General features: G+C 70.0%; 43 protein-coding genes and 4 pseudogenes. 26 read left to right on the top strand and 21 right to left on the bottom strand.

What is annotated here, in order from left to right; translation table 11 throughout:
* Positions 1 to 29 precede the first annotated feature (29 nt).
* The 4 genes from dxs (at position 30) to R2S09_RS25570 (ending at position 4,274) form a co-directional block, all read left to right on the top strand.
* A complete protein-coding gene (gene dxs, locus R2S09_RS25585) occupies positions 30 to 2,030 on the top strand; it encodes a 1-deoxy-D-xylulose-5-phosphate synthase (protein WP_306191833.1) in 2,001 nt (666 codons plus the stop codon).
* The gene (locus R2S09_RS25580; RefSeq protein ID WP_316743488.1) at positions 2,027 to 3,409 is read left to right on the top strand and encodes an aspartate aminotransferase family protein; all 1,383 of its coding nucleotides are present in this window, start codon (positions 2,027 to 2,029) and stop codon (positions 3,407 to 3,409) included. The genes dxs and R2S09_RS25580 overlap by 4 nt, the downstream gene beginning before the upstream one ends.
* A gap of 125 nt (positions 3,410 to 3,534) precedes the next feature.
* Entirely contained in the window at positions 3,535 to 4,158 is a 624-nt protein-coding gene (locus tag R2S09_RS25575; RefSeq protein WP_306191831.1) for a helix-turn-helix domain-containing protein, read from the top strand.
* A complete protein-coding gene (locus R2S09_RS25570) occupies positions 4,155 to 4,274 on the top strand; it encodes a DUF6126 family protein (protein ID WP_306191830.1) in 120 nt (39 codons plus the stop codon). The genes R2S09_RS25575 and R2S09_RS25570 overlap by 4 nt, the downstream gene beginning before the upstream one ends.
* 36 nt (positions 4,275 to 4,310) lie before the next feature.
* Here R2S09_RS25570 and R2S09_RS25565 read toward each other — a convergent pair whose 3' ends face one another.
* The gene (locus R2S09_RS25565; protein ID WP_316743487.1) at positions 4,311 to 5,108 is read right to left on the bottom strand and encodes a tyrosine-protein phosphatase; all 798 of its coding nucleotides are present in this window, start codon (positions 5,106 to 5,108) and stop codon (positions 4,311 to 4,313) included.
* A 245-nt stretch (positions 5,109 to 5,353) separates the two neighbouring features.
* Between R2S09_RS25565 and R2S09_RS25560 the strand changes: the two genes are divergently transcribed.
* Positions 5,354 to 6,139, top strand: coding sequence for an SGNH/GDSL hydrolase family protein (locus R2S09_RS25560; protein ID WP_306191835.1), 786 nt, complete (start codon positions 5,354 to 5,356; stop codon positions 6,137 to 6,139).
* 86 nt (positions 6,140 to 6,225) lie between these two features.
* On the opposite strand, the gene R2S09_RS25555 is transcribed toward R2S09_RS25560, so the two are convergent.
* Positions 6,226 to 6,849 carry a TetR family transcriptional regulator C-terminal domain-containing protein gene (locus R2S09_RS25555; protein WP_316743486.1) on the bottom strand — a complete coding sequence of 208 codons (624 nt, stop codon included), beginning with the start codon at positions 6,847 to 6,849 and terminating at the stop codon, positions 6,226 to 6,228.
* A 207-nt stretch (positions 6,850 to 7,056) separates the two neighbouring features.
* Between R2S09_RS25555 and R2S09_RS25550 the strand changes: the two genes are divergently transcribed.
* Positions 7,057 to 8,283 carry an MBL fold metallo-hydrolase gene (locus R2S09_RS25550; RefSeq protein ID WP_316743485.1) on the top strand — a complete coding sequence of 409 codons (1,227 nt, stop codon included), beginning with the start codon at positions 7,057 to 7,059 and terminating at the stop codon, positions 8,281 to 8,283.
* A 445-nt stretch (positions 8,284 to 8,728) separates the two neighbouring features.
* On the opposite strand, the gene R2S09_RS25545 is transcribed toward R2S09_RS25550, so the two are convergent.
* A complete protein-coding gene (locus R2S09_RS25545) occupies positions 8,729 to 9,202 on the bottom strand; it encodes a type II toxin-antitoxin system VapC family toxin (RefSeq protein ID WP_316743483.1) in 474 nt (157 codons plus the stop codon).
* Entirely contained in the window at positions 9,192 to 9,461 is a 270-nt protein-coding gene (locus R2S09_RS25540) for a type II toxin-antitoxin system Phd/YefM family antitoxin (protein WP_306191825.1), read from the bottom strand. The genes R2S09_RS25545 and R2S09_RS25540 overlap by 11 nt, the downstream gene beginning before the upstream one ends.
* Positions 9,462 to 9,576: 115 nt before the next feature.
* Between R2S09_RS25540 and R2S09_RS25535 the strand changes: the two genes are divergently transcribed.
* Complete coding sequence (locus R2S09_RS25535) at positions 9,577 to 11,259, top strand: SWIM zinc finger family protein (RefSeq protein ID WP_316743481.1); 1,683 nt, start codon at positions 9,577 to 9,579, stop codon at positions 11,257 to 11,259.
* Positions 11,260 to 11,371: 112 nt separating this feature from the next.
* Here the strand turns inward: R2S09_RS25535 and R2S09_RS25530 are convergent, their stop codons facing one another.
* Both R2S09_RS25530 and R2S09_RS25525 read right to left on the bottom strand, forming a co-directional pair.
* Positions 11,372 to 12,592, bottom strand: a complete 1,221-nt coding sequence (locus R2S09_RS25530; protein ID WP_316743479.1) for a metallophosphoesterase — start codon at positions 12,590 to 12,592, stop codon at positions 11,372 to 11,374.
* A gap of 250 nt (positions 12,593 to 12,842) precedes the next feature.
* Entirely contained in the window at positions 12,843 to 13,631 is a 789-nt protein-coding gene (locus R2S09_RS25525) for an SAM-dependent methyltransferase (RefSeq protein WP_316743478.1), read from the bottom strand.
* 550 nt (positions 13,632 to 14,181) lie between these two features.
* Between R2S09_RS25525 and R2S09_RS25520 the strand changes: the two genes are divergently transcribed.
* Both R2S09_RS25520 and R2S09_RS25515 read left to right on the top strand, forming a co-directional pair.
* Positions 14,182 to 14,751, top strand: coding sequence for a TetR/AcrR family transcriptional regulator (locus R2S09_RS25520; RefSeq protein WP_316743477.1), 570 nt, complete (start codon positions 14,182 to 14,184; stop codon positions 14,749 to 14,751).
* 616 nt (positions 14,752 to 15,367) lie between these two features.
* Positions 15,368 to 16,072: an SDR family oxidoreductase gene (locus tag R2S09_RS25515; RefSeq protein WP_316743476.1), complete on the top strand. Its 705-nt coding sequence runs from the start codon at positions 15,368 to 15,370 to the stop codon at positions 16,070 to 16,072.
* A gap of 252 nt (positions 16,073 to 16,324) precedes the next feature.
* Here the strand turns inward: R2S09_RS25515 and R2S09_RS25510 are convergent, their stop codons facing one another.
* From R2S09_RS25510 to R2S09_RS25480, 7 genes and pseudogenes are all read right to left on the bottom strand, one after another.
* Positions 16,325 to 17,044 carry a FadR/GntR family transcriptional regulator gene (locus R2S09_RS25510; protein ID WP_306191818.1) on the bottom strand — a complete coding sequence of 240 codons (720 nt, stop codon included), beginning with the start codon at positions 17,042 to 17,044 and terminating at the stop codon, positions 16,325 to 16,327.
* Positions 17,045 to 17,750: 706 nt separating this feature from the next.
* Complete coding sequence (locus R2S09_RS25505) at positions 17,751 to 18,665, bottom strand: SMP-30/gluconolactonase/LRE family protein (RefSeq protein ID WP_316743474.1); 915 nt, start codon at positions 18,663 to 18,665, stop codon at positions 17,751 to 17,753.
* 60 nt (positions 18,666 to 18,725) lie between these two features.
* The gene (locus R2S09_RS25500; protein WP_399144661.1) at positions 18,726 to 19,646 is read right to left on the bottom strand and encodes a sugar kinase; all 921 of its coding nucleotides are present in this window, start codon (positions 19,644 to 19,646) and stop codon (positions 18,726 to 18,728) included.
* Positions 19,647 to 19,684: 38 nt separating this feature from the next.
* Positions 19,685 to 20,329 carry a bifunctional 4-hydroxy-2-oxoglutarate aldolase/2-dehydro-3-deoxy-phosphogluconate aldolase gene (locus R2S09_RS25495; RefSeq protein WP_316743471.1) on the bottom strand — a complete coding sequence of 215 codons (645 nt, stop codon included), beginning with the start codon at positions 20,327 to 20,329 and terminating at the stop codon, positions 19,685 to 19,687.
* A 166-nt stretch (positions 20,330 to 20,495) separates the two neighbouring features.
* Positions 20,496 to 20,846, bottom strand: a pseudogene (locus tag R2S09_RS25490) (D-galactonate dehydratase); the annotation flags it as partial.
* Positions 20,847 to 20,897: 51 nt separating this feature from the next.
* Positions 20,898 to 21,674, bottom strand: coding sequence for an SDR family NAD(P)-dependent oxidoreductase (locus R2S09_RS25485; protein ID WP_316743470.1), 777 nt, complete (start codon positions 21,672 to 21,674; stop codon positions 20,898 to 20,900).
* Positions 21,675 to 22,024: 350 nt separating this feature from the next.
* Entirely contained in the window at positions 22,025 to 23,065 is a 1,041-nt protein-coding gene (locus R2S09_RS25480) for a LacI family DNA-binding transcriptional regulator (RefSeq protein ID WP_316743469.1), read from the bottom strand.
* A gap of 746 nt (positions 23,066 to 23,811) precedes the next feature.
* Between R2S09_RS25480 and R2S09_RS25475 the strand changes: the two are divergent.
* The 11 genes and pseudogenes from R2S09_RS25475 (at position 23,812) to R2S09_RS25425 (ending at position 40,415) form a co-directional block, all read left to right on the top strand.
* Positions 23,812 to 25,410, top strand: a pseudogene (locus R2S09_RS25475) (arabinofuranosidase catalytic domain-containing protein).
* Between the two features lie 154 nt (positions 25,411 to 25,564).
* Positions 25,565 to 25,783 carry a hypothetical protein gene (locus R2S09_RS25470; RefSeq protein WP_316743467.1) on the top strand — a complete coding sequence of 73 codons (219 nt, stop codon included), beginning with the start codon at positions 25,565 to 25,567 and terminating at the stop codon, positions 25,781 to 25,783.
* Positions 25,783 to 26,931, top strand: coding sequence for a ricin-type beta-trefoil lectin domain protein (locus tag R2S09_RS25465; protein WP_306191808.1), 1,149 nt, complete (start codon positions 25,783 to 25,785; stop codon positions 26,929 to 26,931). Before R2S09_RS25470 ends, R2S09_RS25465 begins: the two co-directional genes overlap by 1 nt.
* A gap of 70 nt (positions 26,932 to 27,001) precedes the next feature.
* Positions 27,002 to 28,468 (top strand): annotated as a pseudogene (locus tag R2S09_RS25460) (endo-1,4-beta-xylanase); the annotation flags it as partial.
* A 345-nt stretch (positions 28,469 to 28,813) separates the two neighbouring features.
* A pseudogene (locus R2S09_RS25455) lies at positions 28,814 to 29,131 on the top strand (arabinofuranosidase catalytic domain-containing protein); the annotation flags it as partial.
* A 108-nt stretch (positions 29,132 to 29,239) separates the two neighbouring features.
* Positions 29,240 to 30,886, top strand: a complete 1,647-nt coding sequence (locus R2S09_RS25450) for a glycoside hydrolase family 27 protein (protein WP_399144627.1) — start codon at positions 29,240 to 29,242, stop codon at positions 30,884 to 30,886.
* 126 nt (positions 30,887 to 31,012) lie between these two features.
* The gene (locus tag R2S09_RS25445) at positions 31,013 to 32,554 is read left to right on the top strand and encodes an arabinofuranosidase catalytic domain-containing protein (RefSeq protein WP_316743461.1); all 1,542 of its coding nucleotides are present in this window, start codon (positions 31,013 to 31,015) and stop codon (positions 32,552 to 32,554) included.
* A 97-nt stretch (positions 32,555 to 32,651) separates the two neighbouring features.
* Complete coding sequence (locus tag R2S09_RS25440; protein WP_316743460.1) at positions 32,652 to 34,484, top strand: RICIN domain-containing protein; 1,833 nt, start codon at positions 32,652 to 32,654, stop codon at positions 34,482 to 34,484.
* 81 nt (positions 34,485 to 34,565) lie between these two features.
* Positions 34,566 to 36,974: a ricin-type beta-trefoil lectin domain protein gene (locus R2S09_RS25435; protein WP_316743457.1), complete on the top strand. Its 2,409-nt coding sequence runs from the start codon at positions 34,566 to 34,568 to the stop codon at positions 36,972 to 36,974.
* Between the two features lie 67 nt (positions 36,975 to 37,041).
* The gene (locus tag R2S09_RS25430; RefSeq protein WP_316743455.1) at positions 37,042 to 39,024 is read left to right on the top strand and encodes an alpha-L-fucosidase; all 1,983 of its coding nucleotides are present in this window, start codon (positions 37,042 to 37,044) and stop codon (positions 39,022 to 39,024) included.
* A 74-nt stretch (positions 39,025 to 39,098) separates the two neighbouring features.
* Positions 39,099 to 40,415 (top strand): RICIN domain-containing protein, encoded by a 1,317-nt coding sequence (locus R2S09_RS25425; protein WP_316743536.1) that lies wholly within the window; start codon positions 39,099 to 39,101, stop codon positions 40,413 to 40,415.
* 150 nt (positions 40,416 to 40,565) lie between these two features.
* On the opposite strand, the gene R2S09_RS25420 is transcribed toward R2S09_RS25425, so the two are convergent.
* The 4 genes from R2S09_RS25420 to R2S09_RS25405 all read right to left on the bottom strand — a co-directional run bounded on the left by R2S09_RS25420 (position 40,566) and on the right by R2S09_RS25405 (position 45,516).
* On the bottom strand, positions 40,566 to 42,203 hold the full coding sequence (locus R2S09_RS25420) for a GH39 family glycosyl hydrolase (RefSeq protein ID WP_316743453.1): 1,638 nt from the start codon (positions 42,201 to 42,203) through the stop codon (positions 40,566 to 40,568).
* 158 nt (positions 42,204 to 42,361) lie between these two features.
* Positions 42,362 to 43,315 (bottom strand): carbohydrate ABC transporter permease, encoded by a 954-nt coding sequence (locus tag R2S09_RS25415; RefSeq protein ID WP_316743451.1) that lies wholly within the window; start codon positions 43,313 to 43,315, stop codon positions 42,362 to 42,364.
* Positions 43,299 to 44,213 carry a sugar ABC transporter permease gene (locus R2S09_RS25410; protein ID WP_316743449.1) on the bottom strand — a complete coding sequence of 305 codons (915 nt, stop codon included), beginning with the start codon at positions 44,211 to 44,213 and terminating at the stop codon, positions 43,299 to 43,301. The genes R2S09_RS25415 and R2S09_RS25410 overlap by 17 nt, the downstream gene beginning before the upstream one ends.
* 4 nt (positions 44,214 to 44,217) lie before the next feature.
* Positions 44,218 to 45,516: a sugar ABC transporter substrate-binding protein gene (locus tag R2S09_RS25405; protein ID WP_316743447.1), complete on the bottom strand. Its 1,299-nt coding sequence runs from the start codon at positions 45,514 to 45,516 to the stop codon at positions 44,218 to 44,220.
* Between the two features lie 182 nt (positions 45,517 to 45,698).
* On the opposite strand from R2S09_RS25405, the gene R2S09_RS25400 reads away from it, so the two are divergent.
* Positions 45,699 to 46,736 (top strand): LacI family DNA-binding transcriptional regulator, encoded by a 1,038-nt coding sequence (locus R2S09_RS25400; RefSeq protein WP_306191797.1) that lies wholly within the window; start codon positions 45,699 to 45,701, stop codon positions 46,734 to 46,736.
* Positions 46,737 to 46,766: 30 nt separating this feature from the next.
* Here the strand turns inward: R2S09_RS25400 and R2S09_RS25395 are convergent, their stop codons facing one another.
* A complete protein-coding gene (locus R2S09_RS25395; RefSeq protein WP_316743445.1) occupies positions 46,767 to 49,184 on the bottom strand; it encodes a glycoside hydrolase family 95 protein in 2,418 nt (805 codons plus the stop codon).
* Positions 49,185 to 49,624: 440 nt separating this feature from the next.
* Here R2S09_RS25395 and R2S09_RS25390 point away from each other — a divergent pair, with 440 nt between their 5' ends.
* Positions 49,625 to 50,350 (top strand): FadR/GntR family transcriptional regulator, encoded by a 726-nt coding sequence (locus R2S09_RS25390; RefSeq protein WP_306191795.1) that lies wholly within the window; start codon positions 49,625 to 49,627, stop codon positions 50,348 to 50,350.
* Here R2S09_RS25390 and R2S09_RS25385 read toward each other — a convergent pair.
* Complete coding sequence (locus R2S09_RS25385; RefSeq protein WP_316743443.1) at positions 50,335 to 51,129, bottom strand: hypothetical protein; 795 nt, start codon at positions 51,127 to 51,129, stop codon at positions 50,335 to 50,337. The two genes, R2S09_RS25390 and R2S09_RS25385, sit on opposite strands and share 16 nt — an antisense overlap.
* On the opposite strand from R2S09_RS25385, the gene R2S09_RS25380 reads away from it, so the two are divergent.
* From R2S09_RS25380 to R2S09_RS25365, 4 genes are all read left to right on the top strand, one after another.
* The gene (locus R2S09_RS25380) at positions 51,128 to 51,955 is read left to right on the top strand and encodes a polysaccharide deacetylase family protein (RefSeq protein WP_316743441.1); all 828 of its coding nucleotides are present in this window, start codon (positions 51,128 to 51,130) and stop codon (positions 51,953 to 51,955) included. The genes R2S09_RS25385 and R2S09_RS25380 overlap by 2 nt on opposite strands.
* Before the next feature lie 403 nt (positions 51,956 to 52,358).
* Positions 52,359 to 52,877 carry an SRPBCC family protein gene (locus R2S09_RS25375; protein WP_316743438.1) on the top strand — a complete coding sequence of 173 codons (519 nt, stop codon included), beginning with the start codon at positions 52,359 to 52,361 and terminating at the stop codon, positions 52,875 to 52,877.
* Positions 52,878 to 52,913: 36 nt separating this feature from the next.
* Entirely contained in the window at positions 52,914 to 55,226 is a 2,313-nt protein-coding gene (locus R2S09_RS25370; protein WP_316743436.1) for an FdhF/YdeP family oxidoreductase, read from the top strand.
* 286 nt (positions 55,227 to 55,512) lie between these two features.
* On the top strand, positions 55,513 to 55,749 hold the full coding sequence (locus R2S09_RS25365; protein WP_316743434.1) for a helix-turn-helix domain-containing protein: 237 nt from the start codon (positions 55,513 to 55,515) through the stop codon (positions 55,747 to 55,749).
* A gap of 28 nt (positions 55,750 to 55,777) precedes the next feature.
* Here R2S09_RS25365 and R2S09_RS25360 read toward each other — a convergent pair whose 3' ends face one another.
* Both R2S09_RS25360 and R2S09_RS25355 read right to left on the bottom strand, forming a co-directional pair.
* Complete coding sequence (locus tag R2S09_RS25360; RefSeq protein ID WP_306191788.1) at positions 55,778 to 56,593, bottom strand: family 1 encapsulin nanocompartment shell protein; 816 nt, start codon at positions 56,591 to 56,593, stop codon at positions 55,778 to 55,780.
* A gap of 4 nt (positions 56,594 to 56,597) precedes the next feature.
* Positions 56,598 to 57,581, bottom strand: a complete 984-nt coding sequence (locus R2S09_RS25355) for a Dyp-type peroxidase (protein WP_316743429.1) — start codon at positions 57,579 to 57,581, stop codon at positions 56,598 to 56,600.
* Between the last annotated feature and the right edge of the window lie 90 nt (positions 57,582 to 57,671).

Raw genomic sequence — 57,671 nt, 5'->3', positions numbered from 1 at the left:
ACACGGCACGGACCGAGAGGGGGCCCAGCGTGACCATTCTGGAGAGCATCCGGGGACCACGCGACCTGAAGGCGCTGTCCGAGGCGGAAATCGGGGAACTGTCCGACGAGATACGTGACTTTCTGGTGCACGCGGTCGCCAGGACCGGCGGTCACCTCGGGCCCAACCTGGGGGTGGTGGAACTCACCATCGCACTGCACCGGGTCTTCGAGTCGCCGGAGGACCGGATCCTGTGGGACACCGGTCACCAGAGTTATGTGCACAAATTGCTGACGGGGCGTCAGGACTTCTCCAAACTGCGCGGAAAGGGGGGCCTGTCCGGCTATCCCTCGCGCGAGGAGTCCGAGCACGACATCATCGAGAACAGCCACGCCTCCACCGCGCTGGGCTGGGCCGACGGGCTCGCCAAGGCGCGTCAGGTGCAGGGGGAGAAGGGCCATGTCGTCGCCGTGACCGGGGACGGCGCGCTGACCGGCGGAATGGCCTGGGAGGCGCTCAACAACATCGCGGCCGCCCGGGACCGGCCCCTGATCATCGTCGTCAACGACAACGAGCGGTCGTACGCGCCGACCATCGGCGGCCTCGCCAACCACCTGGCCACACTGCGCACCACCGACGGCTACGAGAAGGTCCTGGCCTGGGGGAAGGACATCCTGCAACGCACCCCCGTCGTCGGCAACACGATCTACGAGTCGCTGCACGGCGCCAAGAAGGGCTTCAAGGACGCCTTCGCCCCGCAGGGCATGTTCGAGGACCTGGGTCTGAAGTACGTCGGCCCGATCGACGGACACGACGTGCGGGCCGTCGAGTCGGCGCTGCGCCGCGCGAAACGCTTCCACGGGCCGGTCCTCGTGCACTGCCTCACCGAGAAGGGGCGCGGCTACGAACCCGCCCTGGCCGATGAGGAGGACCACTTCCACACCGTGGGAGTGATGGATCCGCTCACCTGCGAGCCACTCGTCCCGTCCAGCGGCCCGTCCTGGACCTCCGTGTTCGGCGACGAGATCGTGAGGATCGGCGAGGAACGCGACGACGTGGTGGCGATCACCGCCGCCATGCTGCACCCGGTGGGCCTGGGCAAGTTCGCCGAGCGCTTCCCGGACCGGGTCTGGGACGTCGGCATCGCCGAGCAGCACGCCGCCGTCTCCGCGGCGGGCCTCGCCACCGGAGGCCTGCACCCGGTCGTCGCCGTCTACGCCACCTTCCTCAACCGCGCCTTCGACCAGCTGCTCATGGACGTGGCGCTGCACCGCTGCGGGGTCACCTTCGTCCTGGACCGGGCCGGCGTGACCGGTGTGGACGGGCCCTCCCACAACGGCATGTGGGACATGTCCGTGCTCCAGGTCGTGCCGGGCCTGAGGATCGCCGCGCCGCGCGACGCCGACCAGCTGCGCGCCCAGCTGCGCGAGGCCGTGGCCGTGGACGACGCGCCGACGCTGGTGCGCTTCCCGAAGGAGACGGCCGGCCCCGACATTCCGGCCGTGGACCGCGTGGGCGGCATGGACGTCCTCCACCGCGCGGAGCGGCCCGAGGTGCTGCTGGTGGCCGTCGGTGTGATGGCACCGGTGTGCCTCCAGGCCGCCGAGCTGCTTCAGGCACGCGGCGTCGGCTGCACGGTCGTCGACCCGCGCTGGGTCAAGCCGGTGGACCCGGCGCTGCCGGGGCTGGCCGCCGAGCACCGGCTGGTGGCCGTCGTGGAGGACAACAGCCGGGCGGCGGGGGTCGGCTCCGCGGTCGCCCTGGCGCTGGGCGACGCCGAAGTGGACGTGCCGGTGCGACGGTTCGGCATCCCCGAGCAGTTCCTGGCGCACGCCAAACGCGGGGAGGTGCTGGCCGACATCGGTCTCACGCCCGTCGAGATCGCCGGACGGATCAGCGCGAGCCTGGCCGTCAGGGACGCGGCCGACGTCAAGCAGGCCGGTACGGTCCCGGCGCGGCAGGCCGGTACGGCCCCGACGAAGCAGGCCGGTACGGTCCCGGCCCAGCAGACCGCCCCGGCCGTCACGGCAGTCAAGGAGAAAACTGAATGACCACGGAGTTCGACCTCGGCGCCCTGCTGGCCGAGCGCGGCGCCGAGCGCTACGAGCTGCACGCCAAGCACCTCAACCACCAACTGCCGCGCATGCTGCACACCATCGGCTTCGACAAGGTCTACGAGCGGGCCGAGGGCGCCCACTTCTTCGACGCCGACGGCAACGACTACCTGGACATGCTCGCCGGGTTCGGGGTGATGGGCCTGGGCCGGCACCACCCCGTCGTCCGCAAGGCGCTGCACGACGTCCTGGACGCCTCCCTCGCCGACCTGACCCGCTTCGACTGCCAGCCGCTGCCCGGGCTGCTGGCGGAGCGGCTGCTGACCCACAGCCCGCACCTGGACCGGGTGTTCTTCGGCAACAGCGGCACGGAGGCGGTGGAGACCGCACTGAAGTTCGCCCGCCGCGCCACGGGCAGGCCACGGATCCTGTACTGCGAGCACTCCTTCCACGGCCTGACCACCGGCTCCCTGTCGGTCAACGGCGAGGAGGGCTTCCGGGAGGGCTTCGCCCCGCTGCTGCCCGACACCGCCGTTCCGCTCGGCGACCTCGACGCGCTCGCCCGTGAGCTGAGGAAGGGCGACGTGGCCGCCCTGATCGTCGAGCCGATCCAGGGCAAGGGCGTGCACGAGACCCCGCCCGGCTACCTGCGCGCCGCCCAGGAACTGCTGCACAAGCACAAGGCGCTGCTCATCGCCGACGAGGTGCAGACCGGCCTCGGCCGCACCGGCGACTTCTACGCCTACCAGCACGAGGACGGCGTCGAACCGGACCTGGTGTGCGTGGCCAAGGCGCTCTCCGGCGGATATGTGCCGGTCAGCGCGACCCTCGGCAAGGACTGGATCTTCAAGAAGGTCTACTCCTCGATCGACCGGGTGCTGATCCACTCGGCCAGCTTCGGGTCCAACGCCCAGGCCATGGCGGCGGGGCTCGCGGTGCTGTCGGTCATGGAGAACGAGCAGATCGTGGCCAACGCGCGGGCCACCGGCGAACTGCTGAAGTCCCGGCTGGCGGCGCTGGTCGACCGCTACGAGCTGCTCGCCGACGTCCGCGGCCGGGGTCTGATGATCGGCATCGAGTTCGGCCGGCCGAGGTCGCTGAAGCTGCGCGGCCGGTGGACGATGCTCCAGGCGGCCCGCAAGGGCCTGTTCGCACAGATGGTGGTCGTGCCGCTGCTGCAGCGGCACCGGATCCTCACCCAGGTCTCCGGGGACCACCTGGAGGTGATCAAACTGATCCCGCCGCTGGTCATCGGGGAGGCGGAGGTCGACCGGTTCATGGACGCCTTCACCGCCGTGATGGACGACGCGCACGGCGGCGGACTGATGTGGGACTTCGGAAAGACGCTGGTCAAGCAGGCGGTCGCCAACCGGTAGCTCCCCGTCGCGGGGCTTCGGGACTTCGGGCCTTCGAGGTTCCAGGGTCGGCTTGGCTTCGGGGGGCTTTTTGCCTGATAGACAATAAATTTGCCCGACGGGCAAAGCTCGGGCTGAATGGACGTATGAGCTCCCCCGAGTCCGAAGCCTCTGCGGGGCCGGCCGCGAGCCTGCCCGCCGTGGCACCCCAGCTGCGTGCGCTGCGCCGCCGCGCCTCCCTCACTCTGGAGGCCGCGGCCCGCGCCGCCGGGTTGTCGCCCGCCCATCTCTCCCGTCTGGAGACCGGGCAGCGCCAGCCCTCGCTGCCGATGCTGCTCGCCCTGGCCCGTATCTACGGTACGACGGTCTCCGAACTGCTCGGCGAGACCGCGGCCGACCGGGATGCGATCGTGCGTGCCACGGACATGGAACCCACCCGGGCCGGCGGCTGGACGTACTGGCAGGCCGGCTCACCGGGGCGCGGCATGCAGGCGCTGCGGGTCCGCGTACCCCACGGCGCCCAGGGCGACATCGTGCGCGTACATCCGGGCGAGGAGTGGCTGTACGTGCTGCGGGGCCGGCTGCGGCTGCGCCTCGGCGACACCGCGCACCTGCTGGTGCCCGGCGACAGCGCGCACTTCGACTCGCTCACCCCGCACCGCATCGCCGCCGAGGACCCGGACGGGCTCGAGCTCCTCTTCGTCCACACCCTGCTGCAGAGTCCCACGGCCGCACTGTGCCTGGGCCCCCACACCGGAGACACACCATGAGCGACATAGAGGACAAGTTCCCGCGGGGCCTGTGGGTCCGGCTCATCATCTACATCGCCGTGGGCCACCTGCTCGCGGCCTTCATCTGGCTGCTGTTCGAGATCGGCGCCAAGTAGCCGCCGGACGGCAGGACGCGCCGGCTCAGCGATGACTCAGTCCAGCAGCCGCGCCCGCAGCCGCTCCCGGGTCTCCGGGGCGAGCCGCAGCCCCCGCTCCAGGTAGGCCTCGACGCCGCCCCAGGTCTCCTCCACGGTCTCCATGGCCGCCGTCAGGTACTCGGCGCGGGCGTCGAAGAGGGGGCTGAGCAGCTCCATGACCTCGGGGGAGTAGGCCGAGGCCGAGGTGCCGCTGCGGTGCACCTTGTAGCGGCGGTGCTTGGCGTTGGACTCCAGGTAGTCCGCCACGATCGCCTCGCGCTCCACGCCCAGGGCGAGCAGGGTCACGGCGATCGACAGACCGGCGCGGTCCTTGCCGGCGGCGCAGTGCATCAGGGCCGGCACGCTGTCCTCGGCGAGGGCGTGCAGCACCCGGGAGTGCTCGCCGGTGCGCTCCTTGATGATCGTGCGGTACGAGGCGACCATCCGGGCCGCGCCCTTGCCGTCCGCGAGGATCCCCCGCAGCTGGTCGAGGTCGCCGTCGCGGACCATCTTCCAGAACTCGGCACCGTCCGCCGGATCGCTCAGGGGCAGGTTCACATTGCGCACACCGGGCAGCGCGACGTCCGGCCCCTCGAGCTTCTTGTCGGCCGCGTTGCGGAAGTCGAAGATCGTGTGCAGGCCCAGGGAGGTGAGGAAGGCCGCGTCCTTCTCGGTCGCGTGCGCCAGGTGGCCGCTGCGGAACAGCACCCCGTGCCGCACCCAGCGTCCGTCCACGGTCGGCAGCCCGCCCACATCACGGAAGTTGCGCACACCGGCCAGCTCTGGCTCGGTCGACGGGACCTGCTGCGTCACGGGGACTCCTCCCTCTCGGCCCCGCCGCCACGGTTCGTCGGCGGGCACGGCTTCGACGATACGACATGGGTTTCTGGGGCAACGAGGTGTCCCATGGTGACCCCATCAGGTATTCCCGGCCGGGCGGCGAATGTGGAGTGGCTTATCTCACCGCCCGTCAACCCTTGCCTACGGTCGCGTAGGTCACATTCCACGGGGAATGATGGGCCGACGTGGCAGACGATTCGAAGAGTGACAGCAGATCAGTGATCGGGTCGTACGTGGCGGTGGGGGACAGCTTCACCGAGGGCGTCGGCGACCCCGGCCCCGACGGGGCGTTCGTCGGCTGGGCCGACCGGTTCGCCGTCCTGCTCGCCGACCGGCGGCCCGAGGGCGACTTCCAGTACACCAACCTCGCCGTGCGCGGAAAGCTGCTCGACCAGATCGTGGCGGACCAGGTCCCGCGGGCCGTCGAACTCGCCCCCGACCTGGTCTCGTTCTGCGCCGGCGGCAACGACATCATCCGTCCCGGCACCGACCCGGACGACGTGGCCGAGCGCTTCGAGAAGGCCCTCGCCCGGCTCGCCTCGGTCGCCGGCACCGTCATGGTCACCACCGGCTTCGACACCCGTGGCGTGCCCGTGCTCAAGCATCTGCGCGGCAAGATCGCCACCTACAACGGCCATGTACGGGCCGTCGCCGACCGCTACGGCTGCCCCGTGCTCGACCTGTGGTCCCTGCGGGCCGTGCAGGACCGCCGCGCCTGGGACGACGACCGGCTGCACCTCTCGCCCGAGGGACACACGCGCGTGGCCCTGCGCGCCGGCCAGCTCCTCGGCCTGGACGTCCCCGCCGACCCCGAGCAGCCCTGGCCGCCGCTGCCGCCCCGCGGCACCCTGGAGATCCGCCGCGACGACGTGCACTGGGCGCGGGAGTACCTCGTCCCGTGGATCGGCCGCCGCCTGCGCGGACAGTCCTCGGGCGACCATGTGACGGCCAAGGGCGCACTGTCCCCGGACGACATCAGAACGCGGATCGCGCCGGTGGCCTGACGGACACGGCCGCAGGCGGAGGTGGCGGGGCGGGCCAGGGCACCCGGGACCCCGCCCCGCCACGCAGGACCGCGCCTGCCGTGCCGTCACCGCGTGCCGGCCCCGGTCAACGCCTGCCGCTCCAGCCCGAGTTCACGGGCGAGTGCCTCGTCCACCCACTCCTGGGCCCTGGCCCGGGAGACAGTGCCGCCGTAGGACGTGAGTTGTACGGCGAGCCCGTCGAGGAGGGCCGTCAGACGCAGGGCCGTGGCGTCCGGGTCCGGGCACCGGAACTCGCCGGCCGCCACCCCGTCCGCGACGACGTCGGCGATGGCCGCCTTCCACTGCCGGTCGAGATGGCGTGCGACGTCCCGCAGGGCGGGCTCGCGCAGCGCGGCCGCCCAGCCCTCGATCCACAGCCGCCATCCCTTGGCCGTGCCGGTGGGCGCGTACCAGCGCACGGCGGCCCGCAGCCGGCGCAGCGCCGTCGTACGCCGGCCGAGCAGCTCGCGCAGCCGGGCGAGGTCGTCCTCGGCCGCGTGCGCGAACGCGGCGGCGACCAGCTTCTCCTTCGTGGAGAAGTGGTACAGGACCAGCGCGTTGCTCACCCCCAGCACCGAGGCCACGTCGGAGATCCGTACCGCCGCCACGCCACGTGCCTCGATCTGCCCGATGGCGGCCCGCAGCAGCTCCTCACGCCGCTCGGCCACGCTCAACCGCACTCTCGCCACGCGGTCACCCTAATGGCTCCTGCCCCAGAGGCAATGCGAGCACGAAACGGGACGGGACGAGAGCGAGGAAAGCAAGAAAACGGACGGGACGCGAGCGTGGAAACGGACCGCACCCGGCCGCCCGCGACGATCCGGGGCACGCGCCGGCCGGGCTGTCGGAGGGCCCGTCCATAATGGAAGGCCTCACCGACTCCACCGGGAGGTACCGTGGCCGGCATCCGTTCCCTGAGCTCCGGGCTGCGTGCGCTGCGGCCCCCGGCCTTCGGCGCGGACCCCGACGGAGAGCGCATGGCGCGCATCCGCCGGTCCCCCCACTTCAAGGACGGCGTCTTCCAGAACCCCGGGGGCGCCGCGCGGATCCGGCCCTCCGGCTCGATGCTGGACTTCGCCAAGCTCTACTTCGACAAGGAGGAGCGCCCGCACCGCTCCCCGCGGGGCACGGTGCCGGTGCACCCGACCACCTTCGCCGACCTGGCCCGGCCCGCGGCGACGGGTCTGCGCCTGACCTGGCTCGGGCACTCCAGCGTGCTCGCGGAGATCGACGGACACCGGGTGCTCTTCGACCCGGTGTGGGGTGAGCGCTGCTCCCCGTTCCCCTTCGCCGGCCCCCGCCGGCTGCACCCGGTACCCCTGCCGCTGGCGGCCCTCGGCCCGGTCGACGTGGTCGTCGTCTCGCACGACCACTACGACCACCTGGACATGCCCACCATCAAGGAACTGGCCGGCACGGACACCGTCTTCGCCGTGCCGCTCGGTGTCGGCGCCCATCTCGAACACTGGGGCGTGTCCGCGGACCGACTGCGCGAGCTGGACTGGCACGAGTCGACCAAGGTCGGCGGCCTCACCCTGACCGCGACCCCGGCCCGCCACTTCTGCGGCCGCGGCCTGCGCAACACACAGCACACACTGTGGGCGTCCTGGGTCGTCGCGGGCGAGGAGCACCGCATCTACCACAGCGGCGACACCGGCTACTTCGACGGCTTCCAGCACATCGGCGCCGACCACGGCCCCTTCGACGCCACGATGATCCAGCTGGGCGCGTACTCCGACTTCTGGCCCAAGAACCACACGGATTCTACGCCGCTGCCCGGAGCGTGGCCGGACATCCACATGAACCCCTCGCAGGGGGTCCAGAGCCATCTTGACCTGCAGCAGGGCCGACCGGGCGGTGTCATGCTGCCGATTCACTGGGGCACGTTCAATCTCTCGTTGCACCCGTGGGCGGAGCCGGTGGAGTGGGCGCTGGCCGCGGCTGGTGCGGTCGGGCAGGCGGTCGCCCTGCCGGTCCCAGGCCAGCCCTTCGAGCCTGCTGGAGATCTGCCCACGCGTCCTTGGTGGCGGGATGTGTCTCCGGCGCTGAGTCGCAAATGGCCTATTCCGGAGATTGCTTCGGTGGCGTCTCGTGACGACCTCGACCTTGTGGGCGAGGGCTGACCGGGGATGAACCGAAGTGGGTCGCTGATGTCCCGGCCTCGATGAACGAGTCGGAGCGGCAGCAGGCCCTTCGAACGATCGACGGATCGCCTCGGATGGAGGAGCAGGAGGTGCCGCAGCTGCGCGTACCCCTGCCAACCGCGGTGTGCGTGACAAGGCTGAAGATCACGACGCGCATCGTTCCGAGCGCGTAGAACCCACAGGGTTCCGGACTTGCGAGCAGAGGGCCTGTTGCGCAGTGAGACGGCATGCACCGCTGGCACAGGGACATCCGGTGCACAGGGCCTTGAGAACGGGGCCTGCGCTGCTGGTACGGGCCTGGGTCCGAGAGCGGGGCGGGGCATGGACGTGCCATCCCGGGGGCGGCTCCGCGCTGAGGTCTGGGAGGCCAGTCGCTCAGCCCACCCCGGTTCGCGGAAGGCGTGAGCGGTTGTGCGGGGGCGGCTTACCGGTCGTGCAGCACCTTCGGGCGGGTGACGGGGACGACGGTGAGCAGGTCGTCCAAGCCCTTGAAGTCGTCCGGGTTGGTGGTGAACAGGGGCAGGTCTTCCGCGACGGCGATGGAGGCGATCATCAGGTCGGCGATGCGGCGCCGGGGCGTGCGGCCGACACTGATGACGGCGGCGCAGACGCGGCCGTAGATGCGTGCGGCTTCCGCGTCGAAGGGGATGGGGTCGAACTCGTTCTCGGCGCGCTGGAGGATGTCCGTGCGGCGGGCGCGTTCGGCGTGTTCGTCGTAGTCGTCCTGCTCGGCGTTGCTGCGCACCTGGTGGGGGCCGGCGGAGAGTTCCGCGAGGGTGATGGCGGTGATGGCCACCTCGGCGGGCAGCTCCTGCGGATTGATCCACTTGCGCAGGATCATGATGTTGGTGTCGAGAAGGCCCTGCTGATACGCGGTGGGCCGGTGCTCATCGGGCATAGGGGTCGTCCGGCTCCTGCTCGGCGGTGGCATCCTGGTCTGCGCGCAAGGCGTCCAGGGAGACGCCGGGGGCGGTGCGGGACATGGCGGCGAACTCCCCGCGCGGGACGAAGCGGCGGCGACGGCGCAGGGGGATCAGCTCACCGATGCGGTGCCCGTCGCGGGTGACGGTGAAGGCCTGGCCGTCTTGGACGGCGTCCATGATCTCTTTGGATTTGGTGCGCAGGTCGCGTTGGGTGATCTCGGGCTGGGCGGTCATGGCTCCACGGTAGCCCTCATGTGCTATCGGGTGCCACTTTGTAGCACCGCGGTGTTACTGGGGGAGGTCGCCGGATCTCGCACCCAGCACTCGGCGGGAGGGGTTGAATACCGGTGTGGCACGGCACGTGGTGGGATTCGGCGAGGGGGATCTGCGGGCCCTGGCCGGGGCCCGGTCCTTCGATCGAGGGCTCGGGTATCTGGACGCGGTGAGTGGCCTGGAGGTGGGCGACGGCTCGCTCACCGCCACGGTGCACGGCACCGACGTCTACGAGGTGGAGCTCACCCTCGGCGAGGGCATCGGAGTCTCCGGGTGGTGCGACTGCCCGTACGGGCAGGAGGGCAACTTCTGCAAGCACTGCGTGGCGGTGGGGCCGACCGTGCTGCGGCAGCCGGAAACGATCCCGCGTCAGCGGGCCGCCGCCCGGGCCCGGGCCTTCCGCCTGGAGGCGTGGCTCACGGAGCTGTCCCGTGACGAACTACTCGCACTGGTGCGAGAACAGATCGGGGAGGACCGGGAGTTGCGTAGGCGTCTGGAGCTGCGGGCAGCGGCCGCGCACTCGGACATGGGCGTGGTCCGGGACCGGATCCTGGCGCTGATCGACCCGCGGCCCTTCGCCCGGTACGGATACGTCGAGTGCACGGACGCCACCGGGTACGCCCGGCACGTCGCTGACGCGGCCGACGCGCTGCGTGCCCTGGCCTGTGGGGGGCCGGCGGCGCAGGCGGTCGGTCTGGCGGAAGAGGCGATCCGGGCGCTCGGGCGGGCGTATGAGCAGGTCGATGACTCCGACGGTGTGGTCGGGCAGGCCGTCGCCGCGGTGTCCGGGGTCCATCTGGAAGCGTGCTCGGTCGCGCGCCCCGACCCGGAGCGGCTGGCCGAGTGGCTGGCCGGCCAGGTGCTCGGCGACCGGAACGACGCGGTGGGCCTCGATCCGCTCGACTACGCCGGCGTCCTGGGGCCGGCCGGACTGGCCCGATTGCGGCAGCTGGCGGCCGAGGCGCGACGGCGCAGGCCGGACGGCTGGGCGGAGCGGTACCTGATGGAGCGCCTGGCCAAGGCGGAAGGTGATGTGGACGCGCTGGTCGCCCTGTACGCGAACGACCTCGTGTCGTCCGGCGCCACGCATCTGCGCATCGCCGAGGAACTGGAGGCGGCGGGCCGCGCGGACGAGGCGCTGGCGTGGGCGGAGCGCGGGCTGCGGGACACCGCCGCCGAGGCCCACGTCGACGGCCGCCTGGCCGACTACGTGTGCGCCCGCTACACGCAGGCGGCCCGGATGGCTGAGGCGGTCGCGGTCCGCCAGGACCGCTTCCGAGCGGAGCGCTCGCTCGTTGCCTACCAGCAGCTGCGCGCCGCAGCCCGGGCCGCAGGCTGCTGGGAGAGCAAGCGGGAGGCGGCGCTGGCCGTCCTGCGCGAGGACGCCCGCCGCGACCGCGGCGGTTGGCACCGCGGTCCCGTGCTGCTGGACGCGCTGCTGGATGACGGCGATCTGGATGCCGCCTGGCGGGAGGCGGCCGGCCGTGCCGACGACCGGCAATGGCAGTGGCTCGCCGACCTCTCGCGCGAGAGGCGCCCGGCCGACGCACACGCGGTGTACTTGCGGTTGATCGAACCGCTGAAGGGGCCGACCGGGGACCGGGTGTACGAACGTATGGCGCAGCTGCTGCGGGGCGCCCGTGACTGTCACCAGGCGCTGGGCACCGAGGCCGAGTTCACTGTCCACCTCGCTGACTTGCGGGCGGAGTTGAAGCGGAGGCGCAAGCTGATGACCATCCTTGACCGGCACGGGCTGTGAACCCTGCCCCGCCGAGCGCTGCTTCTCACCGAGCCGGACGCACCGGGTTACGGCCTGCCCGGTCCCCGGGGTGCCGTACTCGTCGTCGTCCAGCGCTATCCGAGAATCCGTGCTACGGCGAGGTGGGCTGCTGTGGGGAGCGGAGCACGAGCAGGGTGATCTCGCTGGGGGCGAAGACGCGGAACGGCGGGCCCCAGAAGCCGGTGCCGCGGCTGGTGTAGAGGAGGGTGCGGGTGCCGTGGTGGCTGAGGCCGGCGAGGGCGGGCTGGTCGATGCGGACCAGGTGGTGGAAGGGCCAGATCTGGCCGCCGTGGGTGTGGCCGGAGAGCTGGAGGTCGATGCCCGCCGCCGCTGCCCGGTCGACGAACTTGGGCTGGTGTGCCAGGAGCAGGACGGGCAGGTCGGGGTCGGCGCCGGCCAAGGCGCCGGCGAGGTGGGCGCCGTGACCGGCCAGGCCGGAGGACTCGGCGGTGACGTCGTCCACGCCGGCGACGACGAGGGTGTCGCCTCCGCGCTCGAGCAGCAGATGGCGGTTGCGGAGCGGCTCCCAGCCCAGCTCGTCCATCAGGTCGACCCAGCCCTGGGCCTCGCTGTAGTACTCGTGGTTGCCGGTGACGTACACACGGGCCCGAGTGGCCCGCACGGTACCGAGCGGGACGGCCTGGGCGCGGCGGCGTTCGGCCGTTCCGTCCGCGATGTCGCCGGTGTGGCAGACCAGGTCGGCTTCCAGGGTGTTCACCGTCTCGCACACCCGCGTCGACCAGCGGGCGCGGTCGAGGGGGCCGTAGTGGGTGTCGGTGATGAGGACGACGCGGAGGCCGTCCAACCCGGCACCCAGCCGCGGGAGTTGCACGTCGAGTCGGCGCACGCGTGGCAGACGGCGGGCCTCGGTGTACCCCCAGGTGAGGAGTACGGCGGTTGTGCCGAGGACGGCCCAAGTGACGATTCGGGCCCGGTCCTGACTCTCGCCGACGCCGGCCACGGTCAGGGCGAGCCGCAAGAGGACGCCGAGCAGAACGGACCAGGTGAACAGGACCCAACTGGTACCCAGCAGGGTGTCGCCGACGATCGCCGCCCGGTCCTGCTGGCGCCGACCGTGGCCGCGCACCATGGCGAGCGGCATAGCGATCAGGCCGAGGGCGAACAGGGCGGAGCCGGTCAGCGTGAGGGGCAGCGGCCAGTGCTGGCCGGCGTACAGCAGCACCCAGCAGGGCACGGCCCACAGCAGGAGCGGGGCGATCAGAGGGATGTAGCGCATCAGGCGCTGCAGCCCGCTCTGCCGCGTCTCTCCCGCTTCGCTGTCGACGGGTCGGGTTTTACTGGTGTCGGTCACGCTTCCCCTCCCTGGTCAAGCTGCCGTCGCGCGCACTGTATCCGGTCGCCCTGGGGCCGGCCGGCCACGGACGGAGGTGCGTTCACGGGCGCGGCCTCATGGGACGCACAGTCGTCTGGGGGTGGCTGGACTGCGCTGCGGACACCTACAGCGGATGATGCTGAGGGAGCAGGGGAGTGGTGTCGGAGGTCGGGGCACGACCAGCCCTCCGTCGTGGACCGCTCCGCTGCCCTCGGGCACGAGGAGGTCCTTACGGCACGCGGGCGACGCCGACGTAGAAGCCGCTCAGCTCCTGGGCGGGAGCCGGTGAATCCTTGTACCACCTGGTCGCTGTGACCAGCCCGGGAGCCACCAGTTCCAGGCCCTCGAAGAACGGTTCGATCTCGGCCCGCGTACGCATGCGCAGCGGGATCTCGCCCTTGCGGTAAGTCGTGGTCACCGACTTGACGAGGTGCGGGTGCTCATCGGTGGTGCCGTGGGAGAACATGAAGTAACTGCCCGAGGGCAGCGCGTCGAGAAGCGTCCGCGTGAGAACGTAGGGGTTTTCGTCGTCGGTGATGAAGTGCATCAGTGCGATCATCGACAGCGCGATGGGCCGGGTGAAGTCCAGGAAGGTACGGGCGTGGTCGAGGATGGTCCCCGGCTGCCGTACGTCGGCCTCGATGTAGTCGGTGCTTCCCTCGGGGCTGCTGACGAGCAGAGCCTCCGCGTGCCGCAGCACGATGGGGTCGTTGTCGGCGTAGGCGATCCGTGCCGACGGTGCTATGCCCTGCACGATCTGATGCAGGTTCGGCTCGGTCGGGATGCCCGTACCGATATCGAGGAACTGGTCGATGCCGTTGCCGGCCAGCCAGGCCGCCGCGCGGTGCATGAACGCCCTGTTGCGCATGGCGTTGAGACGCGCTTCGGGTGGCAGCTTCGCCGCCACCTCCTCATCGACCGGGTAGTTGTCCTTGCCGCCCAGCAGCCAGTCGTAGACGCGTGCCGGGTGCGGCCTGCTCGTGTCGATACGACTTTCGGAGGAGGGGCCTGCCGTCATGCATGACTCCAGCGTGCACTAGATCGCTGACCGACTCACCGAGGTCGCTTCGTCCGCCGTGGGTGAGGTGGTCGAGGGCTTTGCCATTGTGCCATTGGCCTGCCCCTCGCGCAGAGTTGTCGATCGACGTCCGGCACGCTCAAGTGCCCGCGGTCGCCAACTGTATTGCCCGGAACGTTGTCCACACGGCTGGAAGGGCGCTGCCGGGCTCCCTGTGAGCGTCGAGCTGCCGAGGTTTCCGCGACCGCCCATGGGTGTCGGTGCAGCGCCAGCCGGTGCCGATGGCCGGCAAGCTGATGCAGAGATCAATTTCGAATACGTCGCACGACCGCCGCCCTGGTGTAGCGGACCCGCGATCCGCCCGGACCGGGCCCTCGTGCGCAGTGGCTCCCGTGTGCGCCGCCCTACGGGCACGGCAGGCGCACACCCTCAGGGCTCGGCGACGGTACCTTCCCCCCGGGGGGCGTCGCCGAGCATCTGGCCAGGCGTCCCGGCCGACAGCGGAAACCGATCGGTTTATATTTCTCCCCAATCGGGTTAACCTCACACTATGAGCACCGAAGTGAAGGCAAGTCCCCGAGAGCGGCTTCTGGAGGCAGCGGCCACGCTCACCTACCGGGACGGCGTCGGCATCGGCATCGAGGCGCTGTGCAAGGCGGCGGGGGTTTCGAAGCGCTCGATGTACCAGCTGTTCGAGAGCAAGGGCGAACTGCTGGCGGCGAGCCTGGAGGAGCGGGCTTCCGCCTTCGTGGCGACACTCCTGCCCGCCGCGGACGACGGCCGTTCACCCCGTGAGCGGATCCTGCATGTCTTCGAGCAGGTGGAACTGCAGGCGGGTGCGCCCGAGTTCCGGGGCTGCCCGTACCTGGCCGCGCAGATCGAACTCAAGGACCAGAGCCATCCCGCGAGCCAGGTGGCCCACCGGGTCAAGGGAAACCTGACGGCCTTCTTCCGGGCCGAGGCCGAACAGGGCGATGCGAGCGATCCCGATCTACTGGCCCGGCAGCTCAGCCTGGTCTTCGACGGCGCCAGCGCCCGCGCGGGGATCGGAGCCGACAACCTCACCGGGCTCATCGCCCCCACGGTGGTCACCCTGCTCGACGCGGCAGGCGTGCACTGACGCGCCGCCTTTTCCATCAGGCCCGAGGGCCGATGCGCCCTCGGGCCTGACTACCACCTCCGGCACCCGGAGCGCGTCCGACGGTCTTACCGCCCTGTCTCCCGGCGGCCGGAGGGAAGCCCGATGGCCGTATGGGCGCTGATCGGCATGTCGTGCGCGAGAGAGGCCGTGGCCTCGCCGGCATCCGCGCCCAGCGGCAGGCGCACGGTTTCCCAGAGCCTCATCCAGCCGGCCCGGGCGACCTCGCCATCCGGCCATCGCCCTGCGCCGCGACGGCTGCGGCGAGGGCGTATCCCCGCATCTGCATCAACAGCGTTTCCGGGTGCGCCGAGAACAGTCGCGCACAGGCGCTTGCCATGGCGTGGAGGGCCTGTTCGCTGCCCTCCGTCCCTTCGGACGCCCGCTCGAAGGCCGGCCGGGCGTCTTCCTTGCTCCGCGCCAAGCCGGGGACGAAGATCGCCTGCTTGTCCGGAAAGAGCCGTGTCCTGTGTCTGTCATGCTCATGCCGCCCCTCTGCCCAATGCCGGCCTGACGGTAACTCCTGGGCTTGCGCGCGGTAAACCGATCGGTTTACGGTAGGTGAAACCGATCGGTTTCCCAGTTTGTGGAGGTAGTCATGACAGCGATCGAAGGCGCCACCGTCCTTGTCACCGGAGGCGGCCGGGGCATCGGCAAGATGCTGGTCGAGGAGCTCTACGGGCGCGGTGCCGGCAAGGTCTACGCCACGGCCCGCGACCCGCGCACGGTGACGCACCCCGGTGCCGTTCCGCTGGCGCTGGAGGTCACCGACCCGGCATCCGTGACGGCCGCCGCCGAGCAGGCCCAGGACGTCACCATCCTGATCAACAACGCCGGTGCCTCGGTCCGCGCCTCCTACCTCGACTCCCCGATGGAGGACGTGCGCCGGGACCTGGAGACCAACTTCTACGGGCCGCTGCTGGTCACCCGGGCCTTCGTGCCGGTCATCGAACGCAACGGCGGGGGCCACATCCTCAACGTCCACTCCGCCCTGTCCTGGCTGGCCGACGGCACGCCCTACAGCGCCTCCAAGGCCGCCCTGTGGTCGCAGACCAACTCCCTGCGCCTGGAGTTGCAGCCGCGCGGCGTCGCGGTGACCGGGCTCCACGTGGCCTACGTGGACACCGACATGACGTCGGGCATCGACGCTCCCAAGGCCGACCCCCGCGACGTGGCCGTGGCCGCCCTCGACGGCATCGAGGCGGGAGCCCACGAGGTGCTGGCCGACGACACCACCCGCTGGGTCAAGTCGCAGCTGTCCGCCGACCTGCACGCCATGTACGCGCAGTTGAACAAGCGGTGAAGCCGCCGGAAGCCGCGGAGGGAACCGAACAATTCCGATCGCGTGATGGCGCTGTCGGCCCCCGCCGTCACCGCGGTCCCCGGTGCTGAGTGAGCCCGCGTGGTACGGACCGGCCTCCACCCCTCTGTGAGGGTGTCCCACGCTTTCGCGGTCACGGCCGTGCCGCTTCCGCCCATCGAGGAACCGCCGGTGGTGACGCTCATTTGACGCTCCGCCCTGTGCGGTCACGGTCCCCGGGAGAAGCGAGCGGCATCAGCGGGGTGCGGCGTGCTGGTCCCCGGTGACCTGGTCGAAGTCGTGCGTGGCCTGGGCCAGCAGGTCGAGCATGGCCAGCTCCGCTCGGGCCGCGTCCTGGTCGCGGACGGCGTCGAACACGGCCTGGTGGCTGGGCAGGGGGTCGGAGGCCTGGCTGTGGGAGTGCACCACGCGGTCGCGTTCGCGCAGTCCCGGCTCCAGGAGGAGGTCCATGCGAGCCAGCAATTCGTTGCCGGTGGCGTTGAGCAGGGCTCGGTGGAATGCGGCGTCCGCCTCGGCGGCACCCGCGGGGGAGTGGGCGTGAGCCTCCGTCATGGCGTCGAGGGCGCTCTGCATCGCGTTCAGGTCGTCGTCGGTGCGATGCAGTGCGGCCCGATGCGCGGCGGCGGGTTCCACGATGGAGCGCACGTCGGCCAGATCCCGCATCAGGCGCTGACCGTCGCCGCTCTCCACCTGCCAGCGGATGAGGTCCGCGTCGAGGAGGTTCCAGTGCTTGCGCTCCCGGACGAAGGTGCCGCGTTTCTGGCGGGCGTCGATCAGCCCTTTGCCGGCGAGGACCTTCAGGGACTCGCGCATGACGGTCAGGCTGACGTCCAGTTCCTCACCGAGTGCGCGGACGTCGAGTATCGCGCCTTCGGGCAGGTCACCGCCGACGATGCGGGTGCCCAGGGTGCGCACGATCTGCCCGTGTACGCCTCGGCCGGTGTAGGACGCCATGCGGGGTTCTCCTCGCGTTGGGAAGTGGTCGCCGTTCTGGAACGCACCCCATCCTAGCCCTGAACGTTAATTATGAATACATCTTGACAGGGGGCGGGACGTCGCCTGGCTGCAGGCCGCCGAGACCAACGTGGCGCAGAGCGGCGACAACCGTCTCGGCGACCTCGTCCTTAGTCTTCGTACAACATCCGGTGGACCGCGGGCCGGGTCCGCTCGGCGCGGGGCGAGCGCCGGGGCTGTGGGCCGGCGGGACGAGGGCGGGCGAGGGCGAGGAGGTATTCGCATTCGTCGTCGCGCAGGCGCAGGGCGCGGGCGACGGCAGTCAGCACGGCTTCGGAGACCTGCGGGTGGCGGCCCTGGCTCCAGGCGGGTGCAGTGGTCCGTGCTGACCCCCGCCGGCAGTGCGACCTCCTCCCGCCGCAACCCGGGCACCCGGCCGGCCCCAGGCCCGGACGGCAGTCCCGCGGCATCCGGGATGAGACGGTCGCGACGGGACCCAGGTTCGACTCGGCCACCGGGAAGGGTGAACGGGGGCGGGGCGAGGGCGCGGGCCACGGGTTCGGCTGCGAAGGCCCTGGACGAGCCCTCCCTCGAGTCGGTGCGGCCATGACCTGGCTGACCGACGCCGGACAGCGACGGCGACACCCCCCGACATCACCGGCCGAACCTGCGCCGGCGTGGTCCGGGCAGCCGACCGCTCGCACCGTCAGACGTGCTGTTCGGTCGGGGACGCAGCGGCGCTGGGGGGGACCGGAGCGGTGGCCGTGCAGGAGGCGCGGAGGACGGCTCCGTCCCACGGGCCCGGGTCGGCGAGCCCGTAGGAGGCCGTCGTCACGACGAGATGCCGTCCGGTCAGGCAGACCGCGGTGGGCTGGAGAGCGGGAACGTCCACGGTCTGCAGCAGCTGCCCTTGAGGGCTGTAGCGGCGAATCTGGCTGCCGCCCCAGATCGCCGACCAGATGCAGCCGTCGGAATCGACCGTCATGCCGTCCGGGCTGCCGTCCTCGGGCGCGACGCGGAACACCGGGCGGCGGTCGGACAGGCCGGCGGTGTCGGGATCGACACTGAAGGCCTCCACCGTGCCTGCGGCGGAGTCGGCGAGGTAGAGGGTACGGCCGTCCGGGCTGAAGACCGGCCCGTTGGGAATGGTCAGCCCGTTCAGGACGCAGGTCACCGAGCCGTCGGTGTTCCACCGGTGCAACGCGCCGGCGCCGGGTGTGGCGTCGTAGGCCATGGTGCCGGCCCACATCCGCCCGGCGGGGTCACAGACCGCGTCGTTCATGCGCTGTGGGCCCCCGGCCTGAGGTGCCACCGCGATCGTACGGACGATCTGCCCGCCCTCGTCCAGAACGGCGAAGGCCATACCGGTGGCCGCCGCCCAGCCGCGAGAGCCCGGGCCAAAGGCGCCCAGCGGGGCAACCGCGCCCAACGGCTGTGCCAGACGCGCCAATTCCACCAGGGAGCCGGTCTCGTCCCCGGGCAGCCGCAGGAGTCTCCCGGTAAGGATGTCGACGAGGACCACGCTGCCGTCGGACAGCAGGCGTGGCCCTTCGCCGAGTTCCAGCCGGTCGGGCGTGACGGGTGTGAACGTGCCGACCGGCTGGTGCGCGGGCACAGACATGTAACGGCCTTTCGTGGCAGAGAGGAAGAAGGAGGTCGCCTCGCCGTGTGCCGGGCGGGCTCAGCGCACCGTCGCGCCGGGCGCCGCGTCCAGGAGGGGGAGTTCGTCGCGGTGGGGCAGTCCTTCCCAGTCACCGGGACTGGCGACGGCGAACGCGGCGGTGCGGGTGGCCCGGTGCAGCCTTTGCTCGGGTGACAGCTCGTCCAGCACACCGGAGAGGTATCCGGCGCAGAACGCGTCGCCGGCGCCCACCGTGTCGGCCACGGGCACAGGGTGGGCGGGGGCGTGCACGACCTGATCGGCACTGAGGTACAGGTCCGCGCCCTGGGCGCCCCGCTTGATCACTACCTCCTGCACGCCGCGGGCGAGCAGCTCGGCTACCCGGTCGGTCTCCGAGGTGCCGGGGTCTCCGGCGATCAGGGGCAGCTCGTCGTCGGAGGCGATGACGATGTCGATCAGGCCGAGCAGCGGTCGCAAGGCGGCCGAGGCGGTCGCGGCATCCCACAGGCGGGTGCGGTGATTCACGTCGAAGGACACGGTCCAGCCCTGCTCGGCGGCGTGTTCGGCCGCAGCCCGTACGGTGTCCAGCGGGCCGGGGCCCAGGGCGCAGGTGATGCCGGTCAGATGCAGGAGGCGGGCGGCGGCGCTCAGGGCGCCCTTCACGTCCGGTGGCCGCATCCGGGACGCGGCGGATCCGGCGCGCCAGTAGTGCACGCGGGCCAGATCGGCGACCCGGCGCTCGCGCATCAGGGCTCCCGTGGGGGCACCGGGGTCGACGGTGGCGTGGTCCACGTGCACGCCTTCGCCGCGCAGCGTCCGCAGGATCATCCGGCCGGGCTCGTCGGCACCGAGGCGGCCGGCCCAGCCGACCTGGTGCCCCAGTCGGGCAAGGCCCACCGCCACGTTGGACTCCGCGCCCGCGACCGCCGTGCGGGCCAGGCCGCCCGCGGTCAGCGGACCGTCCACCTGGAGCGAGAGCATCGTCTCGCCGAACGTCAGGGCCTGGAGCGGGGCGGCGCTCACGCGGCGGCTCCCGCCGTGCACACGGTCAGGAACTCCCGGGCCCGGGCCCGCAACCGGGTCAGGTCCCCGCCCCGCGGGGCGTCACCGAGCAGGGGTGAACCCACGCCCACGGCGACGGCGCCCGCGGCGAAGTAGGCCCGGGCGGCTTCGGCGTCCACTCCCCCCACTGGTACGAACGGCACGTCGGGCAGCGGGTCGCGCAGCGAACGCAGATAGCCGGGGCCACCCAGGGAGGCGGGGAACAGCTTGACCGCGCTGGCGCCGGACCGCATCGCGGTCACCGCTTCCGTCGGCGTGAGCGCGCCGGCCAGCACGGGTACGCCGAGCGCGACCGCGCGCTCGAAGCCTTGGTCCAGGGCGGGCGTCACCATCCACCGGGCTCCGGCGTCCCGGGCCCGCAGAGCGTCCTGCCGGGTGACGACGGTGCCCGCTCCGATGACGGCATCGGTGCCTGCTTCCTTGACGGCCTGTGTGATGACGGTTTCGGCGTCGGGTGTCGTCAGCGAGATCTCGATCAGGCGCACGCCCTCCTGGGCGAGGGCCAGGACGCTGGCCAGCGCGGCCTTGGGGTCAGTGCCGCGCACGATGGCCACCAGCCGGCTGCTGTGCAGTTCGTGGGTGAAGTCGGTGTGGTTCAGCATGTGTTGTTCTCCGTCGTGTTCGGCGGGGGCAGAGTCACCATTCGGCGAACGAGCCGTCGGCGTGACGCCACAGAGGGCCGCGCCAGTCCGGGACGGTGCCGTTCGCGCGGCGTGCGGCCCGTTCGTCGACCTCGATGCCCAGACCCGGGCCCGCGGGCCGGTTGATGTGGCCCTGTACGCGGTCGCGCACGGGGCCGCCCAGCAGCACATGGACCGGTACGTCGAGGGTCTTTCCCGCGATGTCCCACAGCGCCTGGTCGATGCCGGCGACGGCGCTCGAAAGGATCGGGCCGCCCCGGTAGAAAGTGCTTTTGGTCATGGCCTGCCAGTGGTCCTCGATACGCATCGGGTCCTGGCCGACGAGGTACTCGGCCAGCTCGTGCACGGCCGTGCGGACGTCGGCGGCCCGGCCCTCCACCACCGGCTCGCCCCAGCCCACCACACCGTCGTCGGTCTCGATGCGGCAGAACAGCCGGCGAGGCGGTACGGCGAAGGTCTCAACCCGGGTGATTCTCAAAGGAGGTGGCTCCAAGGCGGGGAACTGAGGGGGGAGAGGGACGCGGGCCGCTCACGAGGAGTTCTTCAGCACGCTCCATCCACCGTCGACGACGAGGGACGCCCCCGTCACGAAGGACGCGTCGTCGCTGACGAGGAAGGCGACGGCGGCGGCGACCTCCTCGGGCTGGCCCAGGCGGCCCGTAGCGGTCTCGGCGGCGCTGGCCCGTCGGTCGTCCTCGCTGATGGCGTCCCATGCCTGGGTCAGAACCGGGCCGGGCAGCACGCTGTTCACACGGACCTGCCCGCCGTACTCGACGGCCAACTGCCGGGCCAGGCCGGTCAGGCCGGCCTTCGCGGCCGCGTAGGCGGGCCGTCCGGGCAGGCCGACCAGGGCGTGCACCGAGGACACCAGCACGACGCTTCCGTCCGTGGCCCGCAGGTCGTCGAGGCAGGCCCGCACGCCGAGGAACGATCCGCTCAACGTCACGGCGAGTTGCCGGTTCCACTGCTCGGCGCTGGTCTCGTGGGCTGCCGCGACCCGGACGGTGTAGGCGTTGCTGACCAGCGCCCGAATCGGACCGAACGCCCGGCGGGCGGCCTGCGCCGTCCCATCCCAGGAGGACTCGTCGGCGACATCGCAGTACTGGAACAGCGCCTCCCCGCCGTCCTTTCGGATGCCGGCGGCCACGGCCTCTCCGGCCTCGGTATCGATGTCGGCGAGGACCACGCGGGCGCCCTCGGCGGCGAGGCGGCGGGCCGTGGCGGCCCCGATGCCGGACGCGGCTCCGGTGACGAGCGCGCACCGGCCGCTGAGGCGTTCCGAGAGGGTTACCCGGGCGGGAGGCATGGAGGCGACTCCTGTGGCTGAGGCAATCAACGAGGGCAACATTAAATATTAATTATCGACGCACGCCAAGAGGTGAGGAGCGATGGGCGCACCCTCGACACCCACCTCGACCGGGATCGCAAGGGGTCCCGACGAAGGGTTCTCCGGTCGGCTCTGGTCGAAAATTATGAATTAATGTGCCGTTGTCGAATGCCGACACCGCCGGCCGGCCCTGCCCGGACCCGGCGTCGAACCGGAAGGCCGATCGCGCACACGGCGCCCGCTCGTCCTCGACGAGGACACCCGCTCGGTCCGCTGCTGGTGCACGGTCGACGCCCCGCTTGGCCTGCGCGATCGCCGAGGCGCCCGGCTCAGCGCGCCGCGGTCGAACCCTGGCGGCCCGCCGGTGGGGCGGCGGCCGTGCTGGAACGCAACGAGATCGGGGGGGTCAACAGGATGTGCCGAGGCGGCGTGTCCGGCGCGGCGATGCGTTCCACGAGCAGGGAAACGGCCTTCTCGCCCATTTCCAGAGCCGGTACGTCCGCTGCCGTGAGCGGCGGACGGAAGTCCTCGGCCCACGTCGTGGCGGCCACTCCGGTGATGGAGAAGTCGTACGGCACTTCGAGACCGGCGTCCGCCAGCGCACGCTGGATGCCGGGCAGGGCGGCCTCGTTGATGGTGGTGACGGCGGTGACGTCCGGATGGCTGCGCAGGAGCGCCTCGACGCATTCCTGACCGGAACGGGCGTCGTCCCCGCACGGCACTTCGACGCCGTCGAGGCCGCGTTCCGTCAAGGCCGCCGCGAAACCCTCTCTGGCCCTGTGCGCGGGACCGTAACCGGCCGAGACCAGTTCCTGGGAACGAGTGACCAGCGCCACCCGGCGGTGCCCGAGGTCGGCGAGGTGCCGCACGCAGCGTTGGACCAGGCCGGCGTAATCGACGTCGATCCAGGACATCCGGTGGTTGCCGACCGTGTGCCCGATGCCGACGAAGGGCAGCCCGGCATCCTCCAGGCGCCCCGCACGAGGGTCCTCCAGGCGGATCTCCATCAGAATGACACCGTCCACGCGGCCCTCCGAGACCAACCGCTCGAAGGAACGCTCGTGTTCCCCGCCGGAAGGGGACAGCAGGACGTCCAGGTCGACTCGGGCGGCGGCGTCCACCACGCTGGCGACGAAGTCCAGCTGCATGTGTGTGAGCCTGTTGCCGGCCGGCGGGATGACGAGACCGATGGTCCGGGTCCGGCCCTCCTTGAGGGCCCTGGCGGTCGCGTTGGGGCGGTATCCCAATTCGTTGATCACGTCTTGGATGCGCCTGCGCGTGCTGGTGGCGACGGGGCGTTTGCCGCTGAGCGCGTACGACACCGTGCTGCGCGACACCCCCGCGCGTCGAGCGATCTCCCCGATGTTCATGCAGCTCCTCAACACCCACTCGGCCCGCAAGGATACTGACGGGTGGTGGCGGTGGTGGAGGTGCCGTCGGTCTCACCACCGCACCGCTCGGTGCGGTGCGCGCCGTGGTGGGTCCGGGCGGACCATGGATGCCCGAGTGTCGGGGCCCGCGGGTGGCGGCGTCGGGACTGCCGGAAACCGTCGTGCGTTCCGCGTCTCACTCAAGTGCCGAAAGGTGTGGAGCGAATCGATTCCACGCAAGCGCTTCGACGGGATGGTACGACCGGCCGGGGACGGGGTCAACGGCGTGCCGTGAGGCGATGGCAGCGCCGACGGGCGGGTCGCGGCCCCGCCGCCCTGGTCCGTGCTCTCCGCAACACCTTCACCACCTCTGTTCGGTGTTGCGTCCCTCGTCGGCGGCATGAAGGAGGGCCGCCCGGGTGATCGTGCCCCGGCTGTCGTGGACACGCACGCGACCCGCCGCGACACGAGGCGGAAGGTGACGCCGTCGGCCGCCTGCTGTCACGCCTGCGCCGTTCGAGCGCGCGGATCGGGTCTGAACCGCAAGAAACCAGCCGTCGAATCGATTCCGCGACAAGCTTTGCGGCAAGCGCTTCGAAGCCTTGACACCCCGCGGACTCGGGAGGACCGTCTCCCCCCGAAACCTCTCTGCAATCTCACTGACAACACGGCACCTTGAAGTGCTTGGGATCGTCAGCGCCACCAACACACCCGACCGGGTTGGGCCGGCACGTAGGGGAGATCAGATGGGAACCGTGGGCAACAGACGCCACCCGCTGTCCGGGCGCGGTGGCGTACGACGACGGCTTCTGGCAGCGTTACGGCGCCGTGGCAGGCCGGGACATGTGCCGGATCAGGCACACGTCCCCCTGCCTGCGCGCGCGCCGCGCTTCCGGTCGAAAGCGTTCGCCCGTGCGGGGGCCGCAGCCGCGCTCGTCGCCGGGACTCTGCTCGGCGCCACGGCCACGGCCGGCACGGCTCGGGCGGCCGCGTCCGGGCCGTGCGACATCTATGCGGCGGGCGGCACGCCCTGTGTGGCGGCGCACAGCACGACCCGGGCGCTGTACGCCTCGTACAACGGGCCGCTGTACCAGGTCCGGCGTGCCTCGGACAACACCACCCGGGACATCGGCGTCCTGAGCGCGGGCGGGTACGCCGACGCCGCCGCCCAGGACTCGTTCTGCTCGGGGACGACCTGCCTGATCACGATCATCTACGACCAGTCGGGCCGCGGCAACAACCTCACCCAGGCGCCCGGGGGCGGTGCCGCGGGCGGCCCCGACAACCTCGCGAACGCGACCGCCGCGCCCACCATGGTGGGTGGTCACAAGGCCTACGGTGTCTTCGTGGCGCCGGGCACGGGGTACCGCAACAACCACACCAACGGCATCGCGACCGGGGACGACCCCGAGGGCATGTACGCGATCTTCGACGGCACGCACTACAACGGCGGCTGCTGCTTCGACTACGGCAACGCCGAGACGGACAGCAACGACGACGGCAACGGCACCATGGAGGCCATCTACTTCGGCAACATCAAGGTCTGGGGCTACGGTTCGGGCAACGGCCCCTGGATCATGGCCGATCTGGAGAACGGCCTGTTCTCCGGGGTGAACCAGCACTACAACGCGAACGACCCCACCATCAACTACCGGTATACGACCGCCATCATCAAGGGCGGGCCCAACCACTGGGCGATCCGTGGGGGCAACGCGCAGTCCGGCGGCCTGTCCACCTTCTACGACGGGGTGCGTCCAGGCGTCCCGGGCTACAACCCGATGCGGAAGCAGGGTGCCATCATCCTGGGCACCGGCGGTGACAACAGCAAGGGCGCCCAAGGCACCTTCTACGAAGGCGTGATGACCTCCGGCTACCCGTCGGACGCCACGGAGAACTCGGTCCAGGCCAACATCACCGCGGCCGGATAAAGCAACTCCTCCGGCGGGACCAGCACCGGTGCGTTGCACGCGGTAGGTGCGGGCAAGTGCCTGGACGTGCCGAACGCGTCCACCACCGCCGGCACGCAGCTGCAGATCTGGGACTGCACCGGCGGCGCCAACCAGACCTGGACGCGCACGTCCTCGGGTCAGTTGACCGTCTACAGCGGCGGCAGTCAGATGTGCCTGGACGCGTACAACAACCAGACCTCCGCCGGCACCAAGGTGGAGACCTGGCCGTGCAACGGCGGCGCCAACCAGCAGTGGCAGCTGAACTCGGACGGCACCGTCACCGGCGTCCAGTCCGGGCTGTGCCTCGACGTCACCGGCGCCTCCACGGCCAACGGCGCCCTCGCCGAACTCTGGCCCTGCAACGGTGGGTCCAACCAGCAATGGAGCCTCACCTGACCCGACGGCTCCGGTCCGTGGCCGGCTTACCGTCGGCCACGGACCACTGCCCCCGGATGCGGGCCTCCGCCTGCCGGGCGCCCGTCGGGCACCTCCCGGATCTTCCGGCCGTCCGGCCGCACCGCCCGGCTCCCCCGATGCGGCACCCGCACCGGTGCGGGACGGCGGCCGGAACGGCCACACCTTCATCTACCAGGCCGTGCCGGGGCAGCAGCCGTTCGTGACCGGCGCCCAGCAGGCATCAGGTTGGCAGGTCCATGATCGGAGGGCGTCCCGCAAGAACACGGCCCGCAGCAACCAGGACCTCACCGCCCGTCGGCCGCTCGCGGGCTCGTTCACCCCACCCACTGTCCCCACCAGTGAGGAACGCTGATGAAGAAGTACTTGGCACCATGGGCGGCGGCGCTGACGGCCGCGCTCGGCATGGGCTGTGCACTGCCCGCGGCGGCCGCCACCGGCACCGAGGCGCCACCCTCCGCCGTGCGGGCCGCCGCCGCACCCGCCACCTTGCGGCTGATGCCGTTGGGCGACTCGATCACCTGGGGCGTCGGCAGCCCGTCCGGGAACGGCTACCGGGGCTTTCTGTGGAACCAGCTGTCGGCCGAGGGGCACGCCCTGGACTTCGTCGGCTCGGGCCGCAACGGCACCATGTCCGACCCGGACAACGAAGGCCACTCCGGCTGGCGGATCGACCAGATAGCGGGCATCGCGGACAACGTGCTGGCCCGTTACCGGCCGAACGTGGTCACCCTGGAGATCGGTACCAACGACCTGAACGGCAACTATCAGGTCCCGACCGCCACCGACCGGCTCCGTGCGCTCATCGACCGGATCACCCGCGACGTCCCCGACGCGACCGTCCTCGTCGGCACCCTGATCATCTCCACCAGCGGCACCGAGGAGGCCAACCGGCCCGCGTTCAACGCCAGGCTCCCCGGAATCGTGCAGGCCGAGCAGGCTGCCGGCAAGCACGTACGCCTGGTGGACATGAGCGCTCTGACCACCGCGGACCTGTCCGACTCCCTGCACCCCGACGACAACGGCTACCGCAAGATGGCGGACGCCTTCAACGCCGGGGTCCAGGCCGCGGACGCGGCAGGCTGGATCAAGCCGCCGGTTTCCTCGGGCGGGCAGGTGCGCTCCGGAATCGCGGGGAAGTGCCTGGACGTGGGCGGCGGCGACGGCGCCGACGGGACCGCCGCGGACATCTGGTCCTGCAACGGCTCCGACGCGCAGCAGTGGTCCGCACGCTCCGACGGCACCCTGCGGGCGCTCGGCAAGTGCCTCGACGCCACCGGCCGCGGTACCGCCAACGGCACCGAGATCGAGGTCTGGGAGTGCAACGGCGGCGCCAACCAGCAGTGGCAGGCGTACAACGGCGGTTACCGCAACCCGGTATCCGGCCGTTGTCTCGACGACCCCGGCGCGTCCACCACCGACGGTACGCAACTGATCCTGTGGGACTGCAACGGCGGCGCCAACCAGCAGTGGACCGCTCTGCCGGTCACCTCGGCTCCGTGATCCGACCTCACCGCGGCACCGACTCGTGATCGGTGTCCGGCCCCCCGACAACAAAGGAGAATGATCCTTCATGTCCTGGCTCACCGAGGAGCCCCGCCTCCGCACGGCCCTGGCCCTGTCCACCGTACTGACAGCCGGCGCGGTTCTGGCCCTGGCAGGGACAGCGTCCCCCGCCGCCCATGCGGCTTCCGGCACGCTCGGCGCGGCCGCGGCCGGCAGCGGCCGCTATTTCGGTACGGCCGTGGCCGCCGGGAAGCTCGGCGACTCGACGTATTCCTCGATTCTCGACCGGGAGTTCAACATGATCACCCCGGAGAACGAGATGAAGTGGGACACCACCGAACCGTCCCGCGGCAGCTTCAACTTCGGCCCGGCCGACCAGATCGTCGGCCACGCCACCGCGCACGGGCAGCGTATGCGCGGCCACACCCTGGTCTGGCACTCGCAGCTGCCCGGCTGGGTCAGCGGAATCAGGGACGCGAACACGCTGCGCAGCGTGATGGACAACCACATCACCACCGAGATGACCCACTTCAAGGGCAAGATCTACGCCTGGGACGTGGTCAACGAAGCCTTCGCCGACGGCTCCACACAGCACCGCAGCTCGGTGTTCCAGGACGTGCTCGGCAACGGCTTCATCGAGGAGGCGTTCCGCACCGCCCGGACCGCCGACCCCTCGGCCAAGCTCTGCTACAACGACTACAACATCGAGAACTGGACCGACGCCAAGACGCAGGGCGTCTACGCGATGGTCAAGGACTTCAAGTCCCGCGGTGTGCCCATCGACTGTGTGGGCTTCCAGAGCCACTTCGGAGCCGGCGGCCCGCCCGCGAGCTTCCAGACCACCCTGTCCGACTTCGCCGCCCTCGGCGTCGACGTCCAGATCACCGAACTCGACATCGCCCAGGCGTCGCCGACCGCCTACGCCAACACGGTCCGAGCGTGCATGAATGTCGCCCGCTGCACCGGCATCACGGTGTGGGGGATCAGGGACAGCGACTCCTGGCGCAGCGGGGACAATCCGCTGCTGTTCGACGCGGGCGGCAACAAGAAGCCGGCCTACGACGCGGTCCTGTCCGCGCTGGGCGGCGGGGGGAACCCGGGGGGCGGCATCGTCTCGGGCACGGTGTATTCGGTGAGCAATGCCGCCGCCGGCCGGGTGCTGGACGTGCCGGCGGGACAGACGGGGAACGGCACGCCGCTGCAGGTCTGGGATGCCAACGGCACTGCCGCGAACCAGCAGTGGCGGGCGAGCCAGAACAGCGACGGTTCGTACACGCTGACGAACGTCGGCAGCGGCCGGGTCCTGGACGAGCCGGGCGGCCAGACGGGCAACGGCACCCGGATGGAGATCTGGGATGCCAACGGCGGTGCGAACCAGCACTGGCGGGCGAGCCAGAACAGCGACGGCTCGTACACCTTGATCAACGTGGCGTCCGGCCGGGCGCTGGAGCTGCCCGGCGGGCAGACCGCCAACGGGACCCCGGTCCAGATCTGGGATGCCAACGGCGGCGCCAACCAGCACTGGAACCTCAGGTGAGGTGATCGGCGCCCAGCGCGCGCTCCTGCCCCCGGATCGCTTCGGAGTACCCGAGCGAACACACCCGCGCCCGGCACGGCGGCCGTCGCCGGACGCGGGTTTCGGCATGCCGTCATGGCGGTCCGACCACAGCGAGACATGGGATGTATCGGGTGGCGATTCGGAGTGCCAGGCCTATTGACAGGGTGTCAGACGTGTGGGATCACTATGCGACATGGGATGTCTGAGGGCTCTGCGGGCTCTCGGGCACTCTGAGGGGAGCGGTCGACGCCCCTTGTGAGCCCCTTCGGACAGGCACGGCACTCTCTGTCCCCTTCCCCCACATGTTCAAGGAACAGAATGCAGCCTTCATCTGTTGCGCCCCGGAGCCCCGCGGCTCGCAGACCCCGCTTACCGGCGGCCGCCGCCGTATGCGTGATGGCACTGCTGACCGCCGGGGGCACCAAGGCGTCCTCGCTGTACATCAACCCGGGGAACAGGTACTGGCGGGACGGTCACCTGACAGGCGTGCCGACCGGTGCCGCACCCGAAGGGGCGTACATGGTGACCAGCGGCACCCACGTCAACGGCGGCACCTTCTACGGAGGAGCCATCGTCGCCGGCCACCCCTCCGACGCGACCGACAACGCGGTGCAGGCCGGCATCACCGCGGCCGGCCACCGCTGAGCTCCCTACAGCGAGTGCGGGAGGCGGTGCTCCTCCCGCACCGCCCGGAGGGCCGCCAGGGGAACTGTTCCCCCACAATTCGACCCAGGAGATGACATGCTCATGATCACTGCGAGAGCCGGGCGCCTTCGGCCGCCGAACCCGCTGCTGTCCCTGCGCAGGACCCTGGCGCTCACGTTCTCGGCCGTGCTGCTCGCCGTGACCGTCCCCCTCCTCTCCCTCGGTACGGCGCAGCCCGCCGCCGCGCTCGGCAACGGGCTCGCGCTGACCCCGCAGATGGGTTTCAACGACTGGAACGCGTACGGCTGCAATGTCTCCGAGTCGCTGATCAAGTCCACCGCGCAGGCGATGCACACCAACGGCATGCAGGCGGCGGGCTATTCGTACGTCAACATCGACGACTGCTGGATGACCCACAGCCGCGATTCCGGCGGCCACCTGGTGCCGGATCCGGCCAAGTTCCCCGACGGCATCAAGGGCACCGCGGACTACGTGCACTCGCTGGGGCTGAAGCTGGGCATCTACGAGGACGCGGGCACCGCGACCTGCGCGGGGTATCCGGGCAGCCTGGGGCACGAGACCACGGACGCGCAGTCGTTCGCGTCCTGGGGTGTGGACTATCTGAAGTACGACAACTGCAACAACACCGGGGTTCCGGCGCGGACCCGGTACACCGCGATGCGGGACGCCCTGGCGGCCACCGGCCGGCCGATCCTGTTCAGCCTGTGCAACTGGGGTCAGGAGAACGTGTGGACCTGGGGCGCCGGCGTGGGCAACAGCTGGCGCACCACCGGGGACATCAGCCCGAGCTTCTCCAGCATGCTGTCGATCTTCCACAGCAACGTGGGACTGGCCTCCTACGCCGGCCCCGGCCACTGGAACGACCCGGACATGCTGGAGGTCGGCAACGGCTCGCTGACGGCCACCGAGAACCGCAGCGAGTTCAGTCTGTGGGCGGAGATGGCCGCGCCGCTGATCGCCGGCACCGACATCCCCTCGGCCCGTTCCGACACCCTGTCCGTCCTGACCAACTCCCGGGTGATCGCGGTCGACCAGGACCCCCTGGGCAGACAGGGCACCATGGTGTCGTCCTCGGGCGGTCTGGACGTGCTGGCCAAGCCGCTGGCCAATGGGGACGTGTCGGTGGCGCTGTTCAACGAGACGGGCTCGACGGCGACCATCACCACCACGGCGGCCGCGATCGGGAAGACCGGCGCGTCCGCTTATACCCTGACGGACCTGTGGTCGGGGGCGTCCTCGACCACCTCGGGCACCATCAGCGCCTCGGTGCCGGCGCACGGCACGGTGATGTACCGGGTCGCGGGCGGCAGCAGCAGCGGCGGCGGCACGAGCGTGACCGGTGAGCTGCACGCGGTGGGTGCGGGCAAGTGTCTGGACGTACCGAACTCGACCACGACCGCCGGCACCCAGGTGGAGATCTGGAGCTGCAACGGCGGGGTCAACCAGACATGGACGCATACCACCTCCGACCAGCTCACCGTCTACTCCGGCAGCAGCCAGATGTGCCTGGACGCCTACAACAACCAGACCACCGCCGGGACGAAGGTGGAGATCTGGCCGTGCAACGGCCAGACCAACCAGCAGTGGACGCTGAATTCCGACGGCACGATCACCGGCGTCCAGTCCGGCCTGTGCCTCGACGTCACCGGAGCGGCAACCGCCGACGGAACCCTCGCCGAGCTGTGGACCTGCAACGGCGGCACCGGTCAGCAGTGGGCGCTGGGATGAGTCCCCTCCGCGCCCCGGCCGGAACGGCCTGCGGGGCTGCCTCCCGCGGACAGCCGGGCGCCTCCGCGTCGACCACCGGCAGCTTCGGCGCCGCCGTCCGACGGCACTGCCACTGAGGAGGTCTCCATGCTCGAATCAACCACCGATCGCCGCCGAAGGCGATGGAAGGCCATGCTCCTGGCCGCTCTGGCGGTGGCCCTGGCCGCGTTCGGCGTACCGGCGTTCGCCACATCCTCGCCGACCGGCACGGCCGCCACCGTCCACCCGCCGGCCCACGTCGCCGGCGCCCCCGCGGCGGCCGCATCGCTTCCGTGCGACATCTATGCCGCGGGCGGTACGCCGTGTGTGACGGCGCATTCCACCACCAGGGCGCTCTTCGCGGCGTACAACGGGCCGTTGTACCAGATCCAGCGGGCCTCCGATCACGGCTACCGCGACATCGGAGTGCTCGGCGCGGGCGGGTACGCCGACGCGGCGTCCCAGGTCTCCTTCTGCTCGGGCACGTCGTGCACGATCACGAAGATCTACGACCAGAGCGCCCAGCACAACGACCTGCCGATCTCCTGGGGCGGCTACTGGAAGGGCCCGGGCCCGAACGGATCCGACGTCGGGGCCGACGCCATGGCCCTGCCCGTGACCGCGGCCGGCCACCAAGTCTTCGGCGTCAAGGTCACCCCGGGCGTCGGCTACCGGCTCGACCACGCGACCGGGGTGGCCACCGGGTCCCGGCCCGAAGGCATCTACATGGTGACGTCGTCGAACTACACCAACCAGTGGTGCTGCTTCGACTACGGAAGCGGTGAGAACTCCCACACCGACACCGGCAACGCCACCATGAACGCCATCTACTGGGGCAACGCCTGCTGGTTCGGGGGATGCACCGGCAGCGGCCCGTGGGTCGAGGCCGACCTGGAGAACGGCATGTACCACACCAACACGGGCTCCAACAAAGATCCCAGCAACCCCGGCGTGCACTACCCCTTCGTCAGCGCGTGGCTGAAGAACAACGGCACCAGCAACTTCACTCTCAAATACGGCAACGGCACGAGCGGCGGCCTGACGACCACCTTCTCCGGCCCCCTGCCCAGCGGCTACTCACCGATGAAGGTCGACAGCTCGGTCCTGCTCGGCACCGGGGGCGACAACAGTCCCAATGGCGTGGGCGAGTTCTTCGAAGGCGCGATGACGGCGGGCTACCCCACCGACGCCACCGAGAACGCCGTCCAGGCCAGTATCACCGCGGCCGGCTACGGGGTGGGAGGCGCCGGCGGCACGACCGGTGCGCTGCACGCGGTCGGCGCGGGCCGGTGCCTGGACGTGCCGGGCGCGTCCACGACGGCGGGTTCCCAGACGCAGATCTGGGACTGCACCGGCGCCGCGAACCAGACATGGACGCATTCCAGCTCCCACCAGCTCACCGTGTACTCCGGCAGCGGCCGGCTCTGCCTGGACGCCTCCGACCAGGGCACCAGCCCCGGCACCAAGGTCATCACCTGGACCTGCAACGGCCAGACCAACCAGCAGTGGAACGTCAACGCCGACGGCACCATCACCAGCGCCCAGTCCGGCCTGTGCCTGGACGTGACCGGCGCCGCGACCGCCAATGGCACCCCCGTCGAACTGTGGACCTGCAACGGCGGATCCAACCAGCAGTGGTCGCTGGGCTGACCCCGTGAAACCCGCATCACTCAGCGCGGGGGCGGCACCTGACCGCCGCCCCCGCGTGTCACCGCACCGCCCGCGCGACGAGCCACCGGAGGATCGTATGAGGACGAGAGCGAGGCCCGGCCGTCTGGTACTGGCAGTCGGCATCGTCTTGGCGTTCGTGCTGCAGCTGCTGCCGACGGCCGAGAGCCAGGCCGCCTCGGGCGAGTCGCTGAGCGTGAACCTGGCGTCGACGCGGGGACCGTCGACCGGCGTGGGGGAGGGCTTCCTCTACGGCATCAGCGAAGACGGCAGCCAGCCGGCGGACCAGTTCATCCAGCCCCTGGGACTCAACGCGTTCCGCGGCGGCGGATGGTTCTCCGGCGGCTGGATCAGGGACGGCTACCAGTACGGCCCGGCCACCCGGGCCGACGTCGACTCGATCATCGCGCAGGCGAAACGGCTCACCCGGCCGCCTTACCACGCGCAGTACCAGGTGCTCGTCAGCGACATCTACGGCGCGAACGGCGGCCAGCCTGCGAACACGACATACCCGTGCGACAACGGCGACTGCTCCAGCTGGGTCGGCTTCATCGACTCCACGGTGGGAGCGCTGCAGGCTTCGGGGCTGACGTTCGCCTACGACATCTGGAACGAGCCGGACATCTCCGTCTTCTGGACCCGGGGTGTCAACAGCGCCCAGTACTTCCGGATGTGGGACACCGCCTACCGCGAGATCCGGCGTATCGCCCCCGGAGCGCAGATCGTGGGACCGTCCCTCGCGTTCACCCCGCAGCGCAATCCGGGTGAATGGCAGGCCTGGCTCGCGCATGTGAAGGCGGCCGGGACGGTACCGGACATGATCAGCAACCACAACGAGGGCGACGTCGACGATCCGGTCACCGTCGCACAGAGCCTCCGCGACGCCCTGAGCTCGGCGGGCCTCGGTCCGTTGCCGCTGTCCTCCAACGAGTACCAGCCGGCCGACCGGCAGACGGCCGGGGTGACGGCCTGGTATCTGGCGCGGTTCGCGCAGTCCGGGTACACCAACGCGATGCGCGGCAACTGGGTGTGCTGTGTCACCCCGAACCTGACAGGAGTGCTCACCCAGAGCGGGGGCAGCTGGCAGCCGACCGGCAACTGGTGGGCGCTTCGGGACTACGCCGACATGACCGGCACCCTCGTCGACACGTCCGGCCAGGTCGGCTCGACCGCGATCTCGGCCTCCGAGGACTCCGCCGCCAAGCGCGCGGTGGCCGTCATCGGCGACGCGAACGGGTACACCGGCGCCGCGTCCGTGACCTTCGACGGGCTGTCGTCCGTGTCCTGGCTGTCGAACGCCGGCAGCGTGCACGTCACCGTGCACCGCATCCCGGACCAGGCGCCGCTCGGTGCGCCCCAGACCGTGTACGACCAGAACGTCAGCACCTCGAGCGGCTCGATCACCGTGCCGTTCACGTTCCAGGCCCCGCACGACGCGTTCGCCGTCCATCTGACACCGGCCTCGTCCAGCGGCGGGGGCTTCCCGGACGGCTACCACCAACTTGTCGTCGCCAACGACAACTTGTGTCTGGACGTGTACGGCAACTCCGGCAGCGCGGGCGCCGCGATCGACCAGTGGACCTGCAACGGGCAGGGCAACCAGCAGTTCCAGTTCGTGCCGGCCTCCGGCGGCTACGGCGAACTGCGCGCCCGGAGCTCCGGCCAGGACGTGGCCGTCGCCGGCGGCTCCACGGCGGCGGGCACCCCGGACATCGTCCAGCAGGCCCCCGGCACAGCGGCCAACGCCCTCTGGATGCCGGTGCGCCAGTCCGACGGCTCGTACGCGTTCCAGAACCGCAACAGCGGTCTGTGCCTGGACGTCTACGGCGCCGGCAGCAACCCGGGTCAGCAACTGGACCAGTGGCAGTGCAAGAACGCTCCCGGCACGAACCAGGACTTCATCCTCCGCTGACCGCACAGTCATCGGGCCCTACGGCCGGACCCGCCACACCGGCCCCGGGCTGACACCCCCGACCTGCGAAAGGAACCCAACGTGTCAGCATTCGGACGGCTGCTGCGGCGCCTGCGCGCCTCGACGGCCGTGCTCACGGGCCTCGTCCTGGCCGTCGGCGGCCTCGTGGGCACCACCGCCGCTCCCGCCCAGGCCGCCGGCTCCATCACCATCAACGGTGCGTCCGGCGGACGGACCTTCGACGGCGTCGGCGCGATCAGCGGCGGGGGCGGCAACAGCAGGCTCCTGATCGACTACCCCGAGCCCCAACGCGGCCAGATCCTCGACTACCTCTTCCGGCCCGGCTACGGCGCCTCCCTGCAGATCCTCAAGGCCGAGATCGGCGGGGACACCAACTCCACCTCGGGAGCCGAGCCGAGTCACCAGCACACCCGCTCCGACCTGAACTGCGACCGGGGCTACGAATGGTGGCTGATGGAGCAGGCCAAAGCGCGCAACCCGAACATCAAGCTCTACGGGCTCGCCTGGGGCGCCCCCGGCTGGATCGGCGGCGGGAACTTCTGGTCCACCGACATGATCAACTACCTGCTCTCGTGGCTGGGCTGCGCCAAACAGCACGGATTGAGCATCGACTACCTCGGCGGCTGGAACGAGAGAGGCTACAACATCTCCTGGTACGAGCAGCTGCGCAGCGCGCTCAACACCAACGGCTACGGCAGCGTCAAGATCGTCGCGGCCGACTCGGACTGGTCCGTGGCGAACGACGTCGGCTCCAACCCGGCGTTCGCCGCCGCGGTGAACGTCATCGGCACGCACTACCCCTGCGGCTACCGGTCGTCCCAGTCCGACTGCTCGGTGCCGTCGGCCGCCACGTCGTCCGGCAAGCAGCTGTGGGCGAGCGAGAACGGCTCGGACGACTACAACGCGGGAGCGCAGGCCGTGGCCCGCGGCATCAACCGCGGATACATCGACGGCCGGATGACCGCGTACCTCAACTGGCCCGTGGTCGCGGCGATCACGCCGAACCTGCCGTACCCCACCATGGGTCTCGCCCTGGCCTCGCAGCCGTGGTCCGGGCACTACGCGATCGGCAGGAACACCTGGGTGATGGCGCACACCAGCCAGTTCACCGCGCCGGGCTGGCAGTATCTCGACGCCTCCAGCGGCTACATCGGCGGCAACCGCAACAACGGCAGCTACGTCTCGCTGAAGTCCACGAACAACTCCGACTACTCCACGGTCGTCGAGACGACGGACGCCGGCAGCACCCAGACGCTGAACTTCAATGTCACCGGAGGGCTGTCCACCGGAACCGTCCACGTCTGGTCGACCGACGTCAACTCCGGCAACCCGGCAGACTACTTCGTGCACACCACGGACATCACCCCGTCCGGCGGCGGCTTCAGCCTGACCGTGCAGCCCCATCGCGTCTACACCCTGACCACCACGACCGGTCAGGGCAAGGGCACCGCCACCGGCCCCGCCCAGGGCGCGATGAGCCTGCCGTACAGCGACTCCTTCGACGGCAACGCCACCGGCACCGAGGCGAAGTACCTCATGGACTGGCAGGGTGCCTTCGAGGTGGCCGGCTGCGGCGGCGGTCGCAGCGGCAAGTGCGTGCGCCAGATGAGCCCCCAGAAACCGATCACCTGGGACGCGCTGTCCGATCCGCACGCCCTGCTCGGTGACGTGAGCTGGAGCAACTACACCCTTTCGTCCGACGTGCTGCTCGAACAGCCGGGATACGCCGAGCTGATCGGCCGTGCAGGCGCACAGGACTACAGCAGCACCGGAGGGCTGAACGCCTACCACCTGCGAGTCAGCGACACCGGCGCCTGGTCGATCCTCAACTCGAACACCAACGGCAACGTCTCCGCCCTGGCCCACGGCACGACCACGGCGCTGGGCACCAACCGGTGGCACACCCTGGCGCTGACCTTCTCGGGCAGCACCGTCACCGCCGTCATCGACGGTTCCACGGTCGGTTCCGTGAGCGACCGCACCTGGGCCGGCGGACAGGCCGGCTACGCGACCAGCCAGGGGGAGACCGCGCAGTTCGACAACCTGTCCCTCACCCCCGGCAGCGGCGGCACCGGTGGCGGCACGACCGCCGCGATCGTCGGGGTCGGCTCCGGACGGTGCGTGGACGTGCCGAACCAGTCGCAGACGTCCGGCACCCAGGTGGAGCTGTGGGACTGCAACGGCGGCAGCAACCAACAGTGGACGAGCACCCCGGCCGGTGAGCTGCGGGTCTACGGCAGCGCCTGCCTGGACGCCTCGGGGGGCGGGACCAGCCCCGGCACCAAGGTGGACATCTGGGCGTGCGACGGCGGCAGCAACCAGAAGTGGACGCTCAACGCCGACGGCACGATCACCGGTGCCCAGTCCGGCCTGTGCCTGGACGCCACGGGCGCCGGAACGGCCAACGGCACCTTGCTGGAGCTGTGGACGTGCAACGGCGGCAGCAACCAGCAGTGGACGCGCGACTGACCCGCCGCACCCCAACCGGTGGGCCCGGATTCCCGCATCACTCCCGTCAACCCCCAAAGAGGCCTCCGTGACTCCTCCCTCACGCCCGATCAGCCGGCGCCGACTTCTGTCGGCGGCCGGTGCGGCCACGGCCTTCGGCCTGCTGCGGTTCGCCCCCGAGGCGGCCGCGACCGACGGCCCCGGAAGCTACACCGCGAGCTGGTCCTCCGTGGACCGGCACCCCCCGGCCCCGGCCTGGTTCCAGGACGCCAAGTTCGGCATCTACTACCACTGGGGCGTCTTCAGCGTTCCCGCGTTCGGGAACGAGTGGTATCCGCGCAACATGTACATCGGCGGTTCGGCCGAGAACCAACACCACATCGCCACCTACGGCGACCCCTCGGTGTGGCCGTACAACAACTTCATCGACGGTGCCCGCGACAAGGCCGGCAGCCATGTGCAGTTCGCCCCGAAGCTCGCCTCCCAGGGCGGCAACTGGGACCCGAACGCCTGGGCGCAGCTGTTCAAGGCCGCGGGCGCGAGGTTCGCCGGCCCGGTCGCCGAACACCACGACGGCTTCTCCATGTGGGACAGCCGCTCCAACCCGTGGAACTCGGTCCAGCGCGGCCCCCGGCTCGACCTCGTGGGGCTGCACGCGCAGGCCATCCGCGGGCAGGGGCTGAAGTTCATGGCCTCACTGCACCACGCCTACCACTTCAACGGCTTCTACGACCATGTGCCGTCCCAGTCGGACCCGACGCTGCGCATCCTCTTCGGCCAGCAGGGCTCGGCCGCGGAGAACAAGCTCTGGTACGACAAGCTGATCGAGATCGTCGACGGCTACCAGCCGGACCTGGTGTGGCAGGACTTCGACCTGGGCCTGGTGCAGGAGTCCTACCGCCTCCAGTTCCTCGCGCACTACTACAACCAGGCGGTCTCCTGGAACAAGGACGTGGTCGCGACCTACAAGGACGGCTTCGACAACAAGGGCGAGGTCTTCGACTTCGAGCGCGGCGGCCCGGCAGGGCTGCTCACTCCCTACTGGCTGACCGACGACAGCATCTCCTCCTCCAGTTGGTGCTACACGGTGGGCATCGGCTACTACTCGACGCAGGCCCTGCTCCACTCGCTGATCGACCGGGTCAGCAAGGGCGGCACCATGCTGCTGAACATCGCGCCGACGGCCGACGGCACGATCCCCTCCGGGCAGCAGTCGATCCTGCTCGGCATGGGTGACTGGCTCGGCCGCTTCGGAGAGGCGGTCTACGGCACCCGCTCCTGGGCCGGCTACGGCGAGGGGCCCACCAAGATGGGCGGAGGCTCGTTCAGCGGACCGGTGGCCGGCACGGCGAAAGACATCCGGTTCACCCGCAGCCAGGACAACAAGGTGCTCTACGCCACCGCTCTGGGCTGGCAGGGCAGCACGATGACCATCACGACGCTGAACTCCAACCAGATCGACCTCAGCAGCCTGACCGGGGCGCAACTGCTGAACAACGCCGCCGGCACCTACATCAACCTGCCCGCACCGACCCAGGACGCCTCGGGACTGCATCTGGCCATGCCCTCGTCCAGCCCGCCGTTCAGCGCCCTGGCGTACACGGTCAAGCTCACCTTCTCCGGCGAGATTCCCGTCCTGGGCGGGCCGGGCGGCTCCACCACCTGGGTGAGGATCGCCAACGTGACCAGCGGGCTGGTGCTCGACAGCGGGGGCAACGTCGCCTCCGGCTCCAACCTCAAGCAGTGGAACTACGACGGGAGCACCAACCTGCAGTGGCAGTTGATCGACCTCGGCAACGGCTACTACCGCATCATGAACCGCACCAATGGCATGGCCGTCGACAGCTGGGGCAACTCCGCCAACGGCGCTCCCGCCCGCCAGGCGGCGTGGAACGGCGGCAACAACCAGCAGTGGACGCTCAGCAGCCTCGGTGGCAACCGCTACCAGATCATCAATCGGGGCACCGGCACCGCCCTCGACGGCAGCGGCAGCACCACGGTCGGCTCCACCACGGTGATGTGGACTCCGAACTCCAGCAGCAACAACGAATGGACCATCACCGGCGTCTGACCCCCTCAGCGACCGATGCTCCCTGTTCATCCCGACCACGGAAGAAGGAGTGCATGAAGCGCAAACCGTTCTTGATGTCCATCGTGGCTGCGGTACTTCTCGTCCTGTCAGCCGCGGGCACCTCGTTCAGCAGCGGCCTCGGCGCGCCCGCGTCGGCCACGAAGACCGCCGCCGCGGCGAGCTCCGGCTGTGGCAAGGCCCCGGCGCTGACGAGTGGCACGCACACGATGCAGAGCGGCGGCCAGACGCGCAGTTACATACTGAGGGTTCCCGCCGGCTACGACAGCAACCACCCCTACCGGCTGATCTTCGGCTTCCACTGGCGGGGCGGCACGGCGGGCGACGTCGACTCGGGCGGGACGGACGGGTACAACTGGTCCTATTACGGCCTCAGGCGCCTGGCGGACAGCGCGAACAACAGCACGATCTTCGTCGCCCCCCAGGGCATCGGCAACGGCTGGGCCAACACCGGCGGCCAGGACGTGGCCTTCGTCGACGCCATGGTCAACCAGATCGAAACGGGTCTGTGCGTCGACACCACCCAGCTGTTCTCCGCCGGGTTCAGCTACGGCGGCGCGATGTCGTACGCCCTCGCCTGCTCCCGTGCGACGGTCTTCCGTGCGGTGGCGGTCTACTCCGGCGCGAACCTCAGCGGTTGCGACGGCGGCACTCAGCCCACCGCCTACATGGGCCTGCACGGCATCAGGGACAACGTGCTGCCCATCTCGCTGGGACGGGAACTGCGCGACACCTTCGTGCGGACGAACGGCTGCACCCCGCAGAACCCGCCCGAGCCGGCCTACGGAAGCCTGACGCACATCATCACCACCTACTCGGGATGCAGGTCCGGATATCCCGTCGTCTGGGCCGCGTTCGACGGCGCGGGCCACGACCCCGGGCCCATAGACGGTTCCACCGGTGACGGCTGGCGCACCTGGACCTCGGCAGCGGTGTGGCAGTTCTTCACACAGTTCGACTCGAACCAGCCGCCGCCACCGCCGTCCGGCAACCAGGAGATCGTCGGCCAGCAGTCCGGGCGCTGCCTCGACATCAACAACTTCACCACGGCCAACGGCACGCAGGCGCAACTGTGGGACTGCAACGGCGGCTCCAACCAACGGTGGACCCACACCGCCGGAAAGCAACTGGTCGTCTACGGCAACAAGTGCCTGGGCGTCGGCCAGTCCGCGGGCAGCGGCACCCCGGCGGCGATCTGGGACTGCAGCGGGCAGGCGGACCAGCAGTGGAACATCAATCCTGACGGCACGATCACAGCGGTGCAGTCGGGGCTCTGCCTGGACGCCGTCGGCCAGGGGACCGCCAACGGCACGAAGGTCCAGCTGTGGAGTTGCACGGGCGGTGCGAACCAGCACTGGCGCCTGGCGAACTGAAACACCGGGCCGGGCCCGCACGACACCGTGCGGGCCCGGCCCCCAGACCTCAGCATGCCGAGCCGGATCGCGCGGGCGCCCTGCCGTGCTCCTGACGCGGGGGCAGCGTCGTCCGGGACTGCTGCCGGCCCTCCGGACGGTCGGCGGGCCTCACGCGGCCTGCCGCACCGACATCACCGCCCACGGCGAGAGGTCGACATCGATCTCGAGCACACCGCTGTCGGGCACCGTCAGCGTGAAACCGCGGAGCGAGTCGGCGACCGTGCTCAGGTATGTGCTGTCCGCCCGGGACAGGTTGAGGGGCGATCCGAGCCGGTGCCAGGCTTCGGCGACGTTCCCGTGCTCCCAGTCCATGATCTCGACGAGGAACCGGGTCCCTGGCTCGAGTTCACCGATCGAGTGACGGATCCTTCGGTTCGGCCCCATCTCGGCCAGCGCGCGCGTCGCCGGATACGAGTTCGCCGAACCGACACCCCTCGTGGCCATCTCCTCGGGGTAGTTGAAGAACAGCGCCGACAGAGCGGATGTCCGGCTGTCCCGGGTCACGACGCCCTCGGCCGTCGCGAGGAGAAGCCGGTCCCCCAGCCGTCGGAGCATCCTGAACGCGTGGAATGTGGGCTTGTGCATGCCGGCCTCGTTCACCAGGCCGAACCCGCCGTGAAACGGTCCGAGCCCGGCCCCTCCTTCCTCGAACACGTCCGTGAAGGTCCAGTAGGAGATCGAGTCGGCGAGGGTGGCACATTTCAGGTACGTCCGCGTGATGTACGTGGCCGCGAACAGGGTGTCATGGACGAAGTCGCGGGCGGACGGCGAGGTCGACCACTCCGTGACATGGATCTCCGCGTCCGGATATGCGCTGTTCGCCACAAGATCGTTAAGGAGGGTCAGGTCGTCGAACGTCGCATCGGCGTATCGGGTGATGTGGACCGCCCGGCCGTCGGCGCCGTACGCGAAATCGGTCGGGTACAGGTGAGTCGAGATGAAGTCGACCGGGAGTCCGCGCTTCGCGCACCAGTCGATGAAGTCTTCGACCCACACCGGGCGCCAGTCCAGCGCGTCCACGTCGGACGCGCTCGCCGTCTCGTGCATCGCCGAGCGGTCCTCGACCTCGCCCTTGTAGCGGTCGTCGGGCACGAAGACGCTCGTTGCGGGTCCGCCCACCTTCAGCTCGGGATCGATGTTCTTGATCGCCGTCACAGTGTGCTCGTAGAGTTCGAAGTACTCCGTCTTCGTTCCCGTCCAGAAGTGCGGAACCAGATTCGGTTCGTTCCACACTTCGAATCGCCATTGGCGTACCTCAGCGAGACCGTATCGGTCGATCCAGTGTTCGACCGAACGCGTCACCAGCTCAACCCAGCGCGCCATGTCCTTGGGCGGGCTGCAGTGCGCACCCCACCAGAACACCGTTTCGTGTACGGTCGCCAACTCGCGTGGCATGAAGCCCAGTTCCACGAAGGGGCGGGCGCCGGATTCCAAGATGAAGTCGAACACCTTGTCGACGTAGCTGAAGGTGTACATCGGGGAGGCGAGGGGCGTGTTCGGGCCGAACCCGTGACCGTAACTCTCCCGGTACACGAACATGTCGTCGTGAAAAATCCCGTGGAAGCGGATGTAGCGGAATCCGCAGGCATCGACAGCCTCGCCGAACTGCTGTTGCCAGTCCGCGCGCAATGCCTCATTCGCCCGTCCGGCGCCGACGCACTCCGACCAGATGTGCGGAAGTGGGCTCTCGTCGCGAAGCTCGCCGTCGATCCGGACCCGAGATTCGCTCTGGGCGTCGTTTGTCATCGTCTCACATTTCTTTGCGGAGTCGCGTGTGGAAGGCAGCCGGTTTGTCCCTGCCGGCCCAATGTCGATTTCAGGCTGCTGAGGCGTCGTCGTCGGTCAGTGCCGGTGAGCGGGGCGTGCGACGCCCCGCTTCTTCGGCAAGGTCCGCCGGACAGGCCCTAGCCCTTGACGGCGCCGAGCGAAACGCCTGACTGCCAGTACCGCTGCAGGCTGAGGAACGCGATGATCAGCGGTACGACTGTCAGCAGCGCGGCTGTGATCACGAGATTCTGGATGAGAGCGCCGTTCCCCGCGGTCGATCCCAGCTTGTTCCATTCATTGAGTCCGATGGTCAGCGGATACCAGTTGGGATCCTTGAGCATGATCAGCGGAAGGAAGTAGTTGTTCCAGATCGATACGAACGAGAAGAGCAGGACCGTCACGCTTGCCGGCGCGAGCAGCGGAAGCGCGATCTGGACGAAGGTCCTGAGCTCGCCGGCGCCGTCGACCTTCGCGGCATCGAGCAGGTCCGTCGGTACGGCTTCGGCCGTGTACACCCACATCAGGTACAACCCGAAGGGGTTGATGAAACTCGGTATGAGAACGGCCCACGGGGTGTTGGTGATGCCGAGATGCGCGAACAGCAAGAACTGTGGGATCGCCAGGGCGATGCCCGGCACCGCGATCGATCCCAGGATGACGAAAAGGAGCACGCGCTTGCCGCCGAACTGGAGCTTCGCCAGGGCATACCCGCCGAGGGCCGCCAGGAACGTCGACACGACCGCGCCCACGACGACGTAGATGACGGTGTTGAGCAGCCACCGGGAGAAAATCCCGTCCTGGTATCTGAACACCTCGACGATGTTGTCCCACAGGGCGAACCTGTGACCGGGCGCGAGCCCGAACGAGGAGACGAAGTCGGCCTGTGACTTGGTCGCGTTGATGACCAGCCACACAAGTGGCAGCAGGCAGTACAGGGCGGACAACCCTGTCATGACAGTGAGAGTCACGCTCTTCTTGGGGTTCTCCACGGTATAGCGGCGACGGCGGTCGCGGGTATGACCGGTCGATGAGCCGGATGTCACGACGTGGGCTTCCCCGGATTCAGCTCCTGTGCTAATGATCGAAGGCATTTCTCAATCCTCTGATCTGGACGGCGTAGGCGACCGCGATCGTGATCGCGGCCATGACGAGCGCGAGGGCTGCCGCATAGCCTTGCTGAGATCCGGTGAAGGCCAGGTTGTAGGCGTACAGGTTGGGCGTGTAGTGGGTGGTGATGCCGCTGTTGGCCACCATGGAGGGCAGGATCTGCGGCTCGTTGAAAATCTGGAACGTGCCGATGATCGAGAAGATGATCGCGATGACCAGGGACTGTCGCAGTGCCGGTAGCTTGATTCTGAGGACCACTTGAAATTCGTTCGCCCCGTCGAGTGCCGCGGCCTCGTACAGTTCGCGCGGCACGGCCTTGAGCACGGCGTAGAAGATGAGCATGTTGAAGCCGGTGAAGGCCCAGGTCACCATGACGCCGATGGAGATGAGCGTGGTACTGGGGGCGAAGGGGTTGAGATCCGTGCCCAGAGCGTTGTCGAGGCTGCCGAGCAGGCCGTATTTGACGCCCAGCATGAATCCCCACATGAGGGTCGACACGACCGCCGGCACCGCATAGGGGAGAAAGATCGACACCCGCATGAACCCGGTGCCGTGCAGACGCCTGGAGTCCAGTGCCAGCGCCAGCACCACGGCGAGGATCAGCATGACCGGCACCTGGACGAGGGTGAACGAGAAGACCCGGCCCACACCGTCCCAGAACTGCGCATCATGGAACAGCTTGGTGTAGTTGGCGAGCCCGGTGAACGTGTTGCCCCCGATGAGCTTCTGCTGGAAGAGGCTGAGGTAGCCGGCGTAGACGATCGGCACGATGTACACGAGCATGAACAACAGCCCGAAGGGTGCGATGAACGCCAGTCCGATCTGTTTCCTGCCGCGCGTTCCGGCCGATGCCGGGTGGTGCGCGGTGTTTGGCGACGTCACAGCGTCAGTCCACCTCGAAACCCTGCTCGTTGCCGTACTTGATCATGCGCTGCTTCCACTCCTCCAGGATTCCCGCGAGCGAGCCCTTGCCTGTGGTGTAGAACTTCGACACGAGGTCGCCGTAGGCCGACCGGGCCCACTCGAAGAACGGTGGGAACTGCCAGCCGCGCGCGACCGACTTCGAGGCTTGCGCCAGCACGGGACCGACCTTCTGGTCACCGAAGTACTTGTTGGCCTTGTTCTGGGAGTCCGTGCTCGCCAACACCGACGTGTTCGGCACGAAGGCGCCCGCATCGACGCGGGACGACAGGCCGCCGCCGTGCGTGAAGTACTCGAGGAACTTGAATGCCGCGTCCTTGTGCGGGGCAGCGGCCGGGATGCCGAAGCCGCTGCCGCCGTTCTCGGCCCCGACCTCGTCGCCCCGTTGCCACTGCGGCATCAGCGCGACTCTGAAGTCACCGGCGGCCTTGGGTGCGCGCTGGGGCAGTGACGCGGTCAGCCAGCCGCCCATGATCTGCGAGGCAAGAGTTCCGTCGTTGAGCGTGCGGTTCCAGTCGTTGGACCACGCCGTGACCTTGGTGTTGAGCAAGCCTTCGTCGAGCATCTTCTGCCAGAACGCCACGGCCTTGGTCGTGGCGGGCTCCGAGAAGTCGATGTGCACCTTGGTGCCGTCCACCTTGAACGGGCGACCGCCGGCCTGCCAGATGAGCGAGAGCAGGAAGAAGAGGTCCCCGGTGTCCTGGGCGATGTAGTAGTCGCCACCGAGCGCGCGGATCTTCTTGGCGTCCTTGTAGTACTCGTCCCACGTGGCCGGGGGTTCGTTCACACCCGCCTTTTTGAGAGTGGCCTGGTTGTAGAACATGACCGACGGCCCGTAGTCGGAAGGAAGTGCGTAGACCTTGCCATCGACTGTCACGTCGTTCCACGCGGCGTCGACGTAGTCCTTCTTGAGGTTGTCGACGCCGAATTCCCCGAGATTGTCGAGCTTGCCGGGAATGGCGAAGTAGGGCACCGCGAAGTACTCGAACATCGCGAGGTCCGGCACACCGGAACCCGCCTGGATCGCATTGTCCAGAGCCGTGTACTCGTCGAACGACGAGCCGGCGTTGACCACCTTGACCTTGATGTTCGGATTCGCCGCCTCGAAACCGGGCACGGCCTTCGCGACGGTGTCGTCCCAACTCCAGACCGTGAGCTTCACCTTGCCGTTGCCGCCGTCCGACGACCCACTCGAGCAAGCACCCAGTACGAGCGTCAGCCCGAGCGCCGCGGAAAGGAGCCTTGCCTGCTTGCGGAGCCTCATGAGCCGCCTCCTCCTTGAGATGACCCGAAACTTTTTCGCATCATTTTCGAAGCTCGTGGCAAGTTACTGGCCTGATCCGGTCACGTCAAGGAGTTGGGCAGGTGCGAGATGGACGACAGGGGTGGCGGGTGTGTAACGTGCGCCCAGCTTCGAAAAAGTTTCGGACGTGGAACGGAGTCACGATGAGTCGGCGATCTCATTCCGAACGAGCCACCCTCGCGGATGTCGCCCGGCTGGCCGGTGTCTCACCGGCGACCGCCTCGAAGGTCCTCAACGGACGCAGCGACGTGGGGGCGAACACGCGCGACCTCGTCCTCGGTGTCATCGCCGAGCTCGGCTACAAGCCGACGACGGCACGGCGGGATGTGCAGCGGGAGCGGACGCTCGTCACCGTGCTCGACATCGTCGAGTCCCGCTACGCCGGGACGGTGCTCCAAGGGATCCTCGTGGCCGCGACGGCCGCGCAGGCCGAGCTCCTCCTGCGCCTCCCGCCCGAGGACTGGACCGGCGCAAGCCGCACAGCGGCCCGTGCCTGGATCGCGGAGCTGCGGGCGTCCGGCGTCGTCGGCATCGTCGCGCTCGCCGTCGCCGTGCCCGACTCCGTGCTCCGCGCCGCGGAGGACGCGGAGCTGCCGGTGGTGTCGATCGACCCGATCGACACCACCGACTCGCGTGTCGTCAGCATCGGTTCCACCAACTGGGCGGGTGGCCGCTCGGCGACCGAGCATGTCATCAGGCTGGGGCACCGCAGGATCGCCTGGATCGGCGGCCCTGTGGGTTCCGCTCCCTCGGCGGAGCGCTTCCACGGGTACCAGGCCGCGCTGCACTCGGCGGGCATCACGCCGGACGACGTGATGATCCGCCACGACACGTTCTCCGTCGAAGCCGGGCTCCGGCACGCCCATGACATGCTGGCGCGCGACGAGCGGCCGACCGCGATCGTCGCGGGCAACGACGAAATCGCCGTCGGCGTGCTCGCCGCGGCCAATGAACTGCACATCGCCGTCCCTGGGGATCTGTCGGTCACGGGGTTCGACGACACGCCACAGGCCCAATGGACGACCCCCCGGCTGACGTCCGTCGGGCAGCCTCTCGTCGGCATGGGCCGAATGGCCGTCGAGACCGCCCTCGGCATGGCGGACGGCGTCCAGCCCGCCTCCCGGCACCTCCAGCTGGCGACCACCCTCAATGTCCGCGACTCCACGGGTCCCGCCACATGACCCGCTCCGCACAGAGGGCGCCGCGCGGCGTCAGAGCGGCGTGATCACATACTCCCCGCCTGCCTCGGTCCCGAACACCGCGAGGGTGCTTTCGGGGCGCTCCACCTCTGTTTCGGCGCCGCCTGCGGAATGCACGGTGACCGGTGCGGCGGTGCGGAGTCGGACGGTGCCGTGCCGGCGCGCTGTCAGGCGGGCCTGGGCCAGCGCGCCGTCGAGCCAGGAGAGGCCGACGGTGAGGCCGCCGCGGGCGAGGAGGCCGGTGACCCGGCCCGCAGGGAGCTGCGGCGGCAGGGCGGGCAGCAGGTGGACCTCACCGGTGTGGGACTGGAGCAGCCATTCGGTCACGCCGGCGGTGGCGCCGAAGTTGCCGTCGATCTGGAAGGGCGGGTGCAGGTCGAACAGGTTCGGGGCGGTGTGGTCGGGGGTGAGCAGGTCGGTGAGCAGCTTGTAGGAGCGGGCGCCGTCTTCCGCGCGCGCCCAAAAATTGATCTTCCAGGCGAGGGACCAGCCGGTGCCGTCGTCCCCACGCATCTCCAGAGTCTTCAGAGCGGCCCGGAAGAGTTCCGGGGTTGTGCGCTTGGTGATCTGGTTGCTGGGGTGGAGGCCGTACAGATGGGAGATGTGGCGGTGCTGCTGCTCGGGTGCCCCCGCGTCCCAGTCCTGCTGCCACTCCTGCAGCTGCCCCAGGGCGCCGATCTTCATGGGCGGCAGCTGGGCCCGGGCCCGGCGCACCCGGTCGGCGTACGGGCTGGTGGTGCCGAGCACGTCGCAGGCGGCGAGGTAGCCGTCGAAGAGGTCACGCAGGATCTGGTTGTCCATCGTCGGGCCCGCACATGCGGACACGCCGGGGTGGTGGGCGTTCTCGGGCGAGACGGACGGACAGGTGACCAGGTATCCGCTGGTGGGGTCGTGGACGAGCGCGTCGAGGAAGAAGCGGACCGCTCCTTCGACCACGGGCAGCCGTCGGCGCAGGGCCGCGCTGTCACCGGTGAAGCGGTAGTGCTCCCACACGGAGGTGGCGAGCCAGGCGCCGCCGGTGGGCCACATCCCCCAGAACGCTCCGTCCACGGGCGCGGTGCCACGCCAGGCGTCGGTGTTGTGATGGGCGACCCAGCCGTCGGCTCCGTACTGCACCCTGGCGGTCTTCTGTCCGGCCTGGGCGAGGTCGTCGAGCAGGGCGAAGACCGGATCCCAGCACTCCAGGAGGTTGGTGGTGGGCGCGGGCCAGTAGTTCATCTCCGCGTTGATGTTGATCGTGTACTTGGAGTCCCAGGGCGGGGACAGCTGGTCGTTCCAGATGCCCTGCAGATTGGCGGGCTGTGTGCCGGGGCGGGACGAGGAGATGAGCAGGTAGCGGCCGAACTGGTAGTGAAGCGCCACCAGTTGCGGGTCGTCGGCCTGAGAGAACGCGGCCACCCGCCGATCGGTCGGCGCCGCCGCCGCATCCGTGGTGCCGAGGTCGAGCGTGACCCGGCGGAAGAGCGCGCGGTGGTCGCGCACGTGCCGGGAGCGCAACTGCCCGTAGGGGGTGTCGGCTGCGGCGTTCAGAGGGCGCTCGGCGCGGGCGCGGTGGTCACCTGAGGCGTCCCGGTAGTCGTTGTAACTGGTGCCGACGGACACCAGCAGGGTCACCGCGTCGGCCCCGTCCACGGCGAGCGTGCCGTTCTCGCTGCGCACGATGCCCCCTTCGGCGCGGGCACGGACCAGGGCGCGGAAGCGGACCCGGCCGGTGACCCCCTCACGCGTCTGCCCGGTCCCCTCCAGAGCGGCGGTGATCCGGTCCGGCGACGACGTCTGAGCCTGCTGGGGACTGTCGAAGGCGGCGGTGAACGACAGGGCACCGGGGGAATCCGCGGTCAGCCGGACCGCAATCACCTGGTCGGCGTGGCCGGCGAAGGCCTCGCGACGGTATGCCACTCCGTCGCGGACGTACGTCGTGGTCGCCACGGCTGTGTCCAGGTCCAGCTCACGACGGTAGGAGCTGACGTCACCTGTCCCCGGGAACGTCAGGCGCAGGTTGCCGACTGTCTGGTACATCAACTCCCCGACCGGGATGCCCAGGAAGGTGGAGTTGATCAGGTCCTGGGCGGAGTTCCACTCGCCGGCGAAGATTCGGCGCCGGATCTCGGGGAGGTTCGCCAGACCCTGAGGGTTGGCGGGTTCATAGGGGCCGCCCGCCCAGAGGGTGTCTTCATTGAGCTGGAGCTGCTCGGTGTCCACTCCGCCGAACACCATGGCGCCAAGGCGGCCGTTGCCGAGCGGCAACCCCTCCAGCCATTGGCCTGCGGGCTTGTCGTACCAGAGAGCGAGACGGGAGGCCTCCGGGGCGGCGGCACCCACCGCTTCCGAGGTGGTCTGCGGCGCCGCGGCCGCCGCAACGGGCGGGAGACCGACGGCGAGTGCGGCGGACGTGGCCGCGGAGGTGGCGAGGAAGTCTCTTCGTTCCATGGGAATGCCTGCCTTTCGATCGCGGGTTGGGCTGGTCATTCGGGTGTGGTGACGCGGTCAGCCGGGCTCGGGCGGCAGCGAAGGGGGAGCGCATGCCGTTCTCCTTGCCGGCGGAGTCGCGCGGAAGCGCTCACCCGTCGGCCCAGGACCTTCGGCTCGGAGGGTCGAGTGCTGTCCCGCCGCCATGGCGACCACCCATCGTCGTGTTCAAAGAGATGCGCCCTCTGCTACGGCAGACGTTGGACATGGGATGGATTTATAGGGTCGCCCGACCTGAGTGTCCATACCCTTGAGGCAATGGATGCGCATGAACTCGCTCCACCTGCCTGTTCGCGTCGGCGTATTGTGTGTGAAGGCTCACGGGCATCCCATATCTTTCGCAGTGATGGGATGTCTTGCTACGCTGCCGCGGCCTGGGGCAACGAGCAGGGAGCAGTCGCATGTCACTGACCGACAAGGCCATCGACCGCATCAGGGATCTCATCCAGTCCGGCGAGCTGCCGCCAGGCGCCAAGCTGCCGCCCGAGCAGCAGCTGGCCGCGGAGCTGGGTCTGTCCCGCAATCTCATGCGAGAAGCGGTGAAGGCACTGGTCGTCGCCCGCGTACTGGAGATCCGCCGGGGCGACGGCACGTATGTGACCAGCCTCGAACCCGGGCTGCTGCTGAGCAGCATCGGGTCAGCGGTGGAACTGCTGCACGGCGACACCTTGCTCGAGCTGTGCGAGGTACGCCGACTGTTCGAACCGGTCGCCACGGGCCTCGCCGCCACCCGGATCTCGCCCGAGGAACTGGCGGAGGTGGAGCGGCACCTGAACGCGATGCGAGCGGCCTGGGACGACGTGGAGCGGCTCAACGAGCACGACGCCGCGTTCCACCGGGCGGTGGTCGCGGCCACCGGCAACGCCACCCTCGCCACCCTGCTGGAAGGGATCTCCAGCCGGACGCTGCGCGCCCGAGTCTGGCGCGGTCTGGTCGACGACAACGCCGCTGCCCGCACGGTCGCCGAACACGAGGCGATCCACCAGGCGCTGGTTGCCGGCGATGCCGCCCTCGCCCAGGCCGCCGCGCTGCTGCACGTCAGCACCACCGAGCAGTGGCTGCGTGAGCACTTGGAGCCCAACGGCGGCGTTCCGAGCGGCGCGACGACCGCCTATCGATCCCGGTAGTTCATGAACCAGTGGGTGTCGAACCAGCGGGCCATCGTGAACGGGTGGTGCGGGTCGGTGAGGACGTGGCAGACGAACTCCGCGGTCCGGCAGTCGAAGGGGATGTCACCGTTGTCGAAGGAGCGGACCACGACGGGCCAATGGTCGGGGTCGTCGCCGTCGGCCCTCCAGCAGTACAGGTCCTCGTGTTCCGTGCCCGCCCAGATGAGCAGACCGTCGTCTCTGAGATCCGTCCACGGCTCCTGGTTCAGATCCAGGTATGCGTCGAAGGCGCCCGCGCCGAACGTCTCGACCATGCGCTTGTAGTCGCTCGGCAGCGCGGTGCCCAGCCGGGACTCCGTCTCCGCCCAGTCCACGTCCGGCCGCTGGGCGGGCTGCGTCCAGCCGGTGATCCGTATGAGCCGCTCCGTCCAGTCGACGCCCTCCTCCGGAACGACCGCCGAGGGTTCGGGCACCTCCCTGTGAGCGACCACCAGCACCGGCCGCTCGATCCCCTCCGCGTCCCGCGCCGTACCGGTGCCGACCCACTGATCCCCGTACGCCCACGCCCGTATCGTCACGGCCCGGTCCGCGAAGGGGACCAGGAGCGCCGCGCCCCTGGAGTCGTCGACCGTCGGATCGGTGAAGCCGTCGAGGACGAGGGTGCGCGGGGCGCCGTACCTGTCGGCGATCAGGTCGGTGAGGTCATGCCGGTTCAGCTCCCTGGGCAGGTACATGTAGCCGTCACCCGGGCCGAGTTCGGCCAGCAGGTCGTCGACCTTCGCTTGTGTGAGCTCCATGGCGGACAGTGAAGCGCACAGCACTGACAACGGAAGTGCCGCTCCCGACTCGCGGCGGCGCCGTACGCGCCAGGGTCGGACGCGGGCGGCCCGATGTCCGACACCGTCCGATGACCCGTCCCGACGGGTCATGGCACCGTTCCCTTGCTCCGGTACCGCACCGACGGCACCCATGAGGGGAAACATTGACCACCACCGCCACCACTGCCGACCTCCCGAGCGGGAACCCACCGACGGTCGTCGACTCCACCGCCCACGGAGGCGGAGTGTGGCGCTCACGTTCGACGACGGGCCCGACCCGCAGGCCGCCCCACGGCTCCTGGAGGTACTGCGCAAGCATCACGTCCGGGCCGTGTTGTGCCTGTGGGGCGACCATGTGCGGGAACACCCCGAGGTGGTGCGGGAGATCGTGCGCGACGGCCATGAGCCGGGCAACCACTCCCTGCACCACGACGACATGTCCGCCTGGACACCGGAGCGGATCCGCGCGGACCTCAAGCAGACCGGTGCGCTGATCCACCAGGCGGCGTCCGGTGCTCCCGTCCGCTGGTTCCGGGCCCCGTACGGCAGTTGGGGGAGGAGCCCCGAGGTCGCCGCCGGACTGGACATGCGGCCGCTCGGCCGGCGGCTCGCCGTCGGTGACCGGGAACCGCCGGGCACCGACGAACTCGTGCGCCGCCTGCGGGAGGGCACCACGCCGGGCGCGGTGGTGCTGCTGCACGACGGGGGCGGCGACCGCCGCCAGACCGTCGAGGCCGTCGACCGGATCATCCCCGAGTTCCGCGCCGCGGGCCGGCGCTTCGACATGCCCGCCCGCCGCGCCTGACCACGTCCCCCGGACCGCCTCCCCCTGACGCTGCTCACGGCCGCGCTCGTGGTGGCCGCCGCACCGACCGCCGCCGGCCTCGCGCAGGACGGCCACGGCACGGCCGACCCTCCGGCCCACCACCAGGCGGCCCGCAGCAGCGCCTCGAAGTGAGCGATCACCCCCACCCCGCGGTGGCCGCGTCCGGATCGAGCGCCGACAGGCGCAGCAGCAACCCCTTCACGGCACGCAGTCCAGGAAGGCCCCGACCCCGCCCGGCAGAAGGAAGAACGGCAGGACCGGCCCACGGCGCAGCCCGTCCGGGCCGCACGTCGGCCGCACGTCGGCCGCACGTCGGCCGTGTGGCGGCCCGGCTGGCGGGCGGTGAGACTGGGAGACAGCGGCGCCTGGAGATGGGTACGTCATGAGCACCATCACGGAAACGATCGAGATCGCGGTACCGGTGCGGACCGCGTACGACCAGTGGACGCAGTTCAAGAGCTTTCCCCGGTTCATGACCGTGGTGAAGCGGGTCGAGCAGGTCAAGCCGAACGTCACCACGTGGGTCATCGGTGTGGGACCGGTGTGCCGTGAGTTCCAGGCGGAGATCGTCGAGCAGGAGCCCGACTCCCATCTGGCCTGGCGGAGCCTCGAGCGGCGTCCCTCCCACCGCGGCGAGGTGTCGTTCCGGTCCGTCGGCGAGGGGAGTACGTCGGTCAGCGTGCGGCTGGAGGTGGAGCCGCGCGGCGTCGCCGGTGTGCTCACCGTGGCGCCCGGGCTGACGAGGCGTGTCGTACGGGCGGAGCTCGGCCACTTCAGGGAGTACATCGAGGGGCTGGGGGAGGCGGGCGGTGCCTGGCGGGGAACCATCCGCAACGGACACGTGCGGCCCGTGGAACCGGAACCGCCGAGGAGCCGGGTGCCCTGCTGGCCGGTCGGTTGACCTCGGGCGGGAACAGGAAGAGCGAGAGGCGACCCGATGAACGAGCCCCGCGGTGAACAGCCGAAGGACGAGCTGACCGTGACGCCGCCCAAGAAGTGGGCCGCGGGAGTTCCCGCCGTGGTGCACGCCCTGGAGTACTCCCTGGAGCAGACGTCCCCGCTGAAGACCGGGGTGGACCTGCTGGCCATGAACCAGGTGGGCGGCATCGACTGCCCCGGCTGCGCCTGGGCGGACCCCGCTCCGGGCCACCGGCACCGCAACGAGTACTGCGAGAACGGCGCCAAGCACATCAACGACGAGGCCACGACGCGGCGCATCACCGCCGACTTCTTCCGTGAGCACAGCGTCTCCGAGCTGAGCCGGCAGTCCGACATGTGGTTGAACCATCAAGGACGGCTCACGGAACCGATGGTGAAGTGGCCGGAGTCCGACCACTACGAGCCGATCAGCTGGAACGACGCCTTCCGACTGCTCGCCGGCGAGCTGAACTCCCTGGACTCGCCCGACGAGGCGGTCTTCTACACCTCGGGCAGGGCAAGCAACGAGGCCGCGTTCGTCCTGCAGTTGTTCGCCCGCGCCTTCGGCACCAACAACCTGCCCGACTGCAGCAACATGTGCCACGAGTCCAGCGGCTTCGCCCTGCACGAGACGCTGGGCACCGGCAAGGGCACGGTCAGCCTGCACGACCTCCACCACGCCGACCTGATCTTCCTGGTGGGGCAGAACCCCGGCACCAACCACCCGCGGCAGCTGTCCGCACTGGAACAGGCCAAGCTCAACGGCGCCCGCATCATCGCGGTGAACACCCTGCCCGAAGCCGGCCTGCTGAGGTTCAAGAACCCGCAGAAGGCGCGCGGGGTGATCGGGCGCGGCGTCCAGATCGCCGACCGGTTCCTGCACATCCGCGCAGGCGGTGACCTGGCGCTGTTCCAGGCGCTGAACCGGCTGCTGCTGGAGGCCGAGGACGCCCGGCCCGGGCAGGTTCTGGACCACGACTTCATCCGCGCCGACACCAGCGGCTTCGAGGAGTTCGCCGAGCACGTCCGATCCATCTCCTGGGAGGACGTGCTCACCGCGACCGGCCTGAGCCGGACGCAGATCGAGCACGTCCGCGACGACGTGCTGCGCAGCGAACGGGTCGTCGTCTGCTGGGCCATGGGGGTCACCCAGCACAAGCACGGGGTGCCCACCATCCGGGAGATCGTGAACTTCCTGATGCTGCGCGGAAACCTCGGCAGGGCCGGCACCGGAGCCTGCCCGGTGCGCGGCCACAGCAACGTGCAGGGCGACCGCACCATGGGAGTCTGGGAGCAGATGCCCGACTCCTTCCTGGACGCGCTGCAGCGCGAGTTCGGCTTCGACCCGCCGCGCGCCCACGGAGTGGACTCGGTGAACTCGATCAGGGCGATGCGTGAGGGCCGCGTCAAGTTCTTCCTCGCGCTGGCCGGCAACTTCGTCCGGGCCGCACCGGACAGCGAGGTCACCGAGGCAGCCCTGCGCAACTGCCGCCTGACCGCCCACATCTCCACCAAGCTCAACCTGTCCCACGCCGTCTGCGGCCGGACCGCGCTCATCCTGCCCACCCTCGGCCGCACCGAACGGGACATCCAGGCCGGCGGCGAGCAGTTCGTCACCGTGGAGAACTCGATGAGCGAGGTGCACTCCTCGCGGGGGCGGCTGAAGCCGGCCTCCAAGCTCCTGCTCAGCGAGGTCGCCATCCTGTGCCGGCTCGCCCGCCGGACCCTGAACGGCAGACCCGACATCCCCTGGGACCGGTTCGAGGCCGACTACGGAGCGATCCGCGACCGGATCTCCCGGATCGTGCCGGGACTGCACGACTTCAACCGGCGGGTGGCCCGCCCGGGCGGCATCCAGCTGCCGAACCCGGTCAACGAGGGCGTGTTCCCCACCGCCGTCGGCAAGGCGCTGTTCACCTGCAACGACTGGGAGATGCCGCACCTGCCCGAAGGGCACCTGCTGTTGCAGACCCTGCGCTCCCACGACCAGTGGAACACCATCCCGTACACGCCCGACGACCGCTACCGGGGCATCCACGGCAGCCGCCGGGTGGTCCTCGTCAACCCGGCCGACCTGACCGAACTCGGCCTGTCCGAAGGACAGCACGTCGACCTGATCGGCGTGTGGACCGACGGCGCCGATCGTCGTGCCGAGGACTTCGAGGTGGTCCCGTACCCGACCAGCCGGGGGTGCGCCGCCTCGTACTACCCGGAGACCCAGGGCCTGGTACCCCTGGACAGCGTGGCCGACATCAGCAACCAGCCCACGTCCAAGGGCGTCGTGGTCCGCCTGGAGCCCACGGCGCCACAGCCGATGACCTCCCCGGGCTGACCAGCGGCGCCCGGCGCCGGCCCGCCGCCGCGGGTAGCCTGGCAGGGGCCGGACGGGGAGTGCTCGTGGGCGATCGAACCAGTGCGGATCGAACCGGTGCGGACGGAGCAGGCCGGGCCCGCGCGGCCGCACTCGCCGAACTGGTCGCCTGGGCCGGACAGCGGCTGCCCGGGCTGATCGCCGGGAAGGCCGAGGTGCGCGTGTTCAGCACCAGCCCGCTTGCCGCCCTCGTCGCCCACGACCCCGACGAGGGACGGCGGCTGGCGCAGCACAGGTGCTCGGCGCCGTGGTCGACCTGCCGCCGGAGGACCGCGACGCGCTCCTGGACACCCTCGACGCGTTCCTGCACCACGGCGGCTCGGCCGACCGCGCCGCGCGGGTCCTGCACTGCCGCCCCAACACCGTCCGCTACCGGCTCAACCGGATCCGCGAGCTGACCGGCCGGTCGCTGAACGAGCCGCCGGCCCTCGCCGAACTGGCGACCGCGGCACAGGCGGTACGCCTCAACGCCGGCCGGTCATGACCGGTGCGCGGCCCGCGCCGGCCCGAGTTCAGGACGTGAATGCCACCACCGCCTCGTCGGTGTACACCAGGAAGGTCAGCGTCTGCCGGAAGTACAGCTCGACTTCGTCGGCGTCGTGCGCGGTGTAGCCGATCGCGAGGTCCTCGCCCAGACGCAGCTCGAAGTCGCCGCCCCGGGTGGACAGCAGGAAGGCGCCGTCGAGCGCGGGCGCCCAGATCGGCGGCCCGTCCAGCAGCCGGCCGAGGTGTTCGGCGATGGGGTAACCGTGATCGGACGTCTCGCTCACCGCGGTGTACGCGTCGGCGCCCAGCAGCAGCGCGTACGGTCCGGCCACCCCGGCCAGCCGGAGCGTCGTCAGGGCCCGGCTCACCGCGTCCGGGTAGTCGCGAGGCTCCGCCGGCAGGGCGAGCACCGGGTGGGAGGTGCGACCGCGCAGTCCGTCGATGCCCGCTGCCGCGTACCCCTCGAAGACGGCTCTGTCCTCGGCGAACGCCATGGTGCGCGCCGCGTCCTTCACGGGCTGCCAGTCGGAGTCCTGGGCGCCGCGCTCCACGTCGTCCACCGCGGCGCGGCCGACCTTGAAGGGAACCCGCAGTTCGACCAGCGGCCGCACCTGGCGCAGCCGTGCGGTGACGCCCGGCGCGGGAGTGTCGATGCCGGTGAGGTGACCGGTGCCCACCGCCGCCAGCGTCGGGCCGTCGGGTCCCGTCACGTCCACGACACGACGCCCTCCCAGATTGCGCCGGAAGGTGCGGCGGGCCTCGTCCTCGATCTGCGTCCACGCGGCGGATGTGATCGGGGCGAGATCGCGGTGGAGGTTGTTGCTCTCAGCGGGCGTCGACATGTGATCAGGCTCCTTTGAGGCTGCCGATCCCCAGCGAACCCCCGGCCACGCTCGTGCTCGCGGGCGGTCCGGGCGGATCGTCGAGGAAGTCCGCGCTCGGCACGTGGAAGAGGCTGCCGGTGACCGCGGTGGAGAAGTCCAGGATCCGGTCGTGGACGTCCGGTCGGTCGCCGAGGAACATGTTGCGCAGCATGTGCTCGGTCACCTCGGGAGTGCGGGCGTAGCCGATGAAGTACGTACCGAACTCCCCGTCCCCGATGCGGCCGAACGGCATGTTGTCCCGCACGATCTTCCGCTCGTCGCCGTCCTCGTCGGTGACCGTGTTGAGGGCGACATGGGAGTCGGGGGGCTTGACGTCGTCGGGCAGTTCCACGTTGTTCAGCTTGGTCCGGCCGATGACCTTCTCCTGTTCCTCGGTCGGCAGCGCCTTCCAGGCGGTGAGGTCGTGCAGGTACTTCTGGACGATGACGTAGCTGCCGCCGGCGAATTCCGGATCCTCCTCGCCGATGAACACCGCGTCGTCGGCGAGTTGCCCCTCCGGGTTCTCGGTGCCGTCGACGAAGCCGAGGAGGTCGCGTTCGTCGAAGGACTTGAACCCGTGGACTTCGTCGACCACCGTGACCGCTCCGCGCAGCCGTTCGGCGATCAGCTGGGCCAGCTCGAAGCAGAGGTCCATGCGGCGGGCCCGCAGATGGAAGAGGAGATCGCCCGGGGTGGACGGCGCGTGGTGGCGGGCGCCCGTCAGCGGCACGAAGGTGTGCAGCTCGCGCGGGCGCGGCCCGGCGAAGAGGCGGTCCCACGCGGTGGAGCCGATGCCGACGACACACGTGAGCCCGGCGTCCGGAGCCCGGAATCCCACCGACCGCCGCAGCCCCGCCAGGTCCGGGAGCAGGTCGCGTACGACGGCCTCACCCCCGGAGGTGATGGTGCAGACGAGGAACACGGCGGACTTGGCCGGCGGGGCGATCACGGACTGCGATTCGACCACAGGGCATGCCTCCTGGTTGCCGGGTATGTCACGGGGTCAGCGAGGCGCTTCTGCCGTTGCCGTCTCGTCGCTCGGGGCGGGGTGGTGGAC

This window comes from Streptomyces sp. MK7, assembly GCF_032658145.1.
Taxonomy (GTDB): domain Bacteria; phylum Actinomycetota; class Actinomycetes; order Streptomycetales; family Streptomycetaceae; genus Streptomyces; species Streptomyces spiralis.
This window is presented reverse-complemented; position numbering and strand designations above follow the sequence as displayed.

Excerpts from the sequence above, each read along its gene's own strand:
- R2S09_RS25440 (WP_316743460.1), top strand. The coding sequence starts at position 32,652 with ATGAGGACGAGAGCGAGGCCCGGCCGTCTGGTACTGGCAGTCGGCATC.
- R2S09_RS25505 (WP_316743474.1), bottom strand. The coding sequence starts at position 18,665 with ATGTCTGTGCCCGCGCACCAGCCGGTCGGCACGTTCACACCCGTCACG.
- R2S09_RS25500 (WP_399144661.1), bottom strand. The coding sequence starts at position 19,646 with ATGCTCTCGCTCCAGGTGGACGGTCCGCTGACCGCGGGCGGCCTGGCC.
- R2S09_RS25575 (WP_306191831.1), top strand. The coding sequence starts at position 3,535 with ATGAGCTCCCCCGAGTCCGAAGCCTCTGCGGGGCCGGCCGCGAGCCTG.
- R2S09_RS25420 (WP_316743453.1), bottom strand. The coding sequence starts at position 42,203 with ATGACAAACGACGCCCAGAGCGAATCTCGGGTCCGGATCGACGGCGAG.
- R2S09_RS25525 (WP_316743478.1), bottom strand. The coding sequence starts at position 13,631 with ATGACGGCAGGCCCCTCCTCCGAAAGTCGTATCGACACGAGCAGGCCG.
- R2S09_RS25520 (WP_316743477.1), top strand. The coding sequence starts at position 14,182 with ATGAGCACCGAAGTGAAGGCAAGTCCCCGAGAGCGGCTTCTGGAGGCA.
- R2S09_RS25515 (WP_316743476.1), top strand. The coding sequence starts at position 15,368 with ATGACAGCGATCGAAGGCGCCACCGTCCTTGTCACCGGAGGCGGCCGG.
- R2S09_RS25425 (WP_316743536.1), top strand. The coding sequence starts at position 39,099 with ATGTCCATCGTGGCTGCGGTACTTCTCGTCCTGTCAGCCGCGGGCACC.
- R2S09_RS25415 (WP_316743451.1), bottom strand. The coding sequence starts at position 43,315 with ATGCCTTCGATCATTAGCACAGGAGCTGAATCCGGGGAAGCCCACGTC.
- R2S09_RS25445 (WP_316743461.1), top strand. The coding sequence starts at position 31,013 with ATGCTCGAATCAACCACCGATCGCCGCCGAAGGCGATGGAAGGCCATG.
- R2S09_RS25540 (WP_306191825.1), bottom strand. The coding sequence starts at position 9,461 with ATGACCGCCCAGCCCGAGATCACCCAACGCGACCTGCGCACCAAATCC.
- R2S09_RS25375 (WP_316743438.1), top strand. The coding sequence starts at position 52,359 with ATGAGCACCATCACGGAAACGATCGAGATCGCGGTACCGGTGCGGACC.
- R2S09_RS25385 (WP_316743443.1), bottom strand. The coding sequence starts at position 51,129 with ATGGAGCTCACACAAGCGAAGGTCGACGACCTGCTGGCCGAACTCGGC.
- R2S09_RS25510 (WP_306191818.1), bottom strand. The coding sequence starts at position 17,044 with ATGGCGTCCTACACCGGCCGAGGCGTACACGGGCAGATCGTGCGCACC.
- R2S09_RS25465 (WP_306191808.1), top strand. The coding sequence starts at position 25,783 with ATGAAGAAGTACTTGGCACCATGGGCGGCGGCGCTGACGGCCGCGCTC.
- R2S09_RS25395 (WP_316743445.1), bottom strand. The coding sequence starts at position 49,184 with ATGGAACGAAGAGACTTCCTCGCCACCTCCGCGGCCACGTCCGCCGCA.
- R2S09_RS25400 (WP_306191797.1), top strand. The coding sequence starts at position 45,699 with ATGAGTCGGCGATCTCATTCCGAACGAGCCACCCTCGCGGATGTCGCC.
- R2S09_RS25380 (WP_316743441.1), top strand. The coding sequence starts at position 51,128 with ATGGCGGACAGTGAAGCGCACAGCACTGACAACGGAAGTGCCGCTCCC.
- R2S09_RS25485 (WP_316743470.1), bottom strand. The coding sequence starts at position 21,674 with ATGCCTCCCGCCCGGGTAACCCTCTCGGAACGCCTCAGCGGCCGGTGC.
- R2S09_RS25480 (WP_316743469.1), bottom strand. The coding sequence starts at position 23,065 with ATGAACATCGGGGAGATCGCTCGACGCGCGGGGGTGTCGCGCAGCACG.
- R2S09_RS25580 (WP_316743488.1), top strand. The coding sequence starts at position 2,027 with ATGACCACGGAGTTCGACCTCGGCGCCCTGCTGGCCGAGCGCGGCGCC.
- R2S09_RS25370 (WP_316743436.1), top strand. The coding sequence starts at position 52,914 with ATGAACGAGCCCCGCGGTGAACAGCCGAAGGACGAGCTGACCGTGACG.
- R2S09_RS25450 (WP_399144627.1), top strand. The coding sequence starts at position 29,240 with ATGATCACTGCGAGAGCCGGGCGCCTTCGGCCGCCGAACCCGCTGCTG.
- R2S09_RS25390 (WP_306191795.1), top strand. The coding sequence starts at position 49,625 with ATGTCACTGACCGACAAGGCCATCGACCGCATCAGGGATCTCATCCAG.
- R2S09_RS25405 (WP_316743447.1), bottom strand. The coding sequence starts at position 45,516 with ATGAGGCTCCGCAAGCAGGCAAGGCTCCTTTCCGCGGCGCTCGGGCTG.
- R2S09_RS25545 (WP_316743483.1), bottom strand. The coding sequence starts at position 9,202 with ATGCCCGATGAGCACCGGCCCACCGCGTATCAGCAGGGCCTTCTCGAC.
- R2S09_RS25495 (WP_316743471.1), bottom strand. The coding sequence starts at position 20,329 with ATGCTGAACCACACCGACTTCACCCACGAACTGCACAGCAGCCGGCTG.
- R2S09_RS25360 (WP_306191788.1), bottom strand. The coding sequence starts at position 56,593 with ATGTCGACGCCCGCTGAGAGCAACAACCTCCACCGCGATCTCGCCCCG.
- R2S09_RS25570 (WP_306191830.1), top strand. The coding sequence starts at position 4,155 with ATGAGCGACATAGAGGACAAGTTCCCGCGGGGCCTGTGGGTCCGGCTC.